The 52713-nt window shown below is 68.9% G+C and carries 52 protein-coding genes; 30 read left to right on the top strand and 22 right to left on the bottom strand.

Features of this window, described 5'->3' with window-relative positions; genetic code table 11:
- Positions 1-49: 49 nt before the first annotated feature.
- From sftH to I2487_RS15260, 8 genes are all read left to right on the top strand, one after another.
- Entirely contained in the window at positions 50-2476 is a 2427-nt protein-coding gene (gene sftH / locus I2487_RS15295; RefSeq protein ID WP_207172702.1) for a DNA 3'-5' helicase SftH, read from the top strand.
- 394 nt (positions 2477-2870) lie between these two features.
- The gene (locus tag I2487_RS15290; protein WP_207172700.1) at positions 2871-3884 is read left to right on the top strand and encodes a MetQ/NlpA family ABC transporter substrate-binding protein; all 1014 of its coding nucleotides are present in this window, start codon (positions 2871-2873) and stop codon (positions 3882-3884) included.
- Entirely contained in the window at positions 3881-4909 is a 1029-nt protein-coding gene (locus I2487_RS15285; RefSeq protein ID WP_207172698.1) for an ATP-binding cassette domain-containing protein, read from the top strand. The genes I2487_RS15290 and I2487_RS15285 overlap by 4 nt, the downstream gene beginning before the upstream one ends.
- A gap of 74 nt (positions 4910-4983) precedes the next feature.
- Positions 4984-5583, top strand: a complete 600-nt coding sequence (locus I2487_RS15280) for a methionine ABC transporter permease (protein ID WP_207172709.1) — start codon at positions 4984-4986, stop codon at positions 5581-5583.
- Positions 5584-5708: 125 nt separating this feature from the next.
- The gene (locus I2487_RS15275) at positions 5709-6731 is read left to right on the top strand and encodes an aldo/keto reductase (protein WP_207172696.1); all 1023 of its coding nucleotides are present in this window, start codon (positions 5709-5711) and stop codon (positions 6729-6731) included.
- A gap of 402 nt (positions 6732-7133) precedes the next feature.
- Positions 7134-7388, top strand: a complete 255-nt coding sequence (locus tag I2487_RS15270; RefSeq protein WP_255546524.1) for a DUF4244 domain-containing protein — start codon at positions 7134-7136, stop codon at positions 7386-7388.
- Positions 7372-7722 (top strand): TadE family type IV pilus minor pilin, encoded by a 351-nt coding sequence (locus I2487_RS15265; protein ID WP_207172691.1) that lies wholly within the window; start codon positions 7372-7374, stop codon positions 7720-7722. Before I2487_RS15270 ends, I2487_RS15265 begins: the two co-directional genes overlap by 17 nt.
- Positions 7723-7730: 8 nt before the next feature.
- Positions 7731-8123 (top strand): Rv3654c family TadE-like protein, encoded by a 393-nt coding sequence (locus tag I2487_RS15260; protein WP_207173075.1) that lies wholly within the window; start codon positions 7731-7733, stop codon positions 8121-8123.
- Between the two features lie 7 nt (positions 8124-8130).
- On the opposite strand, the gene I2487_RS15255 is transcribed toward I2487_RS15260, so the two are convergent.
- Complete coding sequence (locus tag I2487_RS15255; RefSeq protein ID WP_207172688.1) at positions 8131-9297, bottom strand: M20/M25/M40 family metallo-hydrolase; 1167 nt, start codon at positions 9295-9297, stop codon at positions 8131-8133.
- Positions 9298-9348: 51 nt separating this feature from the next.
- On the opposite strand from I2487_RS15255, the gene I2487_RS15250 reads away from it, so the two are divergent.
- From I2487_RS15250 to I2487_RS15235, 4 genes are all read left to right on the top strand, one after another.
- The gene (locus I2487_RS15250) at positions 9349-10182 is read left to right on the top strand and encodes a hypothetical protein (protein ID WP_207172687.1); all 834 of its coding nucleotides are present in this window, start codon (positions 9349-9351) and stop codon (positions 10180-10182) included.
- A complete protein-coding gene (locus I2487_RS15245) occupies positions 10179-10880 on the top strand; it encodes a MurR/RpiR family transcriptional regulator (protein WP_207172686.1) in 702 nt (233 codons plus the stop codon). The genes I2487_RS15250 and I2487_RS15245 overlap by 4 nt, the downstream gene beginning before the upstream one ends.
- Positions 10880-12010: an o-succinylbenzoate synthase gene (gene menC, locus I2487_RS15240; RefSeq protein ID WP_218624367.1), complete on the top strand. Its 1131-nt coding sequence runs from the start codon at positions 10880-10882 to the stop codon at positions 12008-12010. The genes I2487_RS15245 and menC overlap by 1 nt, the downstream gene beginning before the upstream one ends.
- Before the next feature lie 76 nt (positions 12011-12086).
- The gene (locus I2487_RS15235) at positions 12087-12365 is read left to right on the top strand and encodes an Lrp/AsnC family transcriptional regulator (RefSeq protein ID WP_036476260.1); all 279 of its coding nucleotides are present in this window, start codon (positions 12087-12089) and stop codon (positions 12363-12365) included.
- Positions 12366-12479: 114 nt separating this feature from the next.
- Here the strand turns inward: I2487_RS15235 and I2487_RS15230 are convergent, their stop codons facing one another.
- Entirely contained in the window at positions 12480-14600 is a 2121-nt protein-coding gene (locus I2487_RS15230; RefSeq protein ID WP_207172685.1) for a TRAP transporter fused permease subunit, read from the bottom strand.
- The gene (locus I2487_RS15225; protein ID WP_255546521.1) at positions 14597-15595 is read right to left on the bottom strand and encodes a TAXI family TRAP transporter solute-binding subunit; all 999 of its coding nucleotides are present in this window, start codon (positions 15593-15595) and stop codon (positions 14597-14599) included. The genes I2487_RS15230 and I2487_RS15225 overlap by 4 nt, the downstream gene beginning before the upstream one ends.
- Positions 15596-15838: 243 nt before the next feature.
- Between I2487_RS15225 and I2487_RS15220 the strand changes: the two genes are divergently transcribed.
- Positions 15839-16807 (top strand): DUF4031 domain-containing protein, encoded by a 969-nt coding sequence (locus I2487_RS15220; protein WP_207172682.1) that lies wholly within the window; start codon positions 15839-15841, stop codon positions 16805-16807.
- On the opposite strand, the gene I2487_RS15215 is transcribed toward I2487_RS15220, so the two are convergent.
- From I2487_RS15215 to I2487_RS15195, 5 genes are read right to left on the bottom strand one after another with little or no spacing between them, the layout of a single operon-like run.
- Positions 16794-17099 (bottom strand): thiamine-binding protein, encoded by a 306-nt coding sequence (locus I2487_RS15215; RefSeq protein ID WP_207172681.1) that lies wholly within the window; start codon positions 17097-17099, stop codon positions 16794-16796. The genes I2487_RS15220 and I2487_RS15215 overlap by 14 nt on opposite strands.
- Before the next feature lie 10 nt (positions 17100-17109).
- On the bottom strand, positions 17110-17715 hold the full coding sequence (locus I2487_RS15210; protein ID WP_207172680.1) for a type II secretion system F family protein: 606 nt from the start codon (positions 17713-17715) through the stop codon (positions 17110-17112).
- Entirely contained in the window at positions 17708-18706 is a 999-nt protein-coding gene (locus I2487_RS15205) for a type II secretion system F family protein (protein ID WP_207172679.1), read from the bottom strand. The genes I2487_RS15210 and I2487_RS15205 overlap by 8 nt, the downstream gene beginning before the upstream one ends.
- Positions 18703-19857 carry a TadA family conjugal transfer-associated ATPase gene (locus I2487_RS15200; protein WP_207172678.1) on the bottom strand — a complete coding sequence of 385 codons (1155 nt, stop codon included), beginning with the start codon at positions 19855-19857 and terminating at the stop codon, positions 18703-18705. The genes I2487_RS15205 and I2487_RS15200 overlap by 4 nt, the downstream gene beginning before the upstream one ends.
- Positions 19850-20995, bottom strand: coding sequence for a CpaE-like family protein (locus I2487_RS15195; RefSeq protein ID WP_207172677.1), 1146 nt, complete (start codon positions 20993-20995; stop codon positions 19850-19852). The genes I2487_RS15200 and I2487_RS15195 overlap by 8 nt, the downstream gene beginning before the upstream one ends.
- Before the next feature lie 179 nt (positions 20996-21174).
- Between I2487_RS15195 and I2487_RS15190 the strand changes: the two genes are divergently transcribed.
- The gene (locus I2487_RS15190) at positions 21175-21912 is read left to right on the top strand and encodes a PIG-L deacetylase family protein (protein ID WP_207172676.1); all 738 of its coding nucleotides are present in this window, start codon (positions 21175-21177) and stop codon (positions 21910-21912) included.
- A 28-nt stretch (positions 21913-21940) separates the two neighbouring features.
- Here I2487_RS15190 and I2487_RS15185 read toward each other — a convergent pair whose 3' ends face one another.
- Together I2487_RS15185 and nth are read right to left on the bottom strand one after the other, a co-directional pair.
- Positions 21941-22681: an NUDIX hydrolase gene (locus tag I2487_RS15185; RefSeq protein ID WP_207172673.1), complete on the bottom strand. Its 741-nt coding sequence runs from the start codon at positions 22679-22681 to the stop codon at positions 21941-21943.
- A 37-nt stretch (positions 22682-22718) separates the two neighbouring features.
- Positions 22719-23501 (bottom strand): endonuclease III, encoded by a 783-nt coding sequence (gene nth / locus I2487_RS15180; protein ID WP_255546518.1) that lies wholly within the window; start codon positions 23499-23501, stop codon positions 22719-22721.
- Between the two features lie 117 nt (positions 23502-23618).
- On the opposite strand from nth, the gene acs reads away from it, so the two are divergent.
- Together acs and aroQ are read left to right on the top strand one after the other, a co-directional pair.
- On the top strand, positions 23619-25631 hold the full coding sequence (gene acs, locus I2487_RS15175; protein ID WP_207172671.1) for an acetate--CoA ligase: 2013 nt from the start codon (positions 23619-23621) through the stop codon (positions 25629-25631).
- A 130-nt stretch (positions 25632-25761) separates the two neighbouring features.
- Complete coding sequence (gene aroQ, locus I2487_RS15170) at positions 25762-26214, top strand: type II 3-dehydroquinate dehydratase (RefSeq protein WP_207172670.1); 453 nt, start codon at positions 25762-25764, stop codon at positions 26212-26214.
- Positions 26215-26238: 24 nt separating this feature from the next.
- Here aroQ and I2487_RS15165 read toward each other — a convergent pair whose 3' ends face one another.
- Genes I2487_RS15165 through I2487_RS15150 form a run of 4 tightly spaced genes read right to left on the bottom strand, consistent with a single transcriptional unit; the run spans position 26239 to position 33348 of the window.
- Positions 26239-28209, bottom strand: coding sequence for an ABC transporter ATP-binding protein (locus I2487_RS15165; RefSeq protein WP_207172669.1), 1971 nt, complete (start codon positions 28207-28209; stop codon positions 26239-26241).
- Positions 28202-30085 carry an ABC transporter ATP-binding protein gene (locus I2487_RS15160; protein WP_207172668.1) on the bottom strand — a complete coding sequence of 628 codons (1884 nt, stop codon included), beginning with the start codon at positions 30083-30085 and terminating at the stop codon, positions 28202-28204. The genes I2487_RS15165 and I2487_RS15160 overlap by 8 nt, the downstream gene beginning before the upstream one ends.
- 12 nt (positions 30086-30097) lie before the next feature.
- The gene (locus tag I2487_RS15155; protein WP_345941457.1) at positions 30098-30997 is read right to left on the bottom strand and encodes a metallophosphoesterase; all 900 of its coding nucleotides are present in this window, start codon (positions 30995-30997) and stop codon (positions 30098-30100) included.
- A 23-nt stretch (positions 30998-31020) separates the two neighbouring features.
- The gene (locus I2487_RS15150) at positions 31021-33348 is read right to left on the bottom strand and encodes a transglycosylase domain-containing protein (RefSeq protein WP_255546515.1); all 2328 of its coding nucleotides are present in this window, start codon (positions 33346-33348) and stop codon (positions 31021-31023) included.
- A gap of 138 nt (positions 33349-33486) precedes the next feature.
- On the opposite strand from I2487_RS15150, the gene sp36 reads away from it, so the two are divergent.
- The 3 genes from sp36 to I2487_RS15135 are packed head-to-tail and all read left to right on the top strand — an operon-like array spanning position 33487 to position 35458.
- Positions 33487-33654: a Sp36 family protein gene (gene sp36 / locus I2487_RS15145; protein ID WP_166645872.1), complete on the top strand. Its 168-nt coding sequence runs from the start codon at positions 33487-33489 to the stop codon at positions 33652-33654.
- Positions 33655-33663: 9 nt separating this feature from the next.
- Positions 33664-34137 (top strand): RidA family protein, encoded by a 474-nt coding sequence (locus I2487_RS15140; RefSeq protein WP_207172666.1) that lies wholly within the window; start codon positions 33664-33666, stop codon positions 34135-34137.
- Positions 34127-35458: a carboxylate--amine ligase gene (locus I2487_RS15135; RefSeq protein ID WP_255546513.1), complete on the top strand. Its 1332-nt coding sequence runs from the start codon at positions 34127-34129 to the stop codon at positions 35456-35458. The genes I2487_RS15140 and I2487_RS15135 overlap by 11 nt, the downstream gene beginning before the upstream one ends.
- Before the next feature lie 155 nt (positions 35459-35613).
- On the opposite strand, the gene I2487_RS15130 is transcribed toward I2487_RS15135, so the two are convergent.
- On the bottom strand, positions 35614-36291 hold the full coding sequence (locus tag I2487_RS15130) for a Crp/Fnr family transcriptional regulator (protein WP_207172664.1): 678 nt from the start codon (positions 36289-36291) through the stop codon (positions 35614-35616).
- A 276-nt stretch (positions 36292-36567) separates the two neighbouring features.
- Here I2487_RS15130 and I2487_RS15125 point away from each other — a divergent pair, with 276 nt between their 5' ends.
- Positions 36568-37743 carry a MarP family serine protease gene (locus I2487_RS15125; RefSeq protein WP_207172663.1) on the top strand — a complete coding sequence of 392 codons (1176 nt, stop codon included), beginning with the start codon at positions 36568-36570 and terminating at the stop codon, positions 37741-37743.
- A gap of 15 nt (positions 37744-37758) precedes the next feature.
- Here the strand turns inward: I2487_RS15125 and purD are convergent, their stop codons facing one another.
- Positions 37759-40059, bottom strand: a complete 2301-nt coding sequence (purD, locus tag I2487_RS15120) for a phosphoribosylamine--glycine ligase (protein ID WP_207172660.1) — start codon at positions 40057-40059, stop codon at positions 37759-37761.
- A 78-nt stretch (positions 40060-40137) separates the two neighbouring features.
- Here purD and I2487_RS15115 point away from each other — a divergent pair, with 78 nt between their 5' ends.
- The 10 genes from I2487_RS15115 to I2487_RS15070 all read left to right on the top strand — a co-directional run bounded on the left by I2487_RS15115 (position 40138) and on the right by I2487_RS15070 (position 50038).
- Positions 40138-41238, top strand: coding sequence for an asparaginase (locus I2487_RS15115; RefSeq protein ID WP_207172658.1), 1101 nt, complete (start codon positions 40138-40140; stop codon positions 41236-41238).
- A 226-nt stretch (positions 41239-41464) separates the two neighbouring features.
- Positions 41465-42841: an NAD-dependent succinate-semialdehyde dehydrogenase gene (locus I2487_RS15110; RefSeq protein ID WP_207172656.1), complete on the top strand. Its 1377-nt coding sequence runs from the start codon at positions 41465-41467 to the stop codon at positions 42839-42841.
- Positions 42842-42854: 13 nt separating this feature from the next.
- Positions 42855-43220: a sterol carrier family protein gene (locus I2487_RS15105; protein WP_207172655.1), complete on the top strand. Its 366-nt coding sequence runs from the start codon at positions 42855-42857 to the stop codon at positions 43218-43220.
- Positions 43221-43310: 90 nt separating this feature from the next.
- A complete protein-coding gene (locus I2487_RS15100) occupies positions 43311-43634 on the top strand; it encodes a hypothetical protein (protein ID WP_207172652.1) in 324 nt (107 codons plus the stop codon).
- Positions 43621-45189: an amidophosphoribosyltransferase gene (purF, locus tag I2487_RS15095; RefSeq protein ID WP_207172650.1), complete on the top strand. Its 1569-nt coding sequence runs from the start codon at positions 43621-43623 to the stop codon at positions 45187-45189. The genes I2487_RS15100 and purF overlap by 14 nt, the downstream gene beginning before the upstream one ends.
- Complete coding sequence (purM, locus tag I2487_RS15090) at positions 45186-46373, top strand: phosphoribosylformylglycinamidine cyclo-ligase (RefSeq protein ID WP_207172648.1); 1188 nt, start codon at positions 45186-45188, stop codon at positions 46371-46373. Before purF ends, purM begins: the two co-directional genes overlap by 4 nt.
- Before the next feature lie 126 nt (positions 46374-46499).
- The gene (locus I2487_RS15085) at positions 46500-47615 is read left to right on the top strand and encodes an ABC transporter ATP-binding protein (protein ID WP_207172646.1); all 1116 of its coding nucleotides are present in this window, start codon (positions 46500-46502) and stop codon (positions 47613-47615) included.
- Entirely contained in the window at positions 47612-48280 is a 669-nt protein-coding gene (locus I2487_RS15080) for an ABC transporter permease subunit (RefSeq protein ID WP_207172644.1), read from the top strand. Before I2487_RS15085 ends, I2487_RS15080 begins: the two co-directional genes overlap by 4 nt.
- On the top strand, positions 48277-48996 hold the full coding sequence (locus tag I2487_RS15075) for an ABC transporter permease (protein ID WP_207172642.1): 720 nt from the start codon (positions 48277-48279) through the stop codon (positions 48994-48996). Before I2487_RS15080 ends, I2487_RS15075 begins: the two co-directional genes overlap by 4 nt.
- A 118-nt stretch (positions 48997-49114) precedes the next feature.
- Positions 49115-50038 carry an ABC transporter substrate-binding protein gene (locus I2487_RS15070; protein WP_207172640.1) on the top strand — a complete coding sequence of 308 codons (924 nt, stop codon included), beginning with the start codon at positions 49115-49117 and terminating at the stop codon, positions 50036-50038.
- 22 nt (positions 50039-50060) lie between these two features.
- On the opposite strand, the gene I2487_RS15065 is transcribed toward I2487_RS15070, so the two are convergent.
- The 6 genes from I2487_RS15065 to I2487_RS15040 all read right to left on the bottom strand — a co-directional run bounded on the left by I2487_RS15065 (position 50061) and on the right by I2487_RS15040 (position 52552).
- Entirely contained in the window at positions 50061-50405 is a 345-nt protein-coding gene (locus tag I2487_RS15065) for a hypothetical protein (protein ID WP_207172639.1), read from the bottom strand.
- A gap of 160 nt (positions 50406-50565) precedes the next feature.
- A complete protein-coding gene (locus tag I2487_RS15060) occupies positions 50566-50760 on the bottom strand; it encodes a CsbD family protein (RefSeq protein ID WP_207172638.1) in 195 nt (64 codons plus the stop codon).
- A 106-nt stretch (positions 50761-50866) separates the two neighbouring features.
- Positions 50867-51472, bottom strand: coding sequence for a hypothetical protein (locus I2487_RS15055; RefSeq protein WP_207172637.1), 606 nt, complete (start codon positions 51470-51472; stop codon positions 50867-50869).
- On the bottom strand, positions 51469-52011 hold the full coding sequence (locus I2487_RS15050) for a DUF6286 domain-containing protein (protein ID WP_207172636.1): 543 nt from the start codon (positions 52009-52011) through the stop codon (positions 51469-51471). Before I2487_RS15050 ends, I2487_RS15055 begins: the two co-directional genes overlap by 4 nt.
- A complete protein-coding gene (locus I2487_RS15045) occupies positions 52008-52373 on the bottom strand; it encodes an Asp23/Gls24 family envelope stress response protein (protein WP_207172635.1) in 366 nt (121 codons plus the stop codon). Before I2487_RS15045 ends, I2487_RS15050 begins: the two co-directional genes overlap by 4 nt.
- A complete protein-coding gene (locus tag I2487_RS15040; protein ID WP_207172634.1) occupies positions 52370-52552 on the bottom strand; it encodes a hypothetical protein in 183 nt (60 codons plus the stop codon). Before I2487_RS15040 ends, I2487_RS15045 begins: the two co-directional genes overlap by 4 nt.
- Positions 52553-52713 lie beyond the last annotated feature (161 nt).

The raw sequence follows: 52713 nt of genomic DNA, 5'->3' as shown, positions 1-52713 counted from the left end.
CGCCGGCGCGGCGGGGGCTGCGGCGGCATCCTGCCGTAGCCTGAGGGGGATGACCGATCAGGACCCCTTTGAGCTGCTGCGCCGCGCTGGTCTGCCCTCGGAGGTCGGCGACGCCGGTCCGCTGCGCCACGTCCGCACCCTGCCGGCGCGGCAGGCGCACACCGCGGCCTGGCCCGAGTGGGTTCCCGCCGAGCTGCGTGCAGGCTACCGGCAGCTCGGGGTCTCGGGACTCTACCGCCACCAGGTGCTCGCCGCCGAGGCGCTGCATGCCGGGCACCATACGATCCTGGCCACCGGCACCGCCTCAGGGAAGTCCCTGGGCACCCAGCTGCCCGGGCTGGCAGAGATCTCCGGCGGCCCGCGCGGGGCGCTGCCGGTGTCCTCATCCGGCAGCCTCGGTCCCCCACCCAGCGTGGGTACGACCATGCTCTACCTCTCCCCCACCAAGGCGCTGGCCGCGGATCAGCTCGAGGCGCTGACCCAGCTCGCCGAGGCCACCGGACCCGCCGGGTCCCAGGGCGGGATCCGCCCGGCCTCCTACGACGGGGACACCGATCCCACCGAGCGCCGCTGGGTCCGTCAGCACGCCAATGTGGTGCTGACCAACCCGGACATGCTCAACGTCGGGATCCTGCCCAACCACCGGGCCTGGGCTCGGTTCTTCGCCCGACTGCGCTATGTGATCATCGATGAGGCGCACAGCTGCCGGGGAATCTTCGGCTCGCACATCGCGCTGCTGCTGCGCAGGCTGCGGCGGATCTGCGCCCATTACGGGTCCCACCCGGTGTTCACCGGAGCCTCGGCGACCAGCGGCGACCCGGGGACGTCGTTCTCCCGGCTCATCGGCCACCCGGAGTCGGCCGTACACGCCATCACCGAGGACGCCTCACCCCACGGGGCCGTGGACATCTACCTCTGGGAGGCCTCAGACTCCACGCTGACCGGGGACAATGCGGCTCCGCTCAAGCGCAGCCTCACCGTGGAGGCCGCCGACATCCTCACCGACCTGGTGGTCGCCGGACATCGCACGCTGGCCTTCATCAAGTCTCGCCGCGGGGCGGAGACCATCGCGCAGATCGCCGCCGATTCACTCGCCGAGGTGGACCGTGACCTGCGCGGACAGGTGGCGGCCTACCGCTCCGGATACCTGAAGGAGGAGCGCCGCGAGCTTGAGGACGCGCTGCGCGAAGGCCGGCTGCTCGGCGTCGCCTCCACTCCGGCGCTGGAGCTGGGGATCGACATCTCCGGGCTGGACGCGGTGATCATCGCCGGCTGGCCCGGCACCCGCGCCTCGTTCTTCCAGCAGCTGGGCCGCGCCGGGCGCTCGGGCCAGCGCGGTGCCGCGTTCTTCATCGCAGGGGATGATCCGCTGGACTCCTACCTGTTGGACCACCCCGAGGCGATCTTCGACACCGCGGTCGAGGACGCCGTGACCAACCCGGAGAATCCGCATGTGGCCGCCCCGCATATCCTTGCCGCCGCTCAGGAGCTGCCGCTGACCACCCCGGACCTGGATCTGTTCGAGGCATGGCTGATCGAGTCGCTCACCGAGCAGGGGCACCTGCGGCGCCGGCCGCGCGGCTGGTTCTTCGCCCACGACGACGTCTCCGCCGCCGCCTGGGTCAAGCTGCGCTCCGACGGCGGCGGGCCCTACACGATCGTCAACGCGGAGGACGGCACCGTGATCGGGGACATGGGCTCCGCACAGGCGCAGCCTCAGGCCCACCCGGGCGCGGTCTACCTCCACCAGGGCCGCAGCTACATCGTCGAAGAGCTGGACCGCGAGAACAGCGCCGTGCTGGTGTTTCCCGCCAGCCCGCCGTATTACACCCAGGCCCGGCAGACCACCTCCATCGAGGTGCTGCAGACCGAGGAGGCCATGGACTGGGGCCGCTACCGGCTGCACTCCGGGATGGTGGAGGTGACCAGCACCGTGGTCGGCTTCCAGCGCAAGGCGCTGGGCTCCTCCGAGGTGCTCTCCGATGAGCCGCTGGAGCTTCCTCCCTCCTCGCTGCGCACCCAGGCGATGTGGATCACCGCCCCGGAGACCGAGCTCGCGGAAGCCGGAGTGATCCCGGAACACGTGCCCGGGGCACTGCATGCCGCCGAACACGCCATGATCGGGCTGCTGCCGCTGCTGACCTCCGGGGACCGCTGGGACATCGGCGGGGTCTCCACCGCGCTGCACCGCGACACCGAGCTGCCCACGATCTTCGTCTACGACGGACACCCCGGCGGGGCCGGGTTCGCGCGGCGCGGGTTCGAGCTGGCCACCGAGTGGATCAGCGCCACCGCCGAGACCATCGCCGGCTGCGACTGCTCAACCGGCTGCCCCTCCTGCGTGCAGTCGCCGAAATGCGGCAACAAGAACAACCCGTTGGAGAAGCAACCAGCGCTGAACCTGCTGCGCGCGATCCTCGCCGCCCGGCCTGGGGAATCCGACTCCGCTTCGGACCCTGAGACGGTGCCGGGCTGAACACACCCGGCGCTGTGACGGAATATGAATGTGCGCGGTGCGTCCACGAATCGTGAGCTAGGATTGAACCTGCTTCAAGAGAAGTGACCTGGAGATCCACCGCTGGCGGTGATCCGACGATCCGTTCACGGTCACTCACCAACCCCATGTTCAAGGGTGGTCCCGGATCCCGAAGCGGCTTGTTCTCATCATCGGTGGAGCTCAAAGAGGCTTCGCTGTGGTGCTGACTGGAACCGGCAAGAGCAGCGTCGAAAGGACTTCCCCTCTTGTGCACCGACTGGTGCACTCTCTCTGTTCGCGCGTGGACATTCGCGAGCGCCCCAGACACACCCCTCTGGGCACCCCTGTCACTTTTTCGGGCGAAGATCCGCCCGCACCCACCGAAGGATCACCCATGACTCATCAGCAGAACCCCTCCGGACCCACCGCCCGCCGTCGTCGTCGCGGGCTCAACACCCTGGCCCTCAGCGCCACACTCGCCCTGGCTCTGAGCAGCTGCAGCGCCTTCGACCGCGGCGGCGATGACGCCGAGGCCATCCCGGAGGACCAGCAGGAATTCACCATCGGCGTGGTCGGCGCCAACGAGAGCCACCGTGAGGTCGAGCGCATCGCGGAGGAGGAGCTGGGCTACGAGATCGAACTCGTCGAGTTCACCGAGTACACCCAGCCCAACCCGGCGCTGACCAGCGGTGACATCGATGCCAACTGGTTCCAGCACATCGCCTACCTGGCGGACTACAACGTCAGCTCCGGTGAGGACCTGCAGCCCATCGGCTCCACCGCCGCCGTGCCGCTGACCCTGTACTCCAACGAGTACGACGATGTCAGCGAGTTCACCGACGGAGACACCGTCGCGATCCCTAACGATGCGGTGAACCAGGGACGCGCGATCAACGTGCTGGTCGAGGCCGGGCTGCTGGAGCTCTCCGAGGAGACCCGCCAGCCCGAGCCCCGCCACATCGACGAGGAGGCCTCCACCGTCACGGTGCAGCCGGTCGGCGCCCAGCAGACGGTCAACGCGCTGGAATCGGTTCAGGGCTCGGTCATCAACAACGACTTCGCCCAGGACGCGGAGCTCGATCCCGAGGGTGACGGCATCTTCGCCGATGACCCCACCGACGCCTCGGCATTCCCCTACATCAACGCCTTCGTCGCCCGCGCCGCGGACAGTGACAACGAGGCGCTGCGCGAGATCGCCGCGATCTATCACGATGAGCGGGTGCTCGAGATCGACGCCGAGCTCTCGGCCGGCACCTCGGTCCCAGCCTCCGAGGTGACCCCCGAGCAGCTCCAGGAGTCCCTGGTCGACTACGAGGACTCGCTGCGCAGCGCGGGTTCAGAGTCCGGCGACGAGGACGAGGCCGGCGCGGACGAGGAAGCGGACGAGGAAGCGGACGAGGACGCGTGAGCACTGCCCCGCTCATCGAGTTCAACAACGTCTCGCGCACCTTCGGCACGGGAGACAAGACCGTCACCGCGGTCGAGGACGTGAGCCTGAGCGTGGACCGCGGTGAGGTCTACGGCGTCATCGGGTTCTCGGGTGCCGGAAAGTCCACCCTGATCCGTCTGATCAACGGACTGGAACGCCCCACCGCAGGCTCCGTGCATGTGCTGGGCCAGGAGATCTCCGCGATGCGTGAAGGACAGCTGACCAAGGTCCGCTCCCGGATCGGGATGGTCTTCCAGCAGTTCAACCTCTTCCACTCCCGCAATGTTGCCGGCAATGTCGCCTACCCGCTGAAGGTGGCGGGATGGAAGAAGGCCGAGCGTGAGGCCCGGGTGGAGGAGCTGCTGGAGTTCGTGGGACTCACCGCCAAGGCAGCCCAATACCCCGAGCAGCTCTCCGGCGGGCAGAAGCAGCGCGTCGGCATCGCCCGCGCGCTGGCCGCCAAGCCAGACATCCTGCTGGCCGATGAGTCCACCTCCGCGCTGGACCCCAACACCACCGGAGAGGTCTTGCGGCTGCTGCGCCGGGCCAACGAGGAGCTCGGCATCACCATCGTGGCGATCACCCACGAGATGGAGGTCATCCGCTCCATCGCGGACCGGGTCGCAGTGATGGACCAGGGGCGGATCGTGGAGTCCGGGCTGGTCTACGACGTCTTCTCCAGCCCGCGCGAGACCAAGGACGCCAGCTTCGTCGGTGCGGCGTTGAAGAACCGCCCCACGGCCGAAGATGTGCAACGGATTCGTGGCCATGCCAGCGGACGGCTGGTCGTGATCTCGCTGCAGAACGCGGCGGCGGTCAGCGCGGTACTGGGCGAGGCCGCCTCGCATGGGGTCTCCTTCGAGATCGTGCACGGCGGCATGAACACCACCAAGAACGCCTCCTACGGCCTGCTCACGCTCGCCCTCGACGGTGATTCCCATTCGGTGGAGGCCTTCGTCGCGGCGCTGGACTCCGCCGGAGAAGTACAGGAGGTGCACGAGTGATCGACACATATCGAGCTCTGGACTGGAGCTACTACGGACCCGAGCTGCTCGAGGCGATCTTCGACACGATCTACATGGTCGCCTGGGCCTTCCTGCTCGGCGGACTTCTCGGACTGGCCATCGGGCTGACGCTCTACACCACCCGGGAGGGCGGGCTGCTCTCGAACAAGTCCGCCTGTATGGCGATGAACTTCATCGTGAACCTGATCCGGCCGATCCCCTTCGTGATCCTGATCGCCGCCCTGCAGCCTGTGACCATCTTCGTGATCGGCTCCGGGATCGGCAACGATGCGGTGATCTTCGTGATGATCTGGGCCTCCACCTTCGCGATCGCCCGGATCGTGGAGCAGAACCTGGTCTCGATCGACCCCGGGGTGATCGAGGCGGCCCGCGCCATGGGTGCCTCCCGGCTGCGCATCATTCTCACGGTGCTCCTCCCGGAGGCGCTGGGTCCGCTGATCCTGGGGTATACCTTCGTGATCATCGCGCTCACCGACATGTCGGCGCTGGCGGGGATCATCGGCGGCGGCGGTATCGGCAACTTCGCCATCGTGGAGGGGTACAACCGATTCAACCCCGAGGTGACCTGGCTGGCGGTGATCGTGGTGATCCTCTTCGTCCAGTCGCTGCAGCTGGTGGGCAACTGGGCGGCGCGCAAGGTGATGCGGCGCTGACCTCATCACCGACGCACCCGCCGTGCCGGCCCGTCGGGGTCGTCGTCTGTGTTCTGCCCTGCTCTGCTCTGGTCTCTGCCCGCTGCCTGCTGCCTGCTGCCCCATCCTCATGAAAGGATCCACCCATGACTCTGCGCTCCCTCACCCTGGGCACCGGTCCACATCAGCTCGAGACCTCAGCACTGGGCTACGGCGCGATGTCGCTGGCCGGGGCCTATGGGGCGATCACCGAGGCGGACTCGATCGCCCTGCTGGAGCACGTGGCACAGCGCGAGGTCACATTCCTGGACACCGCGAACATCTACGGCGACGGTGCCAGCGAGCGCATTCTGGGGACCTTCCTGAGGCACCGGCGCGAAGAGTTCGTGCTGGCGAGCAAGGTGGGCATCGAGCAGGGCGCCGGGGTCGGCAGGCGCCGGGCCCGAGGCGACGCGGGGTATATCAAGGAACAGATCGATCAGAGCCTGCGCCGGCTGGGCACGGATCACCTGGATCTCTACTACCTGCACCGGGTGGATCCTGACACGCCGATCGAGGAGAGCGTCGGAGCCCTGGGAGAGCTGGTCACCGCCGGCAAGGTCCGTACCATCGGGCTCTCGGAGGCCACAGGCGAGGAGATCGCCCGCGGCCACGCCGTGCACCCGATCACGGCGGTGCAGAGCGAGTGGAGCATCTTCGCCCGGGACGTGGAGACCCATGTGCTGCCGACCTGCGCGCGGCTCGGAATCGGGTTCGTGCCCTACTCCCCCGTGGGCCGAGGCATGCTAACCGACTCCTTCGAGTCCGAGGCACTTCCGGCGGATGACATCCGGCAGAACTTCCCCTGGTTCATGCCCCAGAACCTGCCGCACAATGCCGCACTCGTGACACGAGTGCGTGACATCGCGGCACGCCTCGAGCTGCCCACCGCTGGGCTGGCCCTGGCCTGGCTCTATCAGCAGGCAGCCGCGCTGGGCGTGGAGATCGCTCCAATCCCGGGGACGCGGACTGCCGCGCACTGGGATCAGCTGCAGCGTGGGGTGGACGTCGAACTTCCCGATGCGGCCCTCCCCGAGCTCAACGGGCTGGCGGGTCAGGTCTCCGGAGACCGCAGCTTCGACCCGCGCTGGGTCTCCGGCGGCCGTGAGGGGCTCCTGCCGCGCAGCTGATCCGGGCGGCAGGTGATCGCGTGGCGTGAAAGCCCCTCTCTGCATCGATTGTGCGTTTTGGGCGCTTTCGGAGGGGGTATCCGCGAGAAAACCCCCGCAAAATGCACACTCGATGGAGGGGCGGGAACTCCGCGGGTCTGACCCGCGGGTCTGCCCCAGCCTCCAGGGCCACCCGGTCCTGGATCGAGCCTCTCCACAGGGTGGCCTGCTTTCGCGGAATCACGCGCCGCGCGGCGAAGACTGGTGGTACCTGCACTCCGCAGGGCTCACTCGTCGTCAAGGCCCCCGGGACCCAAGTCGCGCCTCCCCGACTCTCCCTTCCCTGAGAGTCGGTGCGCTGAGACTCGGCGGCCCCGGGTCAGGACGACCATCACGGAAGGCACCGTCATGGAACACCCGGTCATGGAACGCACAGCCATGCAACGCACGGCCACTCAGCCCGCTGTCCTGGAAGCACCGCCTGCGCACAGTGACCCGCAAGGATTTCGGCATAGGGCGCAGCAGCTGCATGAGGAGCAAGCCGGTCTCGCCACGGCCGAATACGGCATCGTGATGCTCGCCGCCGTCGGGTTCGCCGGGCTGCTGGTCGCGGTGCTGAGCTCAGGCACCGCCCGGGGACTGCTGACCGGCGTCGTGGAACGTGCGCTCTCCTTCTGAGCGCGGGGCGATCACCGCCGAGTTCGCGGTGGCGCTGCCCGGAGTCATGCTGGTGCTGCTGCTGGTGGTCTCGCTCGGGCTGCAGGGCGCCGCGCAGGTCACCCTGGAGACCGGAGCCCGGGCCGCGGCTCGAGAGCTGGCCCGCGGGGAAGACCCGGCCTCGGCGGAGGCAGCCGCCCGGCGGATCGCCGGTGATGAGGTGTCCTTCCAGCTCAGCCACGATCAGGGCTATGTCACCGTCGCGCTGGTCCGCCCGGTCCGGGTGCTCGGCTGGGTCGAGGTCGCGATGACCCAGGACGCGCGAGCCACGGCTCGGGTCGAGGATCTGCCATGAGACCTGCCATGAGACCTGCAGGACGGTTCTCGGGCGAGCGGGGTTCAGGCACCGTGCTGGCGCTGGGGCTGATCATGGTGCTGCTCCTGCTGCTCGCCGCGACGCAGGTCCTGAGCATGGTCGCGGCATCTTCGGCACAGGCTGCCCGCGGGGCGGACCTGGCGGCGCTGGCCGGGGCCGACGCGGCGCGCGGGCTGAGCAGCGGAAGTCCGTGCACCGTGGCGGAGGCTGTGGCCGTGCGCAATGCGGTGGAGCTCACCAGCTGCACCGTCACCGGCGGGGACGGCACCGAGGTGCTGGTCCGGACCGCGGTGCCGATCCTTCCCGAACGGCTGATGGACGGTGTGGACCTCTCCGGACTCGTGGGTCGCGGGGCGGCGCGTGCCGGTCCTCCCGGATGAGCCTGGATCAGAGCCGAGCGAGCAGCGCCGCCAGCAGCGCGATCCGTTCCGGGATCGATTCCAGCCGGACCTGCTCATGATCCGCGTGGGCTCCCGCACCGTCGGGGCCCAGGCCATCGAGGGTCGGCAGATCTGAACCGAGGAAGTTGGTGTCTCCGGCGCCGGCCGCGGGACGACCGCCGACGGAGGGCAGCCCGGCGTCCTGAGCTGCGGCCTCCACCGCGGCGAGCAGCTCCGCATCCGCCGCGTCGGCCTGCCAGGCGGGTCGCTGGGACAAGGTCTGCACCTGCAGCCGGGCATCCGGACGCACCGGAGCCAGATCCCGGATCGCCGCCAGCACCTGGTTTTCCACGTCGGGGGTTCGGAATCGCAGTCCCACCTCCACCGAGGCCGCGGCGGGCACCACGTTGGTCTTCCCGCCACCGGCGATGGTCCCCACATTGCACAGCACGTCCTCCGGGGCGGCCTCCTGCGCGGATGCGACGATCTCGCGCAGCGCGAGGATCTGATCGACCAGCTCCTCGATGGCGTTGACTCCACCCTCAGGATCCAGCGCCGCATGGGAGGCCCGTCCGGTGATCTGCAGCCGGAGCCGGGTGCTGCCGAGCCGGCCCACCTTCAGCGCCCCACCGGGGTGCGGAGATTCGAAGCCGAGTACGGCGCCGACCCCCTCGGCGCTGGCCAGCAGCAGCTCCCTGGAACTCGGGGAGCCGATCTCCTCGTCACCGACCACGATCACGCGCACCGGTGGCCGTGACGATCCCAGCTCCGTGCTGAGGCTGAGCCCCTGGTGCATGATCAGCAGCCCGGACTTCATGTCGAAGATCCCGGGACCGTACGCGATGCCGTCCTCGATGCGGAAGGGCATGTCGGTCAGCGTCCCTTCGGGCCACACGGTGTCGGAATGTCCGATGAAGAGCACCGGGGCGGCATCTCGGGCCGCTCCCGCACCGGGGATGTCCATCACCAAATGGGTGCCCCACTCCCCCTCCCGCACGGAGACCTCGGCGTGGTGCTCGGCGAAGAGCTCGCGCACCTGATCCGCGACGGCGGAGACCCCCGCGGCGTCCCCTGTGGGCGACTCGGTCAGCACCATCCGTTCCAGAAGTTCCAGGGTCCGGTCATACCGATTCCTTGCGAGATCAAGCAGGGCAGTGCCAGAAGAGTTGTCCATGAGGCTATGATACGCAACGTAAGAACATTGACCAGGCCTCGAGAGGACCGCATGACACATCAGGATGCAGCCGCACCCGCTTCTCCCGCCATGCCGGAATCGATCAGCCTGGACGGTGGAGTCACCGTGCGTGGTCTCACCGAGGTCGCCGAGCTGGAAGCCGCCTGCCGGCTCTACCGCGAGGTCTTCGCCTACAGCGGGGAGGACCAGGGGATCAACGCCCGCCTGCTGAAGAACCTGCTGACCTACGGCGGCACGGTCATCGGGGCGCTCGACGCCGCCGGCGACCTGCGTGGGATGGCCTTCGGCTGGACAGCCGTAGAGACCGACCCGGAGGATCCGCATGTCTACCACTTCTCCCAGGCCGCCGTGGTCTCGGCGGACCTGCAGGGCCAGGGGGTCGGCAGGGCGCTGAAGACCGTCCAGGCCGCCGTCGCCCACCGGCAGGGATCGAGCCGGATGCGCTGGACCTACAATCCGATGATCAGCCGCAACGCCCACTTCAACCTCGACGTGCTCGGCGCACAGGGCCGCTGGTTCACCCGCGACGCCCTCGCCGGGCCCGGCACCGACCGCATCACCGTGGAATGGCGACTCGGCGAGAAGAGCGCCGACCCCGACCAGTCGACACCGGACCGGCGGAGCGCGCCTGAGGATGACTTCGAGGCGGAGCTGGCGGCACATCCGCTCACCGTTGCCGGGGAGATCCGCGCCGACGCGGAGTCCACGGCCCTCGCCGTTCCCGCCCAGCAGCCCACCGACCCCGTGATCATCGAGCTGCTTCGCACGCGCTTCCAGGAGATCTTCACCGACGGGTTCGTGGCGGTCTCCTGCCGTCGCGTGGACGAGGACCTGGCGGTCTACCGCTTCGCCCGGCCGGCATGAGCGGGATCGAGAGCGGGGCATCCCCGATCGATGGGCCGCAGGACACAGCCGAGAAGAGAACGCCGCAGACCCACCGTGGGCCGGACAATCCGGCCGCGCGCTTCGGAGCGAGCATGGCCCCGCGCGCCTCGGCCAAGACCCTGCAGGCCCGTCTGATCCGCAAGGAGCGCGAGAACCTGGAGCGGGTCTTCGCCAGCTTCGAGACCGAGGAATCGGTGGCCCGGGCCGCGGCGCTGATCGCCGGAGCGCGCCGCCGCTTCATCGTGGGCCACGGCAGGTCGGCCGCCTTCGCACACCTGCTGGACCTGGACCTCTCCCACGGGCTCTCCCAGGTCTCCCTCATCGACGGCCAGAGCACTCGCAGCATCGACGTGCTCACCGATGTGCGCGGCACCGATGTCCTGGTCGCGTTCTCACTGCGCCGTTACCGCCGGGAGACCGCCGAACTGGTGCGAGCCTTCGCCCAGCGCGGGGGCACAGTGGTTGCGGTGACCGATTCGACCGAGTCCCCGCTGGTGGAGCCGGCCACCGAGCTCGTGATCGTGCCCACCGACTCCGCCTCGGTCACGGACTCCGCCACCGGCATCGCTGCGGTGATCCACCTGCTCACCGCGCTGACCACCACAAGTGCCAAGGGCAGCCGCCGTCGGCTGACCGAGAGAGAATCACTGATCCAAGAGATGGGACTGTATATCTGATGCGCGCCACAGAGATCGTGCTCCACGACGTCGAGCTGCCCCTGCGACATGCCTTCGAGACCAGCTCGCACCGGAAGTCCTCGCTGCGCCACCTGCTGGTGGAGATGATCGCCGAGGACGGCACCACCGGCTGGGGCGAGATCGCCTCCCCCGCCGGCCCCTTCTACGCCCCCGAAACCACCACGACGGCCTGGCAGACCGCCGTCGATCATCTGATCCCCGCGGTGCTCGGTGCGGAGTGGGAGCACCCCGACGAGATCGCCGGACTCTACGCCAAGGTGCGCGGCAACTATTTCGCCAAGGCCGGTATCGAGATGGCCGCCTGGACGCTGTGGACCGGCGCTGAGTCGGTGCCGCTGGCGCGGGCTCTCGGCGGGGACCGTGACTCGGTCGTCGCGGGGGTCTCCCTGGGCATCGAGCCCAGCATCGAGGCGCTGCTGACCGAGGTCACCCGCCACGTGGAGTCCGGCTATCCCCGGGTGAAGCTGAAGATCGCGCCCGGCTGGGACGTGGAGCCGGTGCGGGCCGTGCGAGCGGCCTTCCCGGATCTTGATGTCCATGTCGATGCCAACGGCGCCTACCCGGGGACCGCCGAACCAGGCGGCGAGGCGGCCTTCGACGTGCTGCGCGCCCTGGATCCGTTCCGGCTGACCATGATCGAGCAGCCCTTCGCACCGAAGAACTTCCTGGACCACGCCCGACTGACCGCAGCCCTGGACACACCGGTCTGTCTGGACGAATCCGTGGAAACCCTGGATGACCTGCGCACCGCGCTGGCGCTGAAGGCCGGCAACGTGCTCAACATCAAGGTCTCCCGCATGGGCGGTCTCAGCGCTGCGCGCGACGCCCATGCCATGGCCGCGGCGGCGGGCTGGCCGGTCTGGTGCGGAGGGATGCATGAGTTCGGGGTCGGTCGGCTGGCTAATGTGGCGCTCTCCTCGCTGCCGGGCTTCACCCTGCCCTCCGACGTCTCGGCCTCGGGCAAGTACTACGCGCAGGACATCATCGACCCCCCGGTCACCGCCGAGCGAGGAGTGGTGCAGGTCCCGACCGCGCCGGGGCTCGGACACGGCGTGCTCCCCGAGGTCATCGCGGCGCATGCGACCAGGCAGCAGCGGTTCCAGGCCTGAGCCTCGGGCTGCGGCGCAGTATCCTGACAGGGAGCAGCGCTCAAGAAGTCTCACCGGCTGAAAGGCAGCGATCACCATGGTCACCGCATTCGTGATGATGAAGACCGATCCCCATCGGATCCCTGAGTCCGCGCAGGACATCGCCAACATCGAAGAGGTCCAGGCGGTCTACTCGGTCACCGGCAAGTGGGACCTGGTGGCGATGGTGAAGACCCCGAACCTGGAGGATCTCAGCGACCTGGTCCCGGCGAAGATCTCCAAGGTGGCCACGGTCCATGACACCGAGACGATGGTGGCGTTCCGGACCTATTCGGACCAGGAGCTCGAGGCGAGCTTCAGCCTCGGCGGGGAGTAGCACCGTCGGCGCCCACAGCGGACCGCAGCTTGATCAGACACCGAGGGCCCGACCGGAATCCGGTCGGGCCCTCGGTGTTGCAAGGTCCAGCATGCTCAGCAGGGGCGTCCCGGCTCAGGCCATCCCTGGTGCCGGGTTCTCCACAGAACCGCCGCCGCGCGCGGTGACCTGGGCGCCGTCGTCCTGGGATGCGGACTTCTGCGCGGATCCGTCCCCACGTCCGCGGCGTATGAACTGCAGCGCCACCGCCACCGCGAGGGCGACCATGCCTGCCACCGACAGCGTCAGATCCGGGTAGATCAGCAGCAGACCGCCGACGATCAACAGCGTCCGCTCGATGACCGTGGCGCGCAGGAACAGATACCCGGCAAGGCCTGAGGACAAGGCGATCAACCCCACGATCACGGTGATCAGGGCGATCGTGAGCTCGTCCCAGGTGCCTTGCAGCAGCAGCGCCGGCTGCAGGATGAACACATACGGGATCAGGAACCCGGCCAGCGCGATCTTCACCGCCGCCACACCGGCGGCCATCGGGTTGGCCCCGGCGATGCCCGCACCGGCGTAGGCCGCCAGACAGACCGGTGGCGTGATGTCGGCGAGGATGCCGAAGAAGAACACGAACATGTGCGCCGCGATCAGCGGGACGTCGAAGTTGTTGTACAAGATCGGCGCCGCGACCGAGGCGGTGACCACGTAGTTCGCCGTGGTCGGCAGGCCCATGCCGAGGATGATGCAGGCGATCATCACGAAGAAGAGCACCAGCAGGAAGCTGCCGCCGGCCAGGGACACCAGTCCGCGGCCGAGCTGGCCGCCCAGCCCCGTTGCGGTCACGGTTCCTGCCACGATGCCGGCCGTGGCACAGGCCGCGATCACCGGCAGAGCGGTGCGCGCCGCGGCGATGAAGAGCTCCACGAATCCGCGCAGGTTCAGCCGGGTGGAGGACCGGAAGAAGCTCAGGACGATCGCGGTCGCGATGCCCAGCAGCGCCGCCCGGGTGGGCGTCAGGCCGGCGATCAGCGTGCTGATGATCACGACCAGCGGCAGGAGCAGGTCGGCGCGGGTGACCAGCGACCGGATGCTGGGCAGCTCCTCGACCGGCAGGCCCTTGATCTCCCGGCGCTTCGCTTCGAAGTGCACCGAGAGGAACGCACCCAGGAAGTAGAGCAGCGCCGGGATGATCGCGATGACGATCAGCTCGTTGTACTCCAGGTTCGGCACGTTCTGCGCCATGATGAACGCCGCTGCACCCATGATCGGGGGCATCAGCTGTCCACCGGTGGAGGCCGTGGCCTCGGTGGCGGCGGCGAAGTGCGGCTTGAACCCGGCCTTCTTCATGATCGGGATCGTGAACGATCCGGAGGCCACGGTGTTGGCCACCGAGGACCCGGAGACCATGCCCTGGAGGCCCGAGGCGGCGACGGCGGCCTTGGCCGGGCCGCCCGTGTACTTACCCGCCGCACGGAAGGCCAGGTCGTTGAAGAACTGGCCGATGTTGGTCCGAAGCAGAACCACCGCGAAGAGCAGGAAGAGGAAGATGAAGTTCGCCGAGACCTGCAGCGGAGTGCCGAAGATCGAGCGCGTGGAGAGGAAGGTCTCCGTGGCGAAGGCGTCCCAGGATCGTCCGCGGTGCGGGAAGATCGGGCTCATGTTGCCGAAGATGGCGTAGGCGATGGCGCAGGCGGCGATGATCACGATGGGCAGGCCGACGCAGCGACGGGTGGCTTCCAGGACCAGCAGCGTGCCGGCCACGGCCACGGTGTAGTCCAGTGCGCTGAAGCCGAGGATCTGCACGGCGTTGCCGACCAGGTACTCGTAGCGGAAGACGATGTAGAGGTTGACCGCCATGCCGGCCGCGGCCAGCAGTGCGTCGTACCAGGGAACTCCGCGGCCTCGGCCGAGCAGCAGGTCTTTCCAGACCACACCGCTGGGCGTGGCGTTGAGCAGCCTCTTGCTCGCCGGGTAGAGCAGGAAGATCAGCGAGGTGGCGCCTGCGAGGTGCAGCGCGCCGTGGATCCAGCCGGTGAAGGGTCGCTCGAGTGCGTAATAGAGGTGGTAGAGCGTGAAGGCCACCGAAAGGCCGCCCACGATCCACGTCCACCAGCCCAGATCCGTCCGGAAGCGGCTCGAGGTGTCGTGCTTCCGAAGAATCTCGGCTGCCCGCTCCTCACCACCGACCCCCGGCTCCTGCACATCAGCAGGAGCCGGGGAACGATTCTCAGCAGTGCTGCGTGTCACGGCAGGTCAATGCCCTGCTCTTCGAAGTAACGCTCTGCGCCGGGGTGCAGCGGGATGCTCCCGACACCGGTCAGGGCGTTCTCCTCGCTGATGTTCTCGCCGATCTCAAGGGTCACGTCGTCTGCGTTCTCCAGGGTGGCGGCGGTGATCTCGTAGCCGAGATCCTCGCTGACCTGGGTGGTGGAGGCGACCAGTGCCGCGAACACCGAGACCGTGGTGACGTCCTCGTCGAGGAAGTCGTAGGCGTCGGCAGAGATGTCGTAGGACTCTGCGCCGGACTCACCGGAGATGGACTCGGTCATGTCATCTTCGATGCCGAGCAGCGCAACATCGGTGGAGGCGGCCAGCTGGGTCAGACCAGCCACTGGAACGCCGACCACGAAGATCGACGCGTCGATCTGGCCGTCGGCGAGCATCTCGGTGGAGGTGCCGAAGTCGGCGACCTCGGCAGTGTAGTCGCCTTCTTCGATGCCGTGAGCGGAGAGGATCGCGTCGGAGATCGCGCGGGTGCCGGAGCCGACGTCGCCCACGGCGATGGTCTGACCCTCAAGCTCCTCGATGGATTCGATGCCGGAGTCCTCGCGGACGATGATGTGTGCGGCCTCGGGGTAGAGGTTCGCGATCCAGCCGAAGTTGTCCAGCTCCATGCCGTCAAGGTCATCGATTTCACCGTTGACGCCCATCTCGGCGGTGTCGTTCTGAGTCAGACCGAGCTGCATCTCTTCCTGGAAGATGCCGCCCAGGTTGTCTGCGGAGCCGCCGGTCTCGATCGCGGTGACCGAGACGTCTTCGATGTTGTCCTCGAAGATCGAGGCGAGCTCATCGCCCAGCGGGAAGTAGGTGCCGGCAACGCCGCCGGTGCCGAACGTCAGCTCATTGGTGAAGCTGTCCTCGTCTCCGGTCTGGACGTCTTCGTCCCCACCATTGTCGTCTCCGCCACAGGCGGAGAGGGCAAGAGCGGCTGCAGCGGTGACTGCAATTGTTGTACGACGCATTTTCATGAGTCTTCTCCTCAGTCAAGTGATTCAAAGGTGCGGTGGGTCTTCGGAGGTGCGTTGAGTGCCCAGCGGGTTGAGTACACGGTGCGATGTGTAGTCAGCCACCTTACCGTGGTGTAAGACACTTTACCGGCTCCCCGGATGCCCTCCCTAGACTGTCCTATACGGATGAGCAGGGTGTTTCGTGTTTTCCGCAGAATGAAACCGTGACGACGGCCGCCAGGGCCAGGGGGAGTTGAGATGACGATCTTTATCGACCCGCCCAGCTGGCCGGCCCACGGCACCGTGTTCTCCCATCTGATCTCAGACCATTCCCTGGAGGAGCTGCACCGCATCGCCGGTGCCGCTGGAATCAGTATCCGCGCCTTCGACCAGGATCATTACGATGTCCCGGCCCACCGCTTCGAGGACCTCACGAGCCTGGGCGCGGTGCCGGTCTCGGGACGTGAGCTGACCCGGATCCTGCTCGGCTGCGGGCTGCGCATCCCGGCCGCGCAGCGACCCGAAAAGCTGCGCCGGAATCTCCTGCGCGCCTGGATTCGGCTGGGCACGCAGTGGGGCTTGGCCGAACCTCGCGATGAGACCGAGGACGACGCTGCGCTGACCCGCTCGCTCGCCGCAGACGGGGCATGGTCGGCCCTGGGCGAGGAGCTGCTCACCCGCTGGTCCGAGCCGCACCGGAGCTATCATGCGCCGACCCACCTCAGCGCGGTGCTGCGCGGTGTGGGCACGCTTCACCGCGCAGGAGAGCTCGAGACAAGTCAGCGTCCGGTCGTGACCCTGGCCGCCTGGTTCCACGACGCCGTCTACACCGGCGTCGCCGGAACCGACGAGGAGGAGTCAGCGACGCTGGCGGAGACCCGGCTCGAGGTGCTGCTTCCCGAGCACGCGGTGGAGGAGACCGCGCGGCTGGTCCGACTCACGGCGAGTCACGATCCTCACCCCGCCGATCGCCGGGGGGCCGTGTTGGTGGACGCCGACCTCCAGGTGCTCGCTCAGGCGCCGGATGACTACGCGCGCTACACCGAAGCCGTGCGAGTGGACTACCGCCATGTGGCTGAGGAGGATTTCCGCTACGGCAGGGCGCAGGTGCTCCAGCGGCTGCTCGGCTCTCCCTCGCTGTTCCGCACCGCGACCGGGATCCAGCGCTGGGAGCCACAGGCCCGGGTCAATCTGTCGCGCGAGCTTGAGCAGCTCAGTCGCCGCTGAGGCGCTCCTCGAGCCGAGTCACCTTCTCGCTGAGCTGACCGGTGAAGCCGGGCCGGATATCGGCCTTGACCACGAGGCTGACCCGCGGGCTGACCGCGCTCACCGCCTCCGTGGCGCGCCGGATGACGTCGAAGACCTCGTCCCACTCGCCTTCGATGGTGGTGAACATCGAGGTCGTCTCGTGCGGAAGCCCTGAATCACGCACCACCCGAACGGCCTCGGCCACGGCTGCGCTGAGCGAACCATCGGGGGTGTCTGCGGTGACGGGCGCAACGGAGAAGGCTGCCAACATGGGTCATAGGCTACGCCAGTTCCTGGAACAGTCCCAGCACCACCGGAATCACCCCCAGCAGGATGAAGCCCGGCAGGAAGCACAGCCCCAGCGGCAGCACCATCTGCACCGACAGCCGGGCGGCCTGTTCCTCCACCGCGGCGCGACGACGCCGGCGCGCCCGGAGCGCGGTCAGCTCCAGCAGCTCCACCGTCGGTGCGCCGGTGGCATGGGCGAACGCCAGCTCTTCACCGAATTCGCGCAGCTGGGGCTGGGAGTCCACGCAGGACCAGGCCTGTCTCCACGGCTGTCCGGTCACGAGTCGCCGATGCACTCGGCCCAGCGGCGCACAGCCTGGGACGTCTTCGGAGAGCCGGTGCACCGCGGGCTCGATGCCCACGCCGGCGCGCAGCATCGCCGCCGTGAGGTCGAGCAGCGTCGCGGCGTCGGGGGTGTCCCGCGGGGACGCTGCCGATGCCCGTTCATAGGGTGGCCTCGCCCGGCGGGAGGCACGCCGCCCGGAGGCCAGGGGTCGGCGCGGCGGCGAGGACGGGACCGGCAGCAGCAGCAGCAGCAGCACGAGGATCCCCATCAGCAGGAGGCACGCGAGTCCCGGGAGCATCTGTCCTTCAGCCATGCGGCGTCACCGCGCGGATCATCCGAGCGCTCCAGCGCCAGCCGAGCAGCAGACAGCCCAGACCCGACACCAGGCATCCCCATCCCAGGGTCGAGCCGAACAGCACGGCGAGGGGCTGCGCTCCCATCAGTGCACCCATGGCCAGTCCACCGAGAGGCAGCGCCGCGAGGATGAACTGGGTCAGCCGAGGGCCGGCGGCCGCGGTCCGCACGGCGGCGTCCAGCGCCGCGGAGTCCTCCAACGAATCGGCGGCCTTGCGGCACAACCTCGAAAGCGGTGCGCCGGTGGACTGGGAGAGCGCGTGGATGCTGATCAGACCCTGGAGCACCTCGGTGAGGACCGCCGAGGCACCGACGCTGAGACCAGGACCGGGGCCGGGGCCGGGGCCGGCGTGAGCGTGGGCGCCCGAGCCGGGATGAGCGTCGGCGCCCGGGCCGGGGTGAGCGTCGGCGCCCGGGGCGACATAGCGGGCTGGGCCGAGCGCTGGAGATGCGACGGGGTCGGCAGCAATCCTCGACTCGGTGACCGCACGGTGGAGGCCGACGGACCCGGCCCTGGGGCGGTGTGCCGCGGCGACCTCCGCCAGGCTCCGTCGAAGCCCGACCACCGCGCCGAGACCGGCCTGCTCCGCTGAGGCAGCCCGTTCACAGACCTGCCCCAGCAGCGCGTGGTCCTCCCGCGAGCGCCAATGGGCGCTGAGGTCTACCCAGGCCTGGGCCTGGGAGCGTCCCGACTGCAGCAGTGCGGCGTACTGGTGCAGCAGAGACGCTGCGCTGCCGCGCAGATCATTCACCTCGCCTCCGCTGCCGGATCTCCACCTCCGCGGCAGCTCACGGAGCCGGAGCCACCCGATCAGCAGTCCAGCGCGCAGCGGCCTGAGGCGCCGCGGCCCGCTTGAATCTGCCCGACGTGGGGTGATGCCCAGCAGCCCAGCGACGATCATGGCACCGCTGAGCAGGGACAGCAGGGGCAGCTGCGCAGGATCGGTCATCGCAGGCCGATCCTCCGGGTCAGCTCATCCCAGCCGACCTGAGCCTGCACGCCCGGAGGGCCCGCCGAGTCGAGGTCTGCGGCAAGCAGCGCCGGCACCATCTCAAGCGCCCGCTCCACGCAGCGGACCAGCGAGATCGCGACCGGCATCCGTCGGCCTCGGCGACGCTCCATGTGGATCACCGCATCCAGGGCGGCCCCCGCCTGCAGCGCCACAGATTCCGGCGGCAGACCGGCGAGGGCTCCCATCGCTATGAGTCTGGCCGGCACCGCATGCGGCGAGTTCGCGTGGACCGTCCCGACCGCGCCCTGGTGTCCGGTGTTCATCGCAGTGAGGAAGTCCTTGAGCTCGCCTCCCCGGCACTCCCCGACGATCAGTCGGTCCGGGCGCATCCGCAGCGTCTCGCGGACCAGTTGGCCCATCCCGAGCTCACCGGCTCCCTCCACGTTGCCCCGGCGCTGCTGCAGGTGCAGCACATGCGGATGATCCGGCCGCAGCTCAGTGGTGTCCTCCACGATGATGATCCGCTCCTGGTGTGGGCACGCGGCGAGCATGGCCCCCAGCAGACTGGTCTTCCCCGAGCCGGTGGCTCCAGAGATCAGGCAGTTCAGACGGGCGTCGACGACGCCGCGGATCACCGGGAGCCACACCTCGGGGGCGTCCCACTGGAGGGCGAGCTGCTCCAACCTCGCCGCGGAGCCGCGCGAGATCCGCACCGAGATCATCGTCCCCTCCACTGCGACCGGCGGGATCACTGCATGGACCCGACAGTCACCGATCCGCCCCTCGGCACAGGGCTGGCCCTCATCGAGCCGACCCCCGGACAGCGCGATCAGCCGCCTGGCCAGTCCGCGCACCTGTTCTTCCGTGGCGAAGCGCACTGCCGTCTGAGTCAATCCTTCCGCGCCGTCGGTCCACACCTGGCGATGCCCGTCGATGAGCACATCGGTGACCCCGGGCTGTTCGACCAGCGGCTGCAGCGGGCCGAGCCCGACGAGCTCATCGCGCAGCGTCCTGACCAGCTCCCCGGTGGTGCGGGAGCCCAGCGCCAGTCCCGAGGCGCGGACCGCTTCAGCGATCCGGGCGGCGGTCACCGGCTCGGCGGAGCTGGTCAGGGTCTCACGCAGCGCGTGAAGCTGCTGGTCACTCATGCCGTACCTGCTCCTCGAGGTCCAGGACCTCCAGCAGCGCTCCGACGAACGCCGCACCGCGCCGGGAGCGCAGCAGCTCGTAGGCGGCATCGAGCGCCTCCTCTCGGCGCAGCCAGCGCTGCTCCGGAATGTCCCCGGCCAGCGGGAGATCCGTGGCCCCCGCCAGCTCCTGTGGATTCCACCCGGCGTGCGAGGCACCGTTGGCCACGAGCCTCACCGGCACCCCTGTCTCAGACTCACCCAGCTGACGTGCGGCAGCGGCGCCCCGCGCGGTGCACGGCGTGACCAGGAGCAGCTGATCCAGGTGCTCACGCACCAGGGACACCGCCTCAGCATCGCGCCCGACATCGACGATCACCGTGTCGAAGACCCGCCGGGCCGAGCGCACCACCGGCTCGAGCATGCGCCGCCGCACCTCAATGCCGGGCGCGCCGCTGAGCACATGGAACCCGTCGTGGATCGGCAGTGCGGCGGCCAACTGTGGGGAGGCAAGCTCTCCCTCCAGCGCCGCGAGCTCCGCCCATCCGAGCGCTTCGCCGAGCTCGGCCTCCCCGCCGCCGCGGTGCAGCGACCTGACGCGTCGGTTTCGGCCACCGGACCGGTCCTCGGCCCCGCCCAGCAGCCCGGCGAGACCAGCCCCGGGGGCCGGATCGGCATCGACGAGCAGCACCGAGGCTCCTCTCACCGCCTGTTCAGCGGCGAGCAGGTACGCCACTGTGCTCGCTCCCACGCCTCCGAACACACCGGTCACCGCCAGCACCCGTCCGGGGTTCCGATCCAGCACCCGCGCGCCCAGGTGTCTGGCCAGCCAGGCCTCCCCCGCCGGCAGCGGGACAGGCTGCAGCCCTGGGTGTTCCGCCGCGAACTTCCACAGCTGCTGCTCCTCACCCGGGCTCTGGCTCCGGCTCTGGCTCTGAGCCTCTCCGGTGATTCCCAGCAGCAGCGTTCCCCGTGCCAGTCGTGAGAGCGGCGGCAGGCGGTCGGTCCCACACATCAGCACTGCCCATTCCCTCGGCACCACTGCCTCCCAATCTGGGCGGGACTCAAGCGCGGCCCCTACGGTGGCGGCGATCAGCGCCACGTCGTCGCGCAGCGCTCGATCCTCGGTGACCAGCAGCAGGCGAGGTGCGACGTCCATGGCCCCACCCTGACGGGTTCGGCATCGGCGGTGCGCGGGTGCGGCAGCGCTGTGGGCAGCGGCTCTGACTCGCGCAGTTCTTCCCGGGGTGGGGAAAACCCTGGGGCACTCGGCAAGGCTGCGCTGTAGCCGGCACCCGGCCCTGCGCCCGGACCTCGATCCGCTCCTAGACTGGGCAGATGAGCACTGATCCCGCCGCCCTGCCTGAGTATCCCGACGCTGAGCTGCGCCGGGTCCTGTGCGTCGTGGCGCACCCAGACGACATGGAGTACGGCGGTTCGGCCGCCGTCGCCCGCTGGACCGCCCAGGGCGCCGAAGTCTCCTATCTGCTGCTCACCGCGGGGGAGGCCGGGATGCGCAGCCGGGATCCCGAGGAGGCCGCCGCGATCCGTGCCGAGGAGCAGCGCCGGGCCTGCGAGCTGGTGGGGGTCACAGACCTGGTGATCCTGGATCTGCCCGACGGCACGCTTGAGGCCTCGCTGGACGCCCGGCGGCAGATCGCCCGACGCATCCGGCAACTGCGCCCCGAGGTCGTGCTGACCCAGACCTGGGCGCTGGAGGTCGGTTGGGGGCTGAACCACGCGGATCACCGCGCCGCTGGACTGGCCACCCTGGATGCGATCCGCGACGCGGACAACCCCTGGGTGTTCCGTGAACTCCTGGAGCAGGAACGGCTTGAGCCCTGGGCGGTGCGCGAGCTGCTGGTGTTCGGGGCCGCGCCGACCCATGTGGTCGATATCAGCGGGGAGCCGCTGCAGCGGGGGCTCGCCTCGCTGGAGGCGCACGAGCAGTATCTGGCTGAGCTGGGCTGCGCCACCGAGACCCGGGAGATGCTCGAGTCCATGGCCGCGCAGCAGGCCGAGGACCTGCCCGGGGTGGACCACGCCCTGGGCGTGGCCGTGCACCGCATGGGCTGACGCGCGCCGCAGGGCTCAAGCCACGAACCTAGAGACCCGGCAGGTACTCCTGCGGGTCCACGCTGCGACCGGGGTCCCAGGGCTCTTCCCAGCCCAGCCGATTGAGCACCCGATCCACCAGGATGCCGGTGAAGCCCCAGATCAGCGTGCCCTCCACGAGGAAGGCCGGGGCCTTGAAGACCGTGCCTGCCCGATGCAGGGCCGTGGTGCGGCGGTTCTCCGGTCGGATCAGCGCCTGCAGGCTCACGGTGAGCACCCGTTCCACCTCACCGGACTGCGGTCGCAGGACCCCGGTGTGTCCGGCCATGCCGATCACCGGCGTGACCATGAACCCGCTGATCGGCACCGGGGCTGGGGGCAGGGCGCCGAGCACCCGGACCCGGGCGGGGTCGAGCCCGACCTCTTCCTGAGCCTCGCGCAGCGCCGCGGCCGTCGGATCGCGATCGAACTTCTCCTGGGCGCCGCCGGGGAAGGAGATCTGACCGGGGTGCTTCTTCAGCCCTGGGGAGCGCTCGGTCAGCAGCAGATGCGCCTCGTCGTCCTCAGGAGTGGGGGCGCAGAAGAGCATCAGCACTGCCGCCTGCCGGGCGTCCTGCATACCGGCCGGGGTGCTCCGGGGCGCCGTGGTGGCCGGACGCTGGTTCCACCATCCACCGGAGCCCGAGGACTCCGGATGCGCCAGGACGTAGTCGCGTCCCTGCTGCAGCAGGGCCTCGAGCCGAGTCGGGACCGTGGCGCCGGTCAGCGAGAACCCCCCGGGCGCGGCCATGTCAGGCGTCTTTGAACCCTGCGGGGCGGTCTCGGCGTCACGCACTGAGCGGGTATCCCTGGGTGCGCAGCTCCCGGCGGGTGTGCCCGGCCTGCATCTTGGCCAGCAGCTCCTCACGTCCTGGCGCCAGCTCGTACTTCAACAGCGTGGCGGCAGTCTCGGGGTCAACCTCTCCGGCCCCGAAGGAGGGGCACAGCGAGGCGATCGGACAGGCACCGCAGGCCGGTCGTCGGGAGTGGCAGATCCGACGACCGTGGAAGACCAGTCGGTGGGACAGATCGGTCCAGTCCCGCCGCTCGAAGAGCTCCGCCACCTCCTGCTCGACCTTCACCGGATCCTGCTGCTGGGTCATTCCCAGCCTGCGGGCCAGCCGGCCGAAGTGGGTGTCCACGGTGAGCCCGGGCTTGCCGAAGGCATCTCCGAGCACCACAAAAGCGGTCTTGCGGCCCACCCCGGGCAGCTTGACCAGCGCGTCCAGGGAACCCGGCACCTCGCCGTCGTGCTCGCTGACAAGCGCATTCGAGAGCCCCAGCAGCGAACGGGTCTTGGCGCGATAGAAGCCGGTGGATCGGATCACCTCGGCCAGCTCCTCCTCCGGGGCGTGGGCCATGGCATGCGCGTCCGGCCAGCGCCGGAACAGCTCAGGAGTGATCGCATTGACCCGGACGTCGGTGGTCTGCGCGGAGAGCACCGTGGCGATCAGCAGCTCGAAGGCGTTGCTGAAGTCCAGCTCGGCCACGGCGTAGGAGTAGACCTCCCCCAGGACGCGATTGATCCGGCGCACGCGGCGCTTCTTTCCCAGCAGGGTCTCTTGACTCATCGAGACCATTCTACGAAAGCCGAAGAGGGGTGTCCGCTATGTGATATCCGCCTCAGACCCACGGCGGCAAAGGATGTATTGTGAGCGGCAACACAGGAGTATCCAAGGAGGAGCCACATGACCCCGAATCCCCAGCAAGAGAACAAACTGGACTCGATGCAGAAGTCGGGTCAGGTCTTCCCCCCGAGCGAGACCTTCGCCAAGAACGCCGTGGCCACGCAGGACCGGTACGACAAGGCCGCCGAGGATCGCCTCGGCTACTGGGCCAATCAGGCCCGCTCCGTGCTGAGCTGGGACAAAGACTTCACCGAGGTGCTCGACTGGTCCGAGGCCCCGGTGGCCAAATGGTTCGTCGGCGGCGAGGTGAACGCGGCCTACAACGCAGTGGACCGCCACGTCGAGGCCGGCAACGGAAGCCGCGTCGCGCTGCACTTCGAGGGTGAGCCCGGCGACTCACGCAGCATCACCTACCAGGAGCTGGCCGACGACGTCGCGCGCGCCTCCAACGCCTTCGAGTCCCTCGGCCTCACCAAGGGTGACCGGGTGGCCATCTACATGCCGATGATCCCCGAGACCATCGTGACCATGCTGGCCTGCGCCCGCATCGGCGCGATCCACTCCGTGGTCTTCGGCGGGTTCTCCTCCGACGCGCTGCGCTCCCGCGTGGATGACGCCGAGGCGAAGCTGGTGGTCACCGCTGACGGCTCCTATCGCCGCGGCAAGCCCTCCACGCTGAAGCCAGCCGTGGACGACGCGCTCGCGGAGCCCGGGCACACCGTGGAGCACGTGATCGTGGTCAAGCGCAACGGCGAAGAGGTCGCCTTCAACGAGGACCTCGACGTCTGGTGGCACGACGTCGTGCCGCAGCAGTCCACCGAGCACAGCTACGTGGCCCACGATTCCGAGCACCCGCTGTTCATCCTCTACACCTCCGGCACCACCGGGAAGCCCAAGGGCATCCTGCACACCACCGGCGGCTACCTGACCCAGACCGCAGTGACCCACCGGGACACCTTCGACCTGCACCCGGAGACCGACGTCTACTGGTGCACCGCCGACGTCGGCTGGGTGACCGGGCACTCCTACATCGTCTACGGTCCGCTGGTCAACGGCGCCACCCAGGTCATCTATGAGGGCACCCCGGACACCCCGCATAAGGGACGGCTCTGGGAGATCGTGCAGAAATACGGGGTGACGCAGTTCTACACCGCGCCGACGCTGATCCGCACGTGCATGAAGTGGGGCCGGGAGATCCCGGACCAGTTCGACCTCTCGACCCTTCGAGTGCTGGGCACCGTGGGCGAGGCGATCAACCCCGAGGCCTGGCTGTGGTTCCGCGACGTGATCGGTGCCAACAACGGCGTGGGCAAGGCTCCCAAGGAGGAGCCGGCGCCGATCGTGGACACCTGGTGGCAGACCGAGACCGGCGCCCACATGATCGCGCCGCTGCCCGGCGTGACCGCGACCAAGCCAGGCTCCGCGCAGACCGCGGTGCCCGGCATCTCCATCGGCATCGTCGATGAGATGGGCACCCCGCTGGAGAAGGGCGAGGCCGGCCTGCTGGTCATCAAGGAGCCCTGGCCCGCCATGCTGCGCGGGATCTGGAAGAACCCGGAGCGTTACCAGGAGACCTACTGGTCCCGCTTCGGGGATGTCTACTTCGCCGGAGACGGCGCGCGCACCGATGAGGACGGCGACGTCTGGCTCATGGGACGCGTGGATGACGTCATGAACGTCTCCGGGCACCGACTCTCCACCACCGAGATCGAATCGGCGCTGGTCTCACACCCGGCGGTGGCGGAGGCCGCCGTCGTCGGAGCCAAGGACGCGACCACCGGCGAGGCCGTGGTGGCGTTCGTGATCCTGCGCGGCGATTCCGAGGGCGGCGACAAGGAGCAGATGGAGCAGGATCTTCGCGCTCATGTGGGCAAGGAGATCGGCCCGATCGCCAAGCCGCGCAACGTGCTGGTGGTCCCGGAGCTGCCGAAGACCCGCTCCGGGAAGATCATGCGGCGGCTGCTCAAGGATGTGGCCGAGGGTCGCGAGGCCGGAGATGCCTCCACGCTGGCCGATCCCACGGTGATGCTGCAGATCGCGGAGGACATGCGCGCCAAGCACGGCGCCTCCTAGCAGCACCCCCCCCCCCGCTGTTGAGGGGCGGATTTTCCGGGCATCTTGCCCCCTTTGAGGGGTGGAATACCCGGAGAATCCGCCCCTCAGTGCGTGGTGGGGGTCTCAGCGTGGCCGGTAAGGTGTGAATATGCCCACTGAGACTCCGCGCCTGCTGATCATCAACGGACCCAACCTGAACCTGTTGGGGACCCGGGAGCCCGGAATCTACGGCTCATCCACGCTCGCCGACATCGAAGCCCTGTGCCGCGAGTCCGCCGCCGCACTCGGCTTCGAGGCCGAGCTGCTGCAGTCCAACCATGAGGGCACCCTCATCGATGCGATCCAGGCCGCGAGGCAGAACGCCTCGGGCATCGTGATCAACCCGGCGGCCTATACCCACACCTCGGTGGCGATCGCCGATGCGCTGCGCGCGGTGAACCTGCCGGTGGTGGAGGTGCACCTCTCCAACGTCCACGCCCGCGAGGAGTTCCGCCGGCACTCCTACGTCTCCCCCGCCGCGGCGGCGGTGATCGCCGGCGCAGGGCTCAACGGCTACCGCTACGCCATCGACCACCTGGCCACGCTGCTGCGCGAAGACTGAGCTGCCGCGCGCGGACTGAGCCGCTCAGGCACCCATGGAGCTGCGCCACGCCGCGTCGAGCTTGGCGTAGTAGCCGCCCTGCGCCGCGAGCTCGTCTGGCGCTCCGTCCTCCACCACCCGGCCGTCGTCGATGACCAGGACCCGGTCCGCGATCGCCACGGTGGAGAGCCGGTGCGCGATGATCAGCGCGGTGCGGTTGCCCAGCAGCCGCTCCAGCCCCTGCTGCACCAGCGCCTCGCTGGGCAGATCCAGCGAGGAGGTCGCCTCATCGAGGATCAGCACCGCAGGGTCCGCCAGGAACGCCCGGGCGAAGGAGATCAGCTGCCGCTGGCCGGCCGAGAGCCTGCCGCCGCGCTTGTTGACATCGGTGTCGTAGCCCTCCGGCAGCTCAAGGATCAGGTCGTGACAGCCCACGGCCTTGGCCGCGGCGATGATCTCTGAATCGGAGGCCTCCGGCCGGCCCAGTGCGATGTTGCCTCGGATGGTCCCGGAGAACAGGAACGCCTCCTGGGTCACCATGGCCACGTGGCGATGGTGATCTTTCGTCGCGAGATCCCGCAGGTCCACGCCGTCGAGGCGCACCGCACCGCTGCTCACGTCGTAGAAGCGCGCCAGCAGCTTCGCCAGGGTGGACTTCCCGGCGCCGGTGCGTCCCACGACGGCCACGGTCTGACCTGCTGGGATGTGCAGGTCAAGGGCGTGGAGCACCACCGGGCCGTCCTCGGCGTAGCGGAACGAGGCCTGGGTGAACTCCAGCTCGCCACGGGCCTCGCTCAGGTGCCGCGGGTGGCGGGCCTCGGTGACGGTGGGGCTCTCCTCCAGCAGCCCGGAGACCTTCTCCAGTGCCGCGGTGGCCGACTGCAGGGAGTTGTAGAACATCGCGATCATGTCCAGCGGCTGGAAGACCCGCTTGGTCGCCAGCACCAGGGCCACCAGCACGCCGATGCCGAGATCACCCTCGATCACCCGGTAGCCGCCCCAGAGCAGGACCACGGTGACCGTGATGTTGCCGATGAGCATCAGCGAGGGCTGAAGCACCCCGAAGAGGGAGATCGAGCGGATCATGTCCTCGCGGTAGTCTGCCGCCAGGCGTCGGTACTGCCGGGATCGGGAGTCCTCTCGGCGGAAGGCCTGCACGGCGCGGATGCCGGTCATGGATTCCACGAAGTGCACGATCATCTTCGCCGAGGAGACCCTGGTGCGCCGGTAGGCGACCTCAGAGTTGCGCTGGTACCAGCGGCCCAGCACCGCGATCGGGACCAGCGCGGCGACCAGGACGAGCCCGGAGTGCCAGTCCATGATCCAGATGGTCACGCCGGTGAAGAACATGAACATCACACCCTGGACCAGCGAGTTGATCCCGCCGTCCAGCAGCTCACGCAGCGACTCCAGGTCCGAGGTCTGCCGGGAGATCACCTTCCCCGAGGTGTAGTCCTCATGGAAGTCCAGGCTCAGCGCCTGAGTCTTGCGGAACACCTCTCCGCGCAGGGTGAAGAGCATCTGCTGCGAGGCCTCGGCGGTCATCCGGGTGTAGTGGAAGATCAGCACCCCCGCGGTCACCGCGCAGGCGATGTAGGTCAGGCCGGGGAGCCACATGCCCGAACTCTGCCCCTCGACCATCCGGGGCAGCCCCCAGTCGATGGCCCAGGCGACGATCAGCGGGATCGAGGCCTGCGCGGCCTGCGCGATCACCACGAAGATCGCCGTGATCAGCAGTTTGCGCCGCACCCCGACGGAGAGCTGGACCAGCAGCTTCCAGGAACGACGTCGGATGAACCGGCGCTCGTCCTTGTCCAGCTGGATCTGTTCCTCGCCGGCGGTGCCGCGCAGGTGCGCGAAACGATCATCGGCGGTGGACTCGGCCCCGGCGTGGCTGTTCCCGGTGTCGTCGGCCCCAGCATGGGGGGCCCCGGTGTCGGGGGCCCCAGCGTGGGGGGCCTCACCCGCGACGGCGCCGCGGCCTCCGTCCGTTGCTCGGTCGAAAGCCTCACTCATGGCTGAGCACCTCCTCGGCGCTGACGGGGCGCACGCTGGCGCTCATGACCTCGCGGTAGGCGGCGCTGCGCTGGAGCAGCTCCGAGTGGGTGCCGACGTCGCTGATCCGGCCGTGCTCGAGCATCGCCACCCGGTCCGCCATCGCCACGGTAGAGGGTCGGTGCGCGACGATCAGCGTGGTGGTCCGGTTCAGCACCTCACGCAGCCGGTGCGTGACCGCCTCCTCGGTGCGGACATCCAGGGCGGAGAGCGGATCATCGAGCAGCAGCACCGAGGGAGCGGAGGCGATCGCGCGGGCCAGCGCCAGGCGCTGACGCTGACCGCCGGAGAGGCTCAGCCCCTCCTCCCCCACGGGGGTGTCCACGCCCTGGGGCAGGGCGTCGACGAACTCGGCGTCGGCGGTGCTCAGGGAGCGGCGCAGCACCTCGTCGAGCTCATCTGGGGCCGGTGCGGCGTCACGGTCGGGGTCCTGCGGGTCGTCGACGTCGCGCAGGTGGGAGGTGCCCAGCAGCACGTTGGACTTCACCGAGGTGGAGAACAGGACCGGGTCCTCGAACGCGACCCCGACCCGGGAGCGCAGATCCGCCAGACTGAAGTCCTTCACATCCACCCCGTCGATCCGGATCGCACCGCCGGTGGCCTCGTAGAGCCGGGGAATCAGGTTCAGCAGCGTGGAGGTGCCCCCGCCGGTGGCGGAGACCAGCGCCATGGTCTCACCCGGCCGGACCTTCAAGGTGACCCCGTCGATCAGGTCCCGGTCCCCGGCCTTGGTATCGGGGTAGCGGAAATGGACGTCCTCGAGCTCCAGCACGCCGCGCTCCGGAGCCTGCACGGGGGCCTCCGGCGAGGTGATGTCGGTGGCGGTGTCCATCACGTCGGCGTGCCGGTCGATGGCGGTCTTGGCGGTGAAGGTCATGCCCAGCATCATGCCCACGCCCTCGATCGGGCCCTTGAGCACCGCGGCGGTGGCGAAGAACGCGGCCAGCGCGCCGGTGGTCACGCCGGTGGTCTCCTGGTTGGCGACCTGCCACAGCCCGATCAGCAGGCACAGTCCGAGGATCCCCTCGGGCAGGATCACCATGGCCATCAGGAACTTCGCCAGCGTCCGGGCCTTGGAGACCTCGAGGTCGCGCAGCTCGTCGGCCTCCTCGGTGAAGCCCTCCTGGGCGTAGTCCCCGCGGCCGAAGGCCTTGAGCACTCGAATCCCATGCACCGATTCCTCGACCTTGGTGGCCACGTCCCCGGCCTGGTCCTGCGAGGCCCGCGAGTAGTACACGAATTTCTTGCGGAACCGCGGCCCGATGATCATGATCGGCAGCGCGGCGCCGAGGAAGACCACCGCCAGCAGCGGAGAAAGCGTGGCCATCAGGGTGAAGCCCACGAGCAGGCTGACCACCGAGGTGATCAGCATCAACGAGCCGAAGGCGAACCAGCGGCGCAGCAGGTTCAGGTCGGCGATGGCGCGGGACTGCAGCTGCCCGGCTCCCCAGGCGGCGTGGAAGGAGGCGGAGAGGTCCTGGAGCTTGTCGAAGAGCCGGGTGCGCATGGAGGTCTCGGCGTCCGAGGCGGGCGGGATCACGAAGAACCGGCGCAGGTAGACCAGTCCGGCCTCCAGCACGCCCAGCGCGAGAATCACCGCTCCGGCACCCCACACGGCGCTGATCTGGGCGTCGTCATCTAGCAGCGAGTTCACCAGGACCTGAAGGACCTGCGGGATCGAGAGTGCGACGATGCCGGCGCCGATCGCTGCGATCAGGCCCAGGGTCCAGCGGAGCTTGAGGCCCTCGAGATAAGGGCCGAGCCGGGCCAGGGCCTGCCAGAGCGTACGACTGCGCCCGGAGGTCTCGGTGCTCTCAACTCCAGCTACTCGTTGCATCAAGCAACTAACCTATGTCGTTTCGTGCTGAACTTCAATGATCGTGGCCTCCGGCGGACAGAACAGCCGCACCGGGGCTGTTCGAGAGGTTCCGATGCCGGCGGAGACGTGGAGCGGGACGGTCCGGGCGGGCTGCTCCGGATGGCCTGGCACCTGACGTGCCGGGACCTGCACCGAGCTCAGCCCCTTGGCCTGAGGACGCGGCAGGTCGCAGTTGGTGACCAGGGCGCGACCGCCGGGCAGGCAGACCTGTCCGCCGTGGGTGTGCCCGGCGAGGATCAGTTCGGCGCCGCTGCCGGCCAGCGTGTCCAGCGCGGCGGAGACCGGGGCGTGGGCCACACCGATGCGCAGCGGACCAGTGCTGCGTGGATCGACGCTCGAGCTCCGCTCCTGGACCGAGGCGCCGGATGCCGGCCAGCCCTGGAAGTCGTCTCGACCTATGTGCGGATCATCGAGACCGGAGAAGCTCAGGGCCTGTCCGGCCACACTCAGTTCGGCGGTCCGGTTGTTGAGGTTCTTCCATCCGCTGGACTCAAAGGCGCGGAACAGTCGCTGCCAGTCCAGACTCTCGGGCTCCGCATCCAGCTTGGACGGGCCGCGGAAATAGCGCAGCGGGTTCTTCCAGGTGGGCGCGTAGTAGTCGTTGGATCCGCCGACGAAGACTCCCGGGAACCGAAGCAGCGACCCCAACGCCTCGAGCACCTCGCCCACCGCATCGGGGTGCGAGAGATTATCCCCGGTGTTGATCACCAGGTCGGGCTTCAGCTCCGCCAGGGACTGCAGCCAGGCGAACTTCTTGCGCTGGCCCGGGACGTAGTGGATGTCGGAGATGTGCAGGATCCTGAGTCCGGCGCCGGCGCGCAGCGGCACAGGCACATGGCGGACCTGGAAGTCATTGACACCCAGGCCCACCACCTTCAGGGATGCGGTGGCGCTCAGTCGTCGTCTCCGTCGGAATCGTTGTTGCTGCCGCCGCTGTTGCCGCCGCCGTTGTTGTTCCCGCCGCCGTTGCCGCCGCCGTTGTTGTTCCCGCCGCGGTTGTTGTTCGAGCGCTCGTCGTCGGAAGCCTCGTCAGGGTCGGCCTCGGAGCCTTCGCCACCGGGATCGCCACCTTCGGAGACGGTGCCGCCGTCGCGGTAACGCGCCAGATCACGCCGGTCCTCATAGGGCGAGTCATCGGCCTCACGGAAGTCGGAGGTGTCATAGTCGTCGCCCACGGCGGTCATGTACTCCAGCCACATCGGCGCCGCGAGCGTAGATCCGAAGAATTCGTCGTAGCGCTGACCGTTGACCGGAACCCGGTTCTTGTTGTAGCCGTCCAGGACTCGCTCGGTGTTGCCGATCCAGCTCGCGGTGGAGACCCCGGAGGAGTAGCCGACGAACCAGGTCGAGGACGCAAAGTCATTGGTTCCGGTCTTGCCGGCCATCGGGAACGGGGGATCTCCGGCCGCGACGGTACCTTCGGCGATATTGATGGTGGTGTCATTGACCTGCGCCACGACGTCTTCGTCGATGACCTGTTCGCAGTTGGCCTCGGGGACGTCGTACTCGTTGCCGTGGGTGTCGGTGACCTCGAGGATCGCACGCGGCTCACAGTAGTTCCCGTCGTCGGCGAAGGCAGCATAGGCCGCCGCCTGAGTGAGTGGGGATACCCCGTCCGGCCCAAGCACGAATGAGGGGTTGCTGGGGTCAAGTCCCTGGCCATCGCGTGCCGTGCGGACGCCCAGCCGGTCAGTGACATCGGTGATCGCGCACAGGTCCATTTCAGTTGACGTGGCCAGCGTCGCGGTGTTGACGGAGAAGTAGACACCGTAGTCGATGGTCATCCGACGGTTGGAGTTGTCCTCCACGTTGCTGACGTCCCAGACGTTGTCCGCCGTGGTGTATCCACGCTCCAGGCAGCTGGCTTCCCAGCGCTCGGTGTCGGCCCACTCGTCCACGGAGGCGTCGACGACGTCGTCGGTCTCGCCACCCTCTTCGATCCAGGCGGCCACGACGAAGGGCTTCAGCGAGGACCCGGCCTGGAAGCCGCCGCCGCCGCCGGCGTCGGCACCGACGTTGTAGTTCAGCGTGGTGCGTCCCTGTTGCGTGGTGTCGGGATCGAAGACCCGGTTCTGCGCCATGGAGAGGATATTTCCGGTGCCTGGCTCCACCGAGGTCAGGGTCGCCGCGGCCTCTGATTCGTCGGTCACCGGAACAGCGGCTTCAACCTGGTCCTGGGCCGCGGTCTGAGCGTCGGGGTCGAGGGTGGTCGTGATGCGCAGACCGCCGCGGTCGAGCAGTTCTTCCCGCGCCGCCTCGTCGGGGCCGAAGGTGTCGCTGGCGAGGATCTCGCGGCGCACGTAGTCACAGAAGTAAGGAGCCATCGTGGCAGAGACGCAGCCGACCTCCTCGCGGTTGATCTCCAGCCCAAGGCCCGAGCCGACCGCCTCGTCGTACTCCTCCTGGGTGATGACCTCTTCGTCCAGCATCGAACCGAGCACGATGTCCCGGCGAGCCTGGGACGCCTCTGGGTTGACCTCGGGGTTGTAGCCGTTGGGCGACTGCACCATTCCGGCCAGGACTGCGGCCTGGGCCACGTTGAGCTCCGAGGCCGGGATGCCCCAATAATACTGCGCGGCCGCCTCGACGCCGTAGGTGCGGCCCCCGAGCAGCACGATGTTCAGGTAGCCCGCGAGGATCTCGTCCTTGGTCATCTCCTGCTCGACGGCGACGGCGAGCTTCATCTCGCGCAGCTTGTCGGCGTAGGTCTTCTCCCCGGTGCCGGAGATCGTCAGGCGGCCCTCACCGGTGATCACCACGGCGTTGATCAACATGTTGTTCACATACTGCTGGGTGATCGTGGAGGCACCCTGCTGGGAGTCCGAGGTGGCGTTGTGCACCAGCGCCCGGGACAGGCCGCGGGGATCGACGCCGCCGTGCTCGTAGAAGCGCTCGTCCTCGATGGCGATGATGGCGTCGATCATCTCCTGGGAGATATCCTCCAGCGCCACCGGCTGCCGGTTCTCGGCATAGAAGGTCGCCAGCTCGGTGCCGTCGGAGGCGTAGATGTGCGAGGGCACGCTCAGCGGTTCCTCTGCCAGCTCGGCAGGGATGTCCTCGAGGATGTCCGTGCCGGCGGCCGCGGCAGCCCCGCCAGAGGCCGCCAGCGGGAAGATCAGCCCTGCTGCCAGCAGGCCGCAGAGAGCGCTCACGCCCAGGAAGGACATGATCTTGCCGACCGTGGTGGCAGTATCAAACAGGGGAGATTTACGCGACGCCATGGGCTTCATCCTACCGGCAAGCTCCAAGCCGCTGCGGGAGGTGACGTCACCCGGACCCGGGCGCGGATCTGGACGCGGATCGCGACGGATCTGGACGGACGCTTCTTGGTCGCGGCAGGCGTCCGTTAGTCTGAGAATATGAGTGCATCTGAGACCCAATGGGAATACGCGACGATTCCGCTGATCATCCACAACACCAAGGGCATCCTTGACCAGTGGGGCGAGGACGGCTGGGAGCTGGTCACCGTGCTGCCCGGCCCGGAGGGCAACGCCCCCGTCGCCTACCTCAAGCGCCCGCGGAACTGAGTCAGACACATGGCTGAGCAGATCTCCGCTGTTGAAGCGCGCCTGGCCGAGCTCGGCCTGAGCGTTCCCGATGTCGTTCCCCCGGTGGCCTCCTATCAGCCGGCGGTCATCGCCGACGGCGTCGTCTATGTCTCCGGCCAGCTGCCCTTCGTCGATGGCGCGCTGCCGATGACCGGCAAGGTCGGCGCCGAGGTGACGCAGGAGCAGGCCTACGAGCTCGCGCGGCAGTGCGCGCTCAACTGCATCGGCGCGCTGAAGGCGGCCGTGGGTGATCTCGACCGGATCACCCGGATCGCCAAGGTGGGCGGCTTCGTCGCCTCGGCGCCGAGCTTCACCGGTCAGCCCAAGGTGCTCAACGGCGCCTCGGAGCTGCTCGGCGCGGCCTTCGGCGAGGCAGGACAGCACGCGCGCAGCGCCGTCGGCGTGACGGTGCTGCCGCTGGACACCCCGGTGGAAGTCGACCTCATCGCCCATGTCCGCTGAGGCACCCCAGGTCCTGACCCAGGATCCGCGGTGGCAGGAGCAGGAGCGCGCCTGGGCGCAGGTCGGCTTCGCCCCGGTGATCATCGGCGGCGACGCCGGCGCCTATGGCGCGGCCCGGGCCTTCCATGAGGCCTATGGCATCACCTCACTGGTGCTCTCGAAGCACCAGATGTGGATGATCAAGCATTCGAAGATCATCACCCATCTTGAGATCGAGAACGGCACGGTGATGGAGCATGTGCGCACCGGGCTGAACCTCGCCCCGATCCGGCGACTGCGGGATCAGTGCATCCCGATCCTGCTGCTGGGCGCCATCGACTCCACGGTGCAGGCGATCATCGAGCTGCGCGAGACCCACCCGGAGGACCTGGGCGAGGACGTCGTCGTCCCCTATGTCGACCGGGCTCGGTTCGACGCCGCGACCGTGAAGGACAACTTCACCGCGCTGGCCGAGAAGCTCGGCGTGGACCATCCGGTCACCCGGGTGGTGGACTTCGACGCCGATCTGGACACCCAGCTCCCGCTGGAGCTCAGCTTCCCGGTCTGGGCGAAGCCAGCCGATGTGACCGCCTGGTACTGGACCGAGTTCGAGGGCAAGCACAAGGTCCACCGGGTGCAGACCCCGGAGGAGCTCGCCGAGCTCTTCGGCAAGGTCCATGCCGCCGGATACCGGGCCAGCTTCGTGGTGCAGGAGGAGGTTCCCGGCGACGACCAGAACATGCGGGTGCTGACCTGCTATGCCGATCAGAACTCGAGAATCCGGTTCGCCTCCTGGGGCGAGACCGTGGTGGAGGATCACTCCCCCGCCGCGCTGGGCAACCCCTCGGTGATCCTCACGACGAAGAACTCAGAAGCCGTGGATCAGGCACAGAAGCTGCTCACCGAGCTGGACTGGGTGGGCTACGCGAACTTCGACCTGAAGTACGATCCGCGCGACGGCAAGACCAAGTTCTTCGAGCTCAACCCGCGTCTGGGCCGCTCGAGCTACTACATCACCGGGGCCGGCAACAACCCGGTGGAGTACTACGTGCGGGACTTCATCCGCGGTGAGCTCTCCGCCGACGGCGATACGACCCGCGTGGAGGACCAGGCCGAGACGGTCTACACCGTGCTGCCGGGCTGGCTGGCCAGCCGCTACGTCTCGGACCCGGAACGACGACGCCGGATCGCCCGAATCCTCCGCTCTGGCGGCAGGCGGAACCCGTTCTTCTATGCGGCGGACCGCAGCCCGCGCCGCGTGGCGCTGCTGCTGGCCGCGCAGGCCTCGCTGGTGCGCAAGTTCCTGCGGTTCTATCCGCCCTCGCGGGTCACCGGGGAATAGCCCCCGGGCCCACCGCAGACACCGTCAGATACAGCCAGACACAGCTCGATACAGCCAGATACAGAAGGAGCGCCCGGCATAGTGCCGGGCGCTCCTTCTGTGTCTTCAGCCAGCTATGTCTGGGCTCGACGCTGGGTGAGACCAGCGGGCTCAGTTCAGCGCGAGCGCTGGCGGATCCGCTGGATGTCCAGGATCACCACGGCGCGCGCCTCCAGGCGCAGCCAGCCGCGCTGGACGAACTCGGCCAGTGCCTTGTTCACGGTCTCGCGGGAGGCACCGACCAGCTGGGCCAGCTCCTCCTGGGTGAGCTCGTGCGCCACCAGCACGCCGTCCGGAGCCGGACGACCGAAGCGGTCGGCCAGGTCCAGCAGCGCCTTGGCCACGCGGCCGGGCACGTCGGAGAAGACGAGGTCCGCGAGGGACTCGTTGGTCCGGGTCAGCCGCTTGGCCAGGGCCTGCAGCAGCTGGACCGAGACCTCGGGGTTGGTGGTGATCACGTTGCGCAGGCTGTCGTGGCGCAGACCGGCGAGTCGAGTCTCGGACACCGCGGTGGCGGTGGCGGTGCGGGGCGCGGGGTTGAACAGCGCCATCTCACCGAAGATCTCACCCGGGCCGAGCACGGCCAGCAGGTTCTCCCGGCCGTCCGGGGTGGTGCGTCCCAGCTTGATCTTCCCGGAGATGATGAAGTAGAGCTGATCCCCCTGGTCACCCTCGTGGAAGACCGATGACCCGCGGGAAAGGTCAACCTCATCGAGCTCTTTGATGAGGGCGCTGAAGACGTCGTCGTCGAGCGTGGCGAACAGCGGTGCGCGGCGCAGTACTTCAAGGTCCATGGGCGATCCGTTCTTCCTGGATGTGTGAGATAACAGAGTCTCGTTGCTTAGAAGTTACCAGTTCGCCTCGACGTGCGGAAACGTTCAGCAAGCGGCTAAGGATTCTATGTCATTCTTTGGGGACCGATCCGTGCGGCCCGAAGCTCGGCGCAGCGGCCCCGGTGCAGCAGTCCCGAACCGCCGCTCCGAGCCACATCTGTCTGCCGCGATCCTGGGCAAGAGCCAGAGTCACCTGAAACAGCCCGAGCCACCTGAACCATAAGGAGTCCGCCCCCGATGGGAATCACCCTACTCGACGTGATCTTGGTGGTGGTGCTGCTCGGCTTCCTCCTGGCCGGCCTGCGCAAGGGCGTCTGGGCCACCCTGGGCGGGGTCTTCGGCTTCCTGGTCGGCGCCACCGCGGCCTTCTTCGCGGTCCCGCTGGTCTCGTCCTGGGTGCCTGATCCGCTCTGGCGGGTGATCGCGGTGCTCGCCGCCGTCGTCGTGCTGGTGACCGCCGGCCACGGGCTGGGCTCCGCCGCCGGGGCCGAGATCCAGCGGATGTTCAACTCCCGTGCCGTGCGCGGAATCAGCTCGCTGATCGGCGGGCTGGTCAACGTGGTGGTCGCCGTGTTCGTGATCGCGCTGCTGTCCTTCTCCGTCTCGGCCATGGGCTTCCCCGCAGTGAACCAGGCGATGAAGCAGTCCACCGTGCTGAGCACCATCGACTCCGCAGTCCCGGATCAGGCGGAGTCCTGGTTCGCCCAGGTCCGCACCGCGGTGCTGGACTCTGATATTCCGGAGATCGCTCAGCTGGTGCCCGAACCTGCGGAGCTGCCCGAGAACCAGGAGCTCAACGAGGCGGGTCTCGCCTCCGCCGCCTCGGTGGGCCGGATCACCGGAGTCGCCGAACAGTGCGGACAGTCCCAGTCAGGCTCGGGCTTCGCGGTCTCCCCCACCCGAGTGGTGACCAACGCCCATGTCATCGCCGGGGTGGCCGAGCCCGCGGTGGAGATGCCGGATGGTGAGGTGCTCACCGGTCGTGCCGTGCACTTCGATCCGGCCTCCGACCTGGCTCTGATCGCCGTGGACGGGCTGGATGTGGCGCCGCTGCAGATCAGCCAGGGGATCGACGTCGGGGACTCCGGCTACGTGATGGGCTACCCGGCCGGGGGGCCGTTCTCCGCGGGCAGCGCGGTGGTCCAGGCGCGCGACGTCTCACAGGTCAACAACATCTACGGCAGCTCCCCGAACACGCTGGAGATCTTCCAGCTCAGCGCCGATGTCCGGCAGGGCAACTCCGGCGGACCGCTGATCGATCAGTCCGGGGACGTGGCCGGGGTCGTCTTCGCGCGCGCCGTGGAGGGCAGCGACGTCGGCTTCGCGATCACCGCGGACCAGGCCGGGTCGGTGCTGACCGACCCGGACCGCTACTCCGAGACGGTCTCCACCGGACAGTGCACCGACCGCTGAACGCGGCTCGGCGGGTCAGAGGAGCAGCTCGGTCCCGGTGATCCGCTGATAGGCGTCCAGATAACGCTGGCGGGTGGCCTCGGTGACCTGCTGCGGCAGCGCCGGCGGGGCCTGGTTCGAGCTCCGGTCCCATCCGGACTCATCCGAGGTCAGCCAGTCCCGGACGAACTGCTTGTCGAAGGAGGGCTGCGCCGCGCCGGGCTCCCAGCTCTCCGCGGGCCAGAAGCGTGAGGAGTCCGGGGTGAGCACCTCATCGGCCACGGTGAGCGCCCCGCCCGGGTCGAAGCCGAACTCGAGCTTGGTGTCGGCCAGGATCACTCCAGCCTCGCGGCAGATCTCCTCGGCCAAGACGTAGATCCGCAGGGTCGCCTCGCGCAGCTGCCCCGCCACCGGGGCGCCGACGTTCTCGGTGAGCGTCTCGAAGCTGATGTTCTCGTCGTGGTCGCCCTGGGCGGCCTTCGAGGAGGGGGTGAAGATCGGCTCCGGCAGCTTCGAACCGTCGGTGAGGCCCTCGGGCAGCAGAAGCCCGGTCACGGTGCCGTTCTGCCGATACTCGGCGAGCCCGGACCCGGTGAGGTAGCCGCGGGCGATGCATTCGGCCGGGATCATCTGCAGGTCTCGGCAGATCATCGCGCGTCCGGCGACGGCCTCGGGGACCTCCACCGAGACCACATGGTGAGAGATCCCTGCGGCCTCGAGCTGGTCGAACCACCACAGGCTCAGCTGGGTCAGGATGATCCCCTTGTCCGGGATGGGCGTGGAGAGCACGTGGTCATAGGCGCTGATCCGGTCGCTGGCGACCATCAGGACCACGTCCTGTCCGGCCCAGGGCGATCCGGGGGCGGGCCGGTAGAGGTCGCGGACCTTCCCGGAGGACAGGTGCACCCAGCCGGGGAGCTCCTGCTCGGACGCGGCCTCGGCCACCGACCCGGCCTCGGCCACGGACCCGGTCTCGGACCCGGTCTCGACCGGGCGCGCTGGTTCGCGCGTCGTTGACCCGCGGGAGGCGCCGCCGAGCTGGATCTCTCCGGCGAGCGCCTTCGCGGCGATGTCGGTGCGGTGCTGCGCGCCCGTCCAGCTGATCTTCTGCACTCCAGCGTAGGCGCGGTCCACGGCGTCGGCCAGCGACGCCCCGGTCCCGACGACGGCGAGCACTCGCCCGCCGGCCGTGGTCAGCCGGCCCTGCTCATCGACTGCGGTGCCGGCATGCAGCACGGCCACACCCTCGAGGCTCTCGGCCTCCGCGGTGCCGCTGATCAGATCGCCCTTGCGCGGGGACTCCGGGTAGTTCTCGGCGGCCAGCACGACGTCGGCGGCGTAGCCCTGCGCCCACTCCAGGGAGCGCGCCGGGCCGAGCGAGCCGGTGGAGCAGTCCAGCAGCAGCCGACCCAGCGGGGTGGCGAGTCGCTCGAGCACCGCCTGGGTCTCCGGGTCGCCGAAGCGGGCGTTGAACTCGATGACCCGCACGCCGCGGGAGGTGACGGCCAGGCCGCAGTAGAGCACCCCCACGAAGGGGGTCCCGCGGCGAGACATCTCGGCCAGGGTCGGGGCGGCGACGGTGTCCACCACGATCTGCACGAAGTCGCGCTGGACGCCGGCGGCGTCGGTCTCGGTGTAGCCCTCCAACCAGTCCAGCGGGGTGTAGGCGCCCATGCCGCCGGTGTTGGGGCCGGCGTCGTCGTTGAAGATCCGTTTGAAGTCCTGCGCCGGGGACAGCGGCACCAGGTTCACCCCGTCGGAGAGCACGAAGAGCGAGACCTCGGGGCCGTCGAGGAACTCCTCGATCACCACGGAGCCCCCGGCGGCGAAGCAGGCCTCGGCGTGGGCCAGCGCCTCGGCGCGGTCCTCGGTGACCACCACACCCTTGCCGGCGGCGAGACCGTCGTCCTTGATGACGTAGGGCGCGCCGAACCGGTCCACCGCGGAGGCCGCGGCGGCGAGGTCGGTGACATGCACCGCTCCGGCGGTGGGCACCTCGGCGGCGGCCATGATCTCCTTGGCGAAGGCCTTGGAGGCCTCCAGCCGCGCGGCGGCGGCGGAGGGCCCGAAGGCCGGGATCCCGGCGGCCCGGACGGCGTCGGCCACCCCGGCGGCCAGCGGCGCCTCGGGGCCGATGACCACCAGGTCGAAGCCTCCGGTGACCGCGAGCGCGGCCACCTCGGCCCCGTCCTGGGCGTCGAGGCTGTGGCAGCGGACCTGCGCCGCAATGCCGGCATTGCCCGGCGCGGCCTCCACGGTGGTGACTGCTTCATCGCGCAGCAGTGCTCGGACGATGGCGTGCTCGCGGCCTCCCGGGCCGACTACAAGTACCTTCACGTCGCTCAGCCTATCGAACGGCACACGGGCGCAGGTCCGCTCCGGCTGCGTGGGGCCCACACTCCGTAGACTGAGGCCATGACTGATGCGCGCCGCTCACCCGTTGCACCCTCGGTGCCGTCCACCCCCGAAGGCTCCGCCGGAACCCCTGCAGGAACCTCTGCGCTGCAGGGTCTGGAGCCTGCCTCGGTGGCGGAGTCCGCCGAACTGGCCGTGGTGACCCGCGCCGGCGTCGCGGAGTCCCGGCATATCGGCTCCGCGGTGCTGGTCGGGCCCGACGGGGCGGTGCTGGAGTCCATCGGCGCTCCCGAGCGGCTGATGTTCCCGCGCTCCACGCTGAAGCCGTTCCAGGCCATCGCCTCGCTGCGCTCCGGCGCGCTGATCTCCCCGGAAGCGGTGGCCCTGGCCTGCGGGTCCCACGTGGGCTCGCGCAAGCATCAGGAGCTCGCCGCGAGCGTCCTCGCCGCCGAGGGCCTCGACGCCTCGGCGCTGAAGTGCCCGGCGGCCTGGCCCGCCCGCCACCAGGACCTGCGGGTCCACCTGGAGGCCGGCAAGACCGAGACCCCGCTGGCCTTCAACTGCTCCGGCAAACATGCCGCGTTCCTGGCCGCGACCCGCACCAACGGCTGGCGGCTCAACACCTACCTCGAGCGCTCCCACCCGCTGCAGAAGGTGATCATGGAGGTGATCACCGAGTACTGCGGCGAGGTGCCCACCGAGGTCGGGGTCGACGGCTGCGGCGCGCCCGCCCCGGCGCTCTCGCTGACCGGGCTGGCCCGTGGATTCTCCAAGCTCGCCGCCGCCACCTCGCGCCGCGACGCCGAGGTCCACGCGTTCACGGTGAACCAGGCGATGCTGGACTACCCGTGGGCGGTGCATGGCCGCGGGGAGGCCAACACCCTGGTGCTCGAAGAGCTGGGCCTGACCGCGAAGCTCGGCGCCGAGGGCGTCCTGGTGATCGGGGCACCGGACGGGACCGCCGTCGCGGTCAAGGTCCTCGACGGGTCCTCCCGCGCCACGAACCTGGTGGCGCTGAGCATGCTCGCAGCCCGCGGCGTGATCGAGCTCGACGCCCTGGGCCCGGTGCTGCGCAAGATCGTCAAGCCGATCACCGGTGGGCTCGGCGAAGAGCAGGTGGGCAGCATCCGGCTGGCCCCGACGCTGCTCGAACGCCTCTGAACCCCGGTTCCAATCCCGACGCCGCTGCCGCAGGGGTCCCGCGGCACAGGTGCGCTGCACGCCGTTTTTATTCCCCAGCGCGGTCCGGTTTCGCGCAGTGGTGAACAACCCCGCTCAGCGCCCGATCGGCTTGTGCCGCACCGCGCGGAGCCATACCGTCGATGGAGTCCGCCGCGCCGGCGGCCAGGTCACCTATCGACCACTGAAAAGCGAGGCACAGATTCCTATGGCCGACTACAAAGTCACCAACCCAGCCACCGGTGAGGTCGAGGCGGAGTTCGCCACCCTCACCGACGACCAGCTGCGCGAGTCCTTGGACCGCACGGCCGAGACCTTCACGACCTGGTCCAAGTCCGAGCTCTCCGAGCGCGCCAACCTGCTGCGCCGTGCGGCCGACCTCTACGAGGAGCGCAAGGACAAGCTCGCGGAGATCATCACCCGTGAGATGGGCAAGCCGATCAAGCAGGCCCGCTCCGAGCTCGACATCGTCATCTCGATCTTCAACTACTACGCCGATCACGGTGCAGAGTTCCTGAAGGACGAGGAGATCACCGACGCTCCCGACGGACGCGCCTTCATGCAGAGCGAGCCCTTCGGCGTGCTGCTGGGCATCATGCCCTGGAACTTCCCGTACTACCAGGTCGCCCGCTTCGCCGCGCCGAACCTGATGATCGGCAACACGATCCTGCTCAAGCACGCCTCCCAGTGCCCCGAGTCCGCAGCGGCCATCGAGCAGATCTTCCACGATGCCGGCTTCCCGGAGAACGCCTACACCAACGTGTACGTCTCCAGCCAGCAGATCGCGGAGATCGTCATCCCGGACCCGCGCGTCCAGGGCGTCTCGCTGACCGGCTCCGAGCGGGCCGGCACCAAGGTCGCCGCCACCGCGGGTGAGAACCTCAAGAAGGTCGTCCTCGAGCTCGGCGGCAATGATCCGCTGCTCGTGCTCGACCGCGAGATCCTTCCCCAGGCAGTCAAGGGCGCGGTCTCCGGCCGGATGGCCAACGCCGGGCAGGCCTGCAACGCCGCCAAGCGCGTGATCGTGCTCGAGGAGTTCTATGACGAGTTCATGGAGCAGTTCCGCGACTCGCTCGGCAAGATCGAGCTGCGCGATCCGATGTCGGAAGACTCCTTCGTCGGTCCGATGTCCTCGGTCTCGGCGGCTGAGGATCTGCACGAGCAGGTCCAGGACACCGTGAAGCAGGGCGCGACCCTGCACATGGGCGGCGACTTCGATGAGCGCGGCGGCGCCTGGTACCAGCCGACGCTGCTGACCGACATCACCCCCGAGATGCGCGCCTACGGCGAGGAGCTCTTCGGACCCGTGGCCATGGTCTATAAGGTCGCGAACGAGGAAGAAGCCGTGCGGCTGGCCAACGACACCCAGTACGGCCTCTCCGCCTCGGTCTACTCCACAGACGAAGCGCGTGCCCAGCGCGTGGGCGAGCAGATCCAGACCGGCATGGTCTTCGTGAACCAGCCCCCAGGCACCTCCGCCGAGCTGCCCTTCGGCGGGGTGAAGCGCTCCGGCGTGGGCCGCGAGCTGGGCCCCTACGGCATGGCCGAGTTCGTCAACAAGCGTCTGGTCAAGATCGCCGGATGATGAGCCGCTGAGCATGGCACGACGTCGCATCAGCGTCGAAGACGGCAGGGCCGCGGTCCGCGCGTGGGAGTCAGGAGACTCCGAGCGCCGGACCGTGGCCACTGCCGTGCGGTACTGCCTCGAGGAGCTCGCCGAGCTGGCCCCGGGGAACTCCGTGGAGGTCCGGGTCCCGCCCTTCGGGGTGACCCAGTGCATCGAGGGACCCAACCACTCCCGGGGCACCCCGCCCAACGTGGTCGAACTCGCCCCGCAGGACTGGCTGGAGCTCGCCACCGGGGCCACCGGCTGGTCCAGCGCCAGCGCCGCCGGGCGAATCTCCGCCTCCGGCACCCGCGCGGACCTCTCGGCGCTGCTGCCGCTGTTGCCGCCCCGCCGGTGAACCCTCTCCGGCCCCGCCGCTGCCACCCATCATCCCGGTCTCCAGCTCGCAGGTGCCCGGCACCCAGGCTGGGCCGGTAGCATGGGGGATATGTCTTCACGCGAGCAGCCCGGCGAGTCGGAGCCTCGGCAGGTGACCGTTCGTCCCACTCCCAGACTGAGCCCCTTCCTCATCGCAGGTGTGCTCGCGGCCGTGCTGGCCGCCGTCGTCGTGGTGCTGGTCACCGGACCGGCGGATGACTACTCGTTCGGCGGTTCGCTGGGATATCTCACCGTCGCCTTCGCCATGCCCGGCCTCGCCTTGGGCGCCGTGACCTGGCTGTTCATCGACTGGCGCTCGCGGAAGCGCACCCGCACTTATGACCTGCAGAAGCTCGACTCTGCAGAGAGGACTCCTGCGCATGACCCGGAATGATGGTCGGCTGAACTTCAATCTCCTCGACGAGGACCCGCTGCCGCAGGACGAATGCGGCGTCTTCGGCGTCTGGGCGCCCGGGGAGGAAGTCTCCAAACTGGCCTACTACGGGCTCTACGCGCTGCAGCACCGCGGCCAGGAGTCAGCCGGGATCGCCGCCTCCGACGGCAACAGCATCCGGGTCTATAAGGACCTCGGCCTGGTCTCCCAGGTCTTCGACGAGTCCACGCTGAACTCGCTGACCGGGCACATCGCCGTCGGGCACTGCCGTTACTCCACCACCGGGGCCAGCCAGTGGTCCAACGCCCAGCCCACTCTCGGGGACACCCCGCACGGCACCGTGGCACTGGGCCACAACGGCAACCTGACGAACTCCGCAGACCTGCGCGACCGGATCATCGAACGCCACGGACGCGCCGACTTCGGCGAGCTCAACCAGGGCAACACCACCGACACCGCGCTGGTGACGGCGCTGCTGAAGGAACAGCCCGGAGACAGCCTCGAAGCTCAGGCGATGGCGCTGCTGCCCACCCTGGAGGGCGCGTTCTGCCTGGTGTTCATGAATGAGAACACGCTCTACGCCGCCCGGGATCCGCACGGTGTGCGCCCGCTGGTGCTGGGACGCCTCGCCAGCGGCTGGGTGGTCGCCTCGGAGCAGTCGGCGCTGGCCACCGTGGGCGCCTCGGTGATCCGCGAGATCGAGCCCGGCGAGCTGATCGCCATCGACTCCGACGGCGTGCGCTCGCACCGCTTCGCCGCCGCCACCCCCTCGCGCTGCGTCTTCGAATACGTCTACCTGGCCCGCCCGGACGCCAACATCAACGGCCGCTCGGTCTATGAGTCCCGGGTCGAGATGGGCCGCCAGCTGGCCCGCGAGGACACCCACGACGCCGACATCGTGATCCCGGTCCCAGAATCCGGAACCCCGGCGGCGGTGGGCTACGCCGAGGCCTCCGGGCTGCCGTTCGCGCAGGGGTTCATCAAGAACGCCTACGTCGGTCGGACCTTCATCGAGCCCTCGCAGACCCTGCGCCAGCTCGGGATCCGGCTCAAGCTCAACGTCCAGGACCATGTGGTCCGCGGCAAGCGCGTGGTGGTCGTGGATGACTCGATCGTGCGCGGCAACACCCAGCGTGCGATCGTGCGGATGCTCAAGGAGGCCGGCGCGGCCGAGATCCATGTGAAGATCTCCTCCCCGCCGGTGAAATGGCCCTGCTTCTACGGCATCGACTTCGCCTCCAGGGCCGAGCTGATCGCCAACGGCGCCACCATGGACGAGATCACCCAGGCGGTGGGGGCCGACTCGCTGGCCTACATCTCCGAGGACGGGATGATCGCCGCCACGAAGCAGCCCCGCTCCACCCTGTGCACCGCCTGCTTCTCCGGGGTCTACCCGATCAAGCTGCCGCCGGAGAGCCGCCGCGGGAAGATGCTGCTGGAGACGCCCTCGGCCACAGACGCCGGTTCCACACAGAACCCTGGCGGCGGCTGCGACCCAGGACCCGATGCCGAATTCGAAATCGACGAGATCCCCCTCGCGGAGGCCAAGAAGTGACTTCTGAGAACACCAGCGCCGAGACCGGATCCGGCGCTCCGATCACCTATGCCTCCGCCGGAGTCGACGTCGAGGCCGGTGACCGCGCCGTGGAGCTGATGAAGGCCCATATCGAGGCCACGCACACCCCGGCGGTGCTCGGCGGCGTGGGCGGCTTCGCCGGGCTCTACGACGCCTCCGAGCTCAAACGGCTGCCTCGGCCGCTGCTGGCCACCTCCACCGACGGGGTCGGCACCAAGGTGGCCATCGCCCAGGCGATGGACATCCACGACACCATCGGCTTCGACCTGGTGGGCATGGTGGTCGATGACATCGTGGTCATGGGCGCGAAGCCGCTGTTCATGACCGACTACATCGCCACCGGCAAGGTGGAGCCCGCCCGGATCGCCGCGGTGGTCTCCGGGATCGCCAAGGCCGCCGCCGAGACCGGCACCGCGCTGATCGGCGGGGAGACCGCCGAGCACCCCGGGCTGCTGGCCGAAGATGAGTACGACGTCGCGGGCGCAGCCACCGGCGTCGTGGACGCCTCCGCCGTGCTGGGCCCGGAGCGGGTCCGCGCCGGAGACGTGATCATCGGCATGGCCTCCTCCGGCATCCACTCCAACGGCTACTCGTTGGTCCGCCGCGTGGTCTCCTCCGCAGGCTGGGGCTACGAGCGCGAGGTCGAGGAGTTCGGCCGCACGCTGGGCCAGGAGCTGCTGGAACCCACCCGGCTCTACACCACCCCCTGCCTGGACCTGGTCACCGCGCTCAACGGCGACCCGGCCGAGGGAAAGATCTCCCCCGAGGCCCCGGTGCGCGGGTTCAGCCACGTCACCGGCGGTGGGCTCGCCGCGAACCTGGCGCGCGTGCTGCCCGCCGGGCTGATGGCCACCGTGGACCGTTCCACCTGGTCCTGGCCTGCCGTGTTCTCACTGATCGCCCGACTGGGCTCGGTCCCGCAGGCCGATCTGGAGCGCACGCTGAACCTCGGCGTGGGCATGGTCGCGGTGGTCTCGGCAGAGAAGGCCGAGGACGCCGTGGCTCACCTCAACGCCTCGGGCCAGACCGCCTGGGTGATGGGCGAGGTCAGCGCCTACCGCCCCGAGGAGTCCCGCGTGGCCGACGCCGGCCTGGACTTCGTCCAAGGCGCCAAGGGCGTCGACGGCGGCGGCGTGCTGCTGACCAATCGCTACGGCTCCTGAGCCCAGCCTCGCCTCGACGCCGAGACTGCTGAGCAAGGCCTGCACCCCGGAACCAGGGTGTCTGATCGCAGGTCAGGAACGATCGTCCGGTGCCCCTTGGGCTCGGAGGAGACAAGGAGAACCCGGATGATCGTCTTCGACCAGGTGTCGAAAACCTACCCGGACGGCACCGTGGCCGTCGACAACCTGAGCCTCGAGGCTCCGCAGGGCGAGATCACCGTGCTGGTCGGGCCCAGCGGCTGCGGGAAGACCACCTCGATGCGGATGATCAACCGGTTGATCGATCCCACCTCGGGAAGCATCACCATGGACGGCGAGGACACATCCGGGATCGACAAGGTCGAGCTGCGCCGTCGGATCGGCTACGTGATCCAGAACGCCGGGCTCTTCCCGCACCGCACCGTACTCGACAACGTCGGGGCACTCCCCCGGCTGCTCGGGACCAAGAAGTCCCAGGCACGAGAACGGGCCATGGAGCTGCTCGAGCTGGTGGGCCTTCATGAGTCGCTGGCAAACAGGTACCCCTGGCAGCTCTCCGGCGGCCAGCAGCAGCGCGTGGGAGTCGCCCGGGCCCTGGCCACCGACCCGCCGTTCCTGCTGATGGATGAACCCTTCAGCGCGGTGGACCCGATCGTCCGGGCCCAGCTGCAGCAGGAGTTCCTCCGGCTCCAGGAGCGCATCGGCAAGACCATCGTCTTGGTCACCCACGACATCGATGAGGCGCTCATCCTCGGTGATCAGATCGCGGTGCTGCGCCAGGGCGGTCACCTCGCCCAGGTCGCGTCACCGGAGGTGCTGCTCCGGGACCCGGCCGACGCGTTCGTCGCGAACTTCGTGGGCCGCTCACGCGGATACCGGTCGCTCGGCTTCACCGGGGCCGATGAACACACTCCGATCCTGCAGACGGCGTCTGCGGTGCTCGGCGATGCCGCCCAGACGCTGCGCTTCCGCCCGGACGGGTGGCTCGTCGCCCTCGACGCCCAGCGTCGTCCGATCGGCTGGGCGCACCGCGACGAGGTGGGCGCCGCGCTGCAGGACTCCGCGATCAACCACGCCGGCTCCACCGCCTCGCTCGGCGCGCCGCTGCGTGATTTCCTCGACGCCGCCCTCTCGAGTCCCAACGGGGACGGGATCGTCACCGACGCCGAGGGCGCCCTGCTCGGCGTGGTCACCACCGACGACGTCGTCGCAGCCATCCGCCGCGCCAAGGGTGCCGCCGCCGCCGCCCGGGCCGCGTCGTGAACCTCACCTGGCTCAGCTCCAACCTCTCCTGGATCCTGGAGCTGACGCTCGCGCACCTCTGGCTCACGCTGATCCCCACCGTGGTGGGGCTGGCCCTGGCGCTGCCGCTGGGCTGGTGGGCCCACCAGGTCCCGCGACTCTACGGTCTGATCGTCGGCACCTCGGGGCTGTTCTACACCATTCCCTCACTGGCCTTCTTCGTCCTGCTGCCCGGAGTGATCGGCACCCGGATCCTGGACCCGATCAATGTGGTCATCGCCCTGACCATCTACACCCTGGCCCTGATGGTCCGGGTGGTCGCCGACGGCCTCGCCGCGGTGCCCCGCGAGACGGTGGAGGCCGCCGAGGCGATGGGGTATCGCGCCTTCCAACGCTTCACCCGGGTGCAGCTTCCGGTCGCGGTGCCGGTGATCCTGGCCGGACTGCGGGTTGCCGTGGTCTCGAACATCAGCATCGTCACCATGGCCGCGATCATCGGCGTCCAGCAGCTCGGTTCGCTCTTCACCCAGGGCTACTCGCTGGGCCTGATGACCCCGATCCTCACCGGCATCATCCTGTGTCTGCTGATCGCCGTGGTCCTGGACCTGCTGATCCTCGGGCTCTCCCGGACGCTGACCCCCTGGCGGCCAGCCGCGGTGCGGTCCGGCAAGGGGGTCCTGGCATGAGCGGACTCATCGAGTTCTTCGCGGATCCGGGGAACTGGAGCGGCAGCACGGGCATCCCGGTCCGGATCGGGTATCACCTGCTCTACTCGCTCATCGCGCTCGGCCTGGCGCTCGTGATCGCCGTCCCGCTGGGGATCTACGTGGGGCACACCGGACGCGGCGAGGCCGTCGTGGCGGGGATGGCGAATGCGCTGCGCGCGCTCCCGACCCTGGGTCTGCTGATCGTGGTGGTGATGCTCGCCGCCCCGCTGTTCAGCAGCTCGCTGGTGTTCACCGCGCCGGCGATCCTGGTCCTGGTGCTGCTGGCCATCCCCTCGATCCTCACCGGGACCTACACCGGGATCCAGACCGCAGATCGCAGCGCCGTGGACGCCGCCACCGGACTCGGCTACACCCCGATGCAGGTGCTGACCCGAGTCCAGCTCCCCTGCGCGCTGCCGCTGATGATCTCGGGGGTCCGCGGCGCCATGCTGCAGATCGTCTCCACCGCCACCGTGGCCGCCTATGTCTCACTCAACGGGCTGGGCCGGTACATCATCGATGGTCGCGCGAACAACGACTTCGGCCAGATGGCGGCCGGCGCTGCGCTCGTCGCCGTCGTCGCGCTCGTCCTGGAGCTGGCGTTCCTGCTCGCCGGGCGCCTGACGATCTCTCCGGGGCTGCGCCGCTCCGAGCGGCGCGTGAAGGTCCCCGCGAGCGCCGCGCCAGCGACCTGAGCGCCAGCCCCGACACCGAGGCCTCCATCCACGCGTCCAACAAACCACCCATCCCAGCACCCACACCCCACACCCCAGCCTCCACTCCCCCGACAACAACACCCGCACAGGAGAACCCTTGAGACGACTGACCCTGACCTCCGCCGCTGTGGCAGCAGCCGGCCTGCTGACCCTGTCCGCCTGCGGCGGAGATCCCCTGGAGAACGACGACGCCGCCGCCGGCGGTGACGCCTCCGAATCGGGCGCCGTCACCATCGGTTCGGCGGACTTCCCGGAGAGCCAGCTGATCGCGAACATCTACTCGCTCGCGCTGCAGGACGCCGGGATCGAGGTGTCTGAGAACTTCAACATCGGCAGCCGCGAGGTCTATATCGAAGCGGTCCAGGATGGCTCCATCGATCTGGTCCCGGACTACGCCGGGGCGCTCATGATGCACCTGGACGCCGAATCCGAGGCCACCGAGACCGAGGACGTGCTCGCCGCACTCCAGGAGCTCCTCCCGGAGCGCGGCCTGGTAGGCCTCGACGCCGCCGAGGCGCAGAACCGCAACGTCCTCGCGCTCACGCAGGAGACCGCCGAGGAGTACGGACTGGAGACCTTCTCGGACCTCGAGCCGCACGCTGAGGAGCTCGTCCTGGGCGGTCCGCCCGAGTGGATCGACCGGTACAACGGCGTGGTCGGGCTGCAGGACGTCTACGGACTTGAATTCCAGGACTTCCAGGTCCTCGACGCGGGCGGACCGCTGACGCTGACCGCAGTCACCAGCGGGCAGATCGACGTGGCCAACCTCTTCAGCACCGATCCTCAGGTCGAGGAGAACGAGCTCGTGGTCCTCGAAGATGACCAGTCGCTCTTCGCCGCGGAGAACATCCTGCCGATCCTCTCCGAGGAGGCCGCCACGGAAGAGGTCACGGAGGCGCTCGACGCCGTCTCGGCCGAGCTGAGCACCGAGGACCTCATGACCATGAATCAGCGCGCCACCGACGGTGAGAACATTCCAGGCATCGCCGAGGACTGGCTCAGCGAGAACGGGCTCCGCTGAGCCGCAAGCAGGCTCCCTGGGCTCAGTGATCGCGGGTGATTCCGAGAATCCGCATCTTCAAGGTCGTGGAGTCTCGCTGTTCGGCAGTCAGCAGCCGGTGCACCCGGTCGTAGACGTCGTCGACGATGTCCCCTGCAGCGCGTGAGCCATCGGTATACATGTCGATGAAGATCAGCACCTCGGACCCCTGGGCGACGATGTCGACCACGGTGGCCTCGGCGTCCTCGGAGCCGAAGAACTCTTTGGTGGCGGCGGTGAGCGCCTCGCGGAAGCTGGGTGCCAGTCTGGCTATGCCGGGGAGGTTCGCGAGGTCCTCCACGATCGAGGACGCAAGGGTCTCCCGTCCTGCGAGGGCAGGGTCAGTCATCAAGCAAGTCCTCAACGATCAGGGCGGTGGAGCGGTGGGCCGCCGCAATCAGGGCCATCCTCAGGGATGCCGCGCTGCGCTCCTCGAGATGCTCTCGCGTGCGCGTCTAGAGTCATGATCAGCCCGCTGGCCCCGGGATCCCCGGGGCCAGCGGAGGTGCTCAGCCGGTGAAGCCGTCCCGGAGGTCCTTGGCGGCGTCCTTGGTCTTCTCCCCTGCCTGTTTCATCTCGGCCTGCTTCTTCTGCGCGGCACCCTCGGCCTGGGTCTCGCGGTCACCGGTGGCCTTCCCCACGGTCTCCTTGGCCGCGCCGGCGGCCTTCTCTGCTGCGTTGCTGATCTTGTCTCCAACACTCATGATTCAGATTCCCTTCGCTTGATCCATCTGGTTTCCCACAGTGGGGGGTCTTGGTTGCGCCGGACGCTGCCCGTGAAGACCTGCGGCCTGACGCTTCGCCTGGTGTTCAGGCGATGTCGACTTCAGCATCCTGCGACCGGCTGGAGTGCCGGACCGGTTCCACGATCAGCCGCACGGCGCTGAGCTGGGCCTGCAGGGACTCCTCCACCTCTGCGCAGGTCCGTCGGTGGATCTGCTCCACCGAGTCGCGGATGTCGCTGCGCTCGTCGATCTCCACCTTCATCAGCAGCCCCGGCGACTTCGCGGTGCCCTCCAGGCGCACGGTGGTGGAGACCACGCCGGGCACCATCTCGGCGGATTCGCCGATGGCACGCTGGAGCACCGTGGTGTTGAGCCGGGTCACCCCGTCTCGACCGTCGGTGTGCAGCTGGAACTCTCCGGCTCGGTCCGTCCGGGGGACGGCGGTGACGATCCACCACAGGCCCAGCAGGACAAGAAGCGCGCTGGCGGCGAGCACCGCGCCTGGCAGCCAGGCGGGCAGCGCATCCGCGGCGCCGAGGGAGTCACCGGGCGCAGGCGCCTGGTCCCACTGGCCAAGAAGCTGGCTCAGCAGGCCGGCGGCCGTGGCCGCCACGGCCGCGCCGACCAGCAGCAGCACCAGACCGATCAGGAACAGCAGGGCCCTGTTGGGCGCTCTCGATACGGCGATCATCGCTTCTCCTTCTTCGTGGTGCGCACCGTGACCCGGGGGCTGTGGCGCAGGCCGAGGCCGGTGTACCGCTCCTGGATCCGGCCTGCGAGCACCTGCTGCACCTCTCGGCCGCTGGGAGCCACCGTGCCGACACCGACCTGGACACGTCCAGGCCTGGCGTCCACCCGCGAGGAGACGGTCCCGTCGGTGCGGTCCGCCTCTGCCGCCGCGATGCGGCCGAGCCCGCGAGTCGTGATCACTGTGGTGCGGCGGGGGCCGAACTCGTCCAGCTTCATCTCGACCACCGAGGCGCGGCCCGGCTTCAGTGCGAGCACCAGCAGCACCAGGCCGATCAGCCCGGCCAGCACGGCCAGTGCCACGACCGGCACGGCACCCCAGGTGAGACCCTCCACGCCGTCCAAGCCAGCGAGGGGCTGCTGCGCGGTCACGGCGGCCAGCGACCACCACAGGCCCAGTGCGCCGAGGACGACGATCACCGTCGCCACGATCAGGGCCGGGATGCGCCGGTCAGGACGGCGTCGAATCTTCGGGCTGCTCATTGCAGAGTCCTTTCCCCGGTTCCCACCAGCAGCTGGTCGATCCGCACATCCACCCAGCCCACGCTGACCCCGGTCAGCCGCTGCACCTCGGCGCCGATGTGGCGTCGGGCGTCGTCGGTGAGCTGTTCCAGCGGTGCCGGGTAGGGCAGCGCCAGATGCACGGTGATGTTGGCGACCCCGCCGGTGATCTCGACCTCGGTCTTGGGTCGCGCACGCGGGCCCGAGCCGAGGCCGAAGCCGGCGAAGGTCATCCGCTCGGTGGCGGAGACTCCGTTGAGCTGGCCTGCGATGTGTGCCGCGGTCTTCTGCACCGCGGCGTCCTTGACGATCAGGCGTCCACGAGTGTCAGCTGCCACGCTCACCGCCGGGACCGTTCTGCCCCGGTCAGGCGATTCAGATCCACCCGACCTTCGATGACCAGCCCCACGAAGAGGCCCAGACCGCCCAGGAAGGCGACTCCGAGGAACGCCAGGAATCCCTCAAGGATGGCGACGATACCCAGGGTCAGGCCGGCGAACAGTCCTGCATACGATGCTTTCATGTGCTTTCTCTCTCACTCGATGGGCTCAGGTGCCCAGACGGGGGTCCTTGGGTTCTTGCGGTGATTGCAACACTTAGTAGATGGGTGTTGATATGACGGGCTACTCGATCTTTGTGAGACCGGATCTTCTCCAGGTGTTCTGGACTGGGATGCAGGCCGGC

The organism is Nesterenkonia sp. E16_10 (genome assembly GCF_017347085.1).
Taxonomy (GTDB): Bacteria; Actinomycetota; Actinomycetes; order Actinomycetales; family Micrococcaceae; genus Nesterenkonia.
The sequence above is the reverse complement of the archived record's forward strand: the minus strand, read 5'-3'. Positions and strand labels throughout refer to the sequence as shown.

Coding starts and splice junctions, on each gene's coding strand:
- sftH (WP_207172702.1), top strand. CDS start 50: ATGACCGATCAGGACCCCTTTGAGCTGCTGCGCCGCGCTGGTCTGCCC.
- I2487_RS15290 (WP_207172700.1), top strand. CDS start 2,871: ATGACTCATCAGCAGAACCCCTCCGGACCCACCGCCCGCCGTCGTCGT.
- I2487_RS15280 (WP_207172709.1), top strand. CDS start 4,984: ATGGTCGCCTGGGCCTTCCTGCTCGGCGGACTTCTCGGACTGGCCATC.
- I2487_RS15275 (WP_207172696.1), top strand. CDS start 5,709: ATGACTCTGCGCTCCCTCACCCTGGGCACCGGTCCACATCAGCTCGAG.
- I2487_RS15270 (WP_255546524.1), top strand. CDS start 7,134: ATGGAACGCACAGCCATGCAACGCACGGCCACTCAGCCCGCTGTCCTG.
- I2487_RS15260 (WP_207173075.1), top strand. CDS start 7,731: ATGAGACCTGCAGGACGGTTCTCGGGCGAGCGGGGTTCAGGCACCGTG.
- I2487_RS15255 (WP_207172688.1), bottom strand. CDS start 9,297: ATGGACAACTCTTCTGGCACTGCCCTGCTTGATCTCGCAAGGAATCGG.
- I2487_RS15250 (WP_207172687.1), top strand. CDS start 9,349: ATGACACATCAGGATGCAGCCGCACCCGCTTCTCCCGCCATGCCGGAA.
- I2487_RS15245 (WP_207172686.1), top strand. CDS start 10,179: ATGAGCGGGATCGAGAGCGGGGCATCCCCGATCGATGGGCCGCAGGAC.
- menC (WP_218624367.1), top strand. CDS start 10,880: ATGCGCGCCACAGAGATCGTGCTCCACGACGTCGAGCTGCCCCTGCGA.
- I2487_RS15235 (WP_036476260.1), top strand. CDS start 12,087: ATGGTCACCGCATTCGTGATGATGAAGACCGATCCCCATCGGATCCCT.
- I2487_RS15225 (WP_255546521.1), bottom strand. CDS start 15,595: ATGCGTCGTACAACAATTGCAGTCACCGCTGCAGCCGCTCTTGCCCTC.
- I2487_RS15220 (WP_207172682.1), top strand. CDS start 15,839: ATGACGATCTTTATCGACCCGCCCAGCTGGCCGGCCCACGGCACCGTG.
- I2487_RS15215 (WP_207172681.1), bottom strand. CDS start 17,099: ATGTTGGCAGCCTTCTCCGTTGCGCCCGTCACCGCAGACACCCCCGAT.
- I2487_RS15210 (WP_207172680.1), bottom strand. CDS start 17,715: ATGGCTGAAGGACAGATGCTCCCGGGACTCGCGTGCCTCCTGCTGATG.
- I2487_RS15205 (WP_207172679.1), bottom strand. CDS start 18,706: ATGACCGATCCTGCGCAGCTGCCCCTGCTGTCCCTGCTCAGCGGTGCC.
- I2487_RS15200 (WP_207172678.1), bottom strand. CDS start 19,857: ATGAGTGACCAGCAGCTTCACGCGCTGCGTGAGACCCTGACCAGCTCC.
- I2487_RS15195 (WP_207172677.1), bottom strand. CDS start 20,995: ATGGACGTCGCACCTCGCCTGCTGCTGGTCACCGAGGATCGAGCGCTG.
- I2487_RS15190 (WP_207172676.1), top strand. CDS start 21,175: ATGAGCACTGATCCCGCCGCCCTGCCTGAGTATCCCGACGCTGAGCTG.
- I2487_RS15185 (WP_207172673.1), bottom strand. CDS start 22,681: ATGGCCGCGCCCGGGGGGTTCTCGCTGACCGGCGCCACGGTCCCGACT.
- nth (WP_255546518.1), bottom strand. CDS start 23,501: ATGAGTCAAGAGACCCTGCTGGGAAAGAAGCGCCGCGTGCGCCGGATC.
- acs (WP_207172671.1), top strand. CDS start 23,619: ATGACCCCGAATCCCCAGCAAGAGAACAAACTGGACTCGATGCAGAAG.
- aroQ (WP_207172670.1), top strand. CDS start 25,762: ATGCCCACTGAGACTCCGCGCCTGCTGATCATCAACGGACCCAACCTG.
- I2487_RS15165 (WP_207172669.1), bottom strand. CDS start 28,209: ATGAGTGAGGCTTTCGACCGAGCAACGGACGGAGGCCGCGGCGCCGTC.
- I2487_RS15160 (WP_207172668.1), bottom strand. CDS start 30,085: ATGCAACGAGTAGCTGGAGTTGAGAGCACCGAGACCTCCGGGCGCAGT.
- I2487_RS15150 (WP_255546515.1), bottom strand. CDS start 33,348: ATGGCGTCGCGTAAATCTCCCCTGTTTGATACTGCCACCACGGTCGGC.
- sp36 (WP_166645872.1), top strand. CDS start 33,487: ATGAGTGCATCTGAGACCCAATGGGAATACGCGACGATTCCGCTGATC.
- I2487_RS15140 (WP_207172666.1), top strand. CDS start 33,664: ATGGCTGAGCAGATCTCCGCTGTTGAAGCGCGCCTGGCCGAGCTCGGC.
- I2487_RS15135 (WP_255546513.1), top strand. CDS start 34,127: ATGTCCGCTGAGGCACCCCAGGTCCTGACCCAGGATCCGCGGTGGCAG.
- I2487_RS15130 (WP_207172664.1), bottom strand. CDS start 36,291: ATGGACCTTGAAGTACTGCGCCGCGCACCGCTGTTCGCCACGCTCGAC.
- I2487_RS15125 (WP_207172663.1), top strand. CDS start 36,568: ATGGGAATCACCCTACTCGACGTGATCTTGGTGGTGGTGCTGCTCGGC.
- I2487_RS15115 (WP_207172658.1), top strand. CDS start 40,138: ATGACTGATGCGCGCCGCTCACCCGTTGCACCCTCGGTGCCGTCCACC.
- I2487_RS15110 (WP_207172656.1), top strand. CDS start 41,465: ATGGCCGACTACAAAGTCACCAACCCAGCCACCGGTGAGGTCGAGGCG.
- I2487_RS15105 (WP_207172655.1), top strand. CDS start 42,855: ATGGCACGACGTCGCATCAGCGTCGAAGACGGCAGGGCCGCGGTCCGC.
- I2487_RS15100 (WP_207172652.1), top strand. CDS start 43,311: ATGTCTTCACGCGAGCAGCCCGGCGAGTCGGAGCCTCGGCAGGTGACC.
- purF (WP_207172650.1), top strand. CDS start 43,621: ATGACCCGGAATGATGGTCGGCTGAACTTCAATCTCCTCGACGAGGAC.
- I2487_RS15085 (WP_207172646.1), top strand. CDS start 46,500: ATGATCGTCTTCGACCAGGTGTCGAAAACCTACCCGGACGGCACCGTG.
- I2487_RS15075 (WP_207172642.1), top strand. CDS start 48,277: ATGAGCGGACTCATCGAGTTCTTCGCGGATCCGGGGAACTGGAGCGGC.
- I2487_RS15065 (WP_207172639.1), bottom strand. CDS start 50,405: ATGACTGACCCTGCCCTCGCAGGACGGGAGACCCTTGCGTCCTCGATC.
- I2487_RS15060 (WP_207172638.1), bottom strand. CDS start 50,760: ATGAGTGTTGGAGACAAGATCAGCAACGCAGCAGAGAAGGCCGCCGGC.
- I2487_RS15055 (WP_207172637.1), bottom strand. CDS start 51,472: ATGATCGCCGTATCGAGAGCGCCCAACAGGGCCCTGCTGTTCCTGATC.
- I2487_RS15050 (WP_207172636.1), bottom strand. CDS start 52,011: ATGAGCAGCCCGAAGATTCGACGCCGTCCTGACCGGCGCATCCCGGCC.
- I2487_RS15040 (WP_207172634.1), bottom strand. CDS start 52,552: ATGAAAGCATCGTATGCAGGACTGTTCGCCGGCCTGACCCTGGGTATC.